General features: G+C 64.7%; 55 protein-coding genes, 2 tRNA genes and 2 pseudogenes (2 of these 59 cut by a window edge). 29 read left to right on the forward strand and 30 right to left on the reverse strand.

Annotated elements, in window-relative coordinates; all coding sequences use genetic code 11:
• Positions 1–8, forward strand: partial view of a hypothetical protein gene (locus tag B133_RS0103390; protein ID WP_018599309.1) — the 3' portion only. It extends 310 nt beyond the left edge of the window; only the last 8 of its 318 coding nucleotides appear in the window; its start codon lies beyond the left edge, outside the window; it ends in the stop codon at positions 6–8.
• Complete coding sequence (era, locus tag B133_RS0103395; protein WP_018599310.1) at positions 5–976, forward strand: GTPase Era; 972 nt, start codon at positions 5–7, stop codon at positions 974–976. Before B133_RS0103390 ends, era begins: the two co-directional genes overlap by 4 nt.
• Positions 977–1,151: 175 nt before the next feature.
• Here the strand turns inward: era and B133_RS0103400 are convergent, their stop codons facing one another.
• A complete protein-coding gene (locus tag B133_RS0103400) occupies positions 1,152–2,633 on the reverse strand; it encodes an amidase (protein ID WP_018599311.1) in 1,482 nt (493 codons plus the stop codon).
• A 64-nt stretch (positions 2,634–2,697) separates the two neighbouring features.
• Between B133_RS0103400 and recO the strand changes: the two genes are divergently transcribed.
• The 3 genes from recO to B133_RS0103415 are packed head-to-tail and all read left to right on the forward strand — an operon-like array spanning position 2,698 to position 4,822.
• Positions 2,698–3,540, forward strand: coding sequence for a DNA repair protein RecO (gene recO / locus B133_RS0103405; RefSeq protein WP_018599312.1), 843 nt, complete (start codon positions 2,698–2,700; stop codon positions 3,538–3,540).
• Complete coding sequence (locus tag B133_RS0103410; protein ID WP_018599313.1) at positions 3,488–4,369, forward strand: decaprenyl diphosphate synthase; 882 nt, start codon at positions 3,488–3,490, stop codon at positions 4,367–4,369. Before recO ends, B133_RS0103410 begins: the two co-directional genes overlap by 53 nt.
• A 6-nt stretch (positions 4,370–4,375) precedes the next feature.
• Complete coding sequence (locus B133_RS0103415) at positions 4,376–4,822, forward strand: hypothetical protein (protein WP_018599314.1); 447 nt, start codon at positions 4,376–4,378, stop codon at positions 4,820–4,822.
• Between the two features lie 28 nt (positions 4,823–4,850).
• Here B133_RS0103415 and B133_RS0103420 read toward each other — a convergent pair whose 3' ends face one another.
• A complete protein-coding gene (locus B133_RS0103420; protein ID WP_018599315.1) occupies positions 4,851–5,249 on the reverse strand; it encodes a Fur family transcriptional regulator in 399 nt (132 codons plus the stop codon).
• Positions 5,246–5,635 (reverse strand): helix-turn-helix transcriptional regulator, encoded by a 390-nt coding sequence (locus B133_RS0103425; protein WP_018599316.1) that lies wholly within the window; start codon positions 5,633–5,635, stop codon positions 5,246–5,248. The genes B133_RS0103420 and B133_RS0103425 overlap by 4 nt, the downstream gene beginning before the upstream one ends.
• Positions 5,636–5,722: 87 nt before the next feature.
• On the opposite strand from B133_RS0103425, the gene B133_RS0103430 reads away from it, so the two are divergent.
• Genes B133_RS0103430 through nbtC form a run of 4 tightly spaced genes read left to right on the forward strand, consistent with a single transcriptional unit; the run spans position 5,723 to position 13,340 of the window.
• Positions 5,723–7,102 carry a glycine--tRNA ligase gene (locus B133_RS0103430; protein WP_018599317.1) on the forward strand — a complete coding sequence of 460 codons (1,380 nt, stop codon included), beginning with the start codon at positions 5,723–5,725 and terminating at the stop codon, positions 7,100–7,102.
• Between the two features lie 52 nt (positions 7,103–7,154).
• Complete coding sequence (locus B133_RS0103435; protein ID WP_018599318.1) at positions 7,155–7,904, forward strand: thioesterase II family protein; 750 nt, start codon at positions 7,155–7,157, stop codon at positions 7,902–7,904.
• Positions 7,901–9,223 carry a polyketide synthase gene (locus tag B133_RS0103440; RefSeq protein ID WP_018599319.1) on the forward strand — a complete coding sequence of 441 codons (1,323 nt, stop codon included), beginning with the start codon at positions 7,901–7,903 and terminating at the stop codon, positions 9,221–9,223. The genes B133_RS0103435 and B133_RS0103440 overlap by 4 nt, the downstream gene beginning before the upstream one ends.
• On the forward strand, positions 9,138–13,340 hold the full coding sequence (gene nbtC / locus B133_RS22305) for a nocobactin polyketide synthase NbtC (protein ID WP_198290975.1): 4,203 nt from the start codon (positions 9,138–9,140) through the stop codon (positions 13,338–13,340). Before B133_RS0103440 ends, nbtC begins: the two co-directional genes overlap by 86 nt.
• Positions 13,341–13,365: 25 nt before the next feature.
• Here nbtC and B133_RS0103450 read toward each other — a convergent pair whose 3' ends face one another.
• A complete protein-coding gene (locus B133_RS0103450) occupies positions 13,366–15,363 on the reverse strand; it encodes a TPM domain-containing protein (protein WP_018599321.1) in 1,998 nt (665 codons plus the stop codon).
• A gap of 59 nt (positions 15,364–15,422) precedes the next feature.
• On the opposite strand from B133_RS0103450, the gene B133_RS0103455 reads away from it, so the two are divergent.
• Genes B133_RS0103455 through B133_RS0103465 form a run of 3 tightly spaced genes read left to right on the forward strand, consistent with a single transcriptional unit; the run spans position 15,423 to position 18,993 of the window.
• Positions 15,423–16,697 (forward strand): deoxyguanosinetriphosphate triphosphohydrolase, encoded by a 1,275-nt coding sequence (locus B133_RS0103455; RefSeq protein ID WP_018599322.1) that lies wholly within the window; start codon positions 15,423–15,425, stop codon positions 16,695–16,697.
• A 51-nt stretch (positions 16,698–16,748) separates the two neighbouring features.
• A complete protein-coding gene (gene dnaG, locus B133_RS0103460; RefSeq protein ID WP_018599323.1) occupies positions 16,749–18,647 on the forward strand; it encodes a DNA primase in 1,899 nt (632 codons plus the stop codon).
• A gap of 16 nt (positions 18,648–18,663) precedes the next feature.
• Positions 18,664–18,993: a hypothetical protein gene (locus tag B133_RS0103465; RefSeq protein ID WP_018599324.1), complete on the forward strand. Its 330-nt coding sequence runs from the start codon at positions 18,664–18,666 to the stop codon at positions 18,991–18,993.
• Here the strand turns inward: B133_RS0103465 and B133_RS0103470 are convergent.
• Positions 18,990–19,259, reverse strand: coding sequence for a hypothetical protein (locus B133_RS0103470; RefSeq protein WP_018599325.1), 270 nt, complete (start codon positions 19,257–19,259; stop codon positions 18,990–18,992). The two genes, B133_RS0103465 and B133_RS0103470, sit on opposite strands and share 4 nt — an antisense overlap.
• A gap of 160 nt (positions 19,260–19,419) precedes the next feature.
• Between B133_RS0103470 and B133_RS0103475 the strand changes: the two genes are divergently transcribed.
• Positions 19,420–19,492 (forward strand) — tRNA-Asn (locus tag B133_RS0103475).
• A gap of 11 nt (positions 19,493–19,503) precedes the next feature.
• Here B133_RS0103475 and B133_RS0103480 read toward each other — a convergent pair.
• On the reverse strand, positions 19,504–19,815 hold the full coding sequence (locus tag B133_RS0103480) for a hypothetical protein (protein ID WP_018599326.1): 312 nt from the start codon (positions 19,813–19,815) through the stop codon (positions 19,504–19,506).
• Between the two features lie 177 nt (positions 19,816–19,992).
• On the opposite strand from B133_RS0103480, the gene B133_RS0103485 reads away from it, so the two are divergent.
• Complete coding sequence (locus B133_RS0103485; RefSeq protein WP_036418920.1) at positions 19,993–20,460, forward strand: LppP/LprE family lipoprotein; 468 nt, start codon at positions 19,993–19,995, stop codon at positions 20,458–20,460.
• On the opposite strand, the gene B133_RS0103490 is transcribed toward B133_RS0103485, so the two are convergent.
• The 3 genes from B133_RS0103490 to B133_RS0103500 form a co-directional block, all read right to left on the reverse strand.
• Positions 20,457–22,379, reverse strand: a complete 1,923-nt coding sequence (locus B133_RS0103490) for an acyl-CoA dehydrogenase (RefSeq protein ID WP_018599328.1) — start codon at positions 22,377–22,379, stop codon at positions 20,457–20,459. The two genes, B133_RS0103485 and B133_RS0103490, sit on opposite strands and share 4 nt — an antisense overlap.
• A gap of 105 nt (positions 22,380–22,484) precedes the next feature.
• The gene (locus B133_RS0103495) at positions 22,485–23,705 is read right to left on the reverse strand and encodes an MFS transporter (protein ID WP_018599329.1); all 1,221 of its coding nucleotides are present in this window, start codon (positions 23,703–23,705) and stop codon (positions 22,485–22,487) included.
• 35 nt (positions 23,706–23,740) lie between these two features.
• On the reverse strand, positions 23,741–24,211 hold the full coding sequence (locus B133_RS0103500) for a MarR family winged helix-turn-helix transcriptional regulator (protein ID WP_018599330.1): 471 nt from the start codon (positions 24,209–24,211) through the stop codon (positions 23,741–23,743).
• A gap of 106 nt (positions 24,212–24,317) precedes the next feature.
• Here B133_RS0103500 and B133_RS0103505 point away from each other — a divergent pair, with 106 nt between their 5' ends.
• Together B133_RS0103505 and B133_RS0103510 are read left to right on the forward strand one after the other, a co-directional pair.
• A complete protein-coding gene (locus B133_RS0103505; protein ID WP_018599331.1) occupies positions 24,318–26,354 on the forward strand; it encodes an ABC transporter ATP-binding protein in 2,037 nt (678 codons plus the stop codon).
• A 29-nt stretch (positions 26,355–26,383) separates the two neighbouring features.
• Positions 26,384–27,193, forward strand: coding sequence for a CbiQ family ECF transporter T component (locus tag B133_RS0103510; protein WP_018599332.1), 810 nt, complete (start codon positions 26,384–26,386; stop codon positions 27,191–27,193).
• Between the two features lie 13 nt (positions 27,194–27,206).
• Here B133_RS0103510 and B133_RS0103515 read toward each other — a convergent pair whose 3' ends face one another.
• From B133_RS0103515 to B133_RS0103540, 6 genes are all read right to left on the reverse strand, one after another.
• A complete protein-coding gene (locus B133_RS0103515) occupies positions 27,207–28,538 on the reverse strand; it encodes a sugar ABC transporter substrate-binding protein (RefSeq protein WP_018599333.1) in 1,332 nt (443 codons plus the stop codon).
• Complete coding sequence (locus B133_RS0103520; RefSeq protein WP_018599334.1) at positions 28,535–29,347, reverse strand: carbohydrate ABC transporter permease; 813 nt, start codon at positions 29,345–29,347, stop codon at positions 28,535–28,537. Before B133_RS0103520 ends, B133_RS0103515 begins: the two co-directional genes overlap by 4 nt.
• Complete coding sequence (locus tag B133_RS0103525) at positions 29,334–30,206, reverse strand: carbohydrate ABC transporter permease (RefSeq protein ID WP_018599335.1); 873 nt, start codon at positions 30,204–30,206, stop codon at positions 29,334–29,336. Before B133_RS0103525 ends, B133_RS0103520 begins: the two co-directional genes overlap by 14 nt.
• A 153-nt stretch (positions 30,207–30,359) precedes the next feature.
• Positions 30,360–31,148, reverse strand: a complete 789-nt coding sequence (locus B133_RS0103530; RefSeq protein WP_036418377.1) for a triacylglycerol lipase — start codon at positions 31,146–31,148, stop codon at positions 30,360–30,362.
• A gap of 318 nt (positions 31,149–31,466) precedes the next feature.
• Complete coding sequence (locus B133_RS0103535) at positions 31,467–31,811, reverse strand: hypothetical protein (RefSeq protein ID WP_018599337.1); 345 nt, start codon at positions 31,809–31,811, stop codon at positions 31,467–31,469.
• 311 nt (positions 31,812–32,122) lie between these two features.
• On the reverse strand, positions 32,123–32,950 hold the full coding sequence (locus B133_RS0103540) for an alpha/beta fold hydrolase (RefSeq protein WP_018599338.1): 828 nt from the start codon (positions 32,948–32,950) through the stop codon (positions 32,123–32,125).
• A gap of 786 nt (positions 32,951–33,736) precedes the next feature.
• Here B133_RS0103540 and B133_RS23495 point away from each other — a divergent pair.
• The 5 genes from B133_RS23495 to fahA are packed head-to-tail and all read left to right on the forward strand — an operon-like array spanning position 33,737 to position 38,132.
• Positions 33,737–33,871, forward strand: a complete 135-nt coding sequence (locus B133_RS23495; protein WP_157625772.1) for a glucarate dehydratase — start codon at positions 33,737–33,739, stop codon at positions 33,869–33,871.
• A 45-nt stretch (positions 33,872–33,916) separates the two neighbouring features.
• On the forward strand, positions 33,917–34,225 hold the full coding sequence (locus B133_RS22310; protein WP_081618169.1) for a PaaI family thioesterase: 309 nt from the start codon (positions 33,917–33,919) through the stop codon (positions 34,223–34,225).
• A gap of 51 nt (positions 34,226–34,276) precedes the next feature.
• Entirely contained in the window at positions 34,277–35,494 is a 1,218-nt protein-coding gene (gene hppD / locus B133_RS0103555) for a 4-hydroxyphenylpyruvate dioxygenase (protein ID WP_026255924.1), read from the forward strand.
• Entirely contained in the window at positions 35,494–36,816 is a 1,323-nt protein-coding gene (gene hmgA, locus B133_RS0103560) for a homogentisate 1,2-dioxygenase (RefSeq protein WP_018599342.1), read from the forward strand. The genes hppD and hmgA overlap by 1 nt, the downstream gene beginning before the upstream one ends.
• A complete protein-coding gene (gene fahA / locus B133_RS0103565) occupies positions 36,813–38,132 on the forward strand; it encodes a fumarylacetoacetase (RefSeq protein ID WP_018599343.1) in 1,320 nt (439 codons plus the stop codon). The genes hmgA and fahA overlap by 4 nt, the downstream gene beginning before the upstream one ends.
• Before the next feature lie 17 nt (positions 38,133–38,149).
• Here fahA and B133_RS0103570 read toward each other — a convergent pair whose 3' ends face one another.
• Complete coding sequence (locus B133_RS0103570) at positions 38,150–39,142, reverse strand: glycoside hydrolase family 6 protein (RefSeq protein ID WP_018599344.1); 993 nt, start codon at positions 39,140–39,142, stop codon at positions 38,150–38,152.
• Positions 39,143–39,215: 73 nt separating this feature from the next.
• On the opposite strand from B133_RS0103570, the gene B133_RS0103575 reads away from it, so the two are divergent.
• Positions 39,216–40,733, forward strand: a complete 1,518-nt coding sequence (locus B133_RS0103575) for a TldD/PmbA family protein (RefSeq protein WP_018599345.1) — start codon at positions 39,216–39,218, stop codon at positions 40,731–40,733.
• The gene (locus tag B133_RS0103580; protein ID WP_018599346.1) at positions 40,730–42,088 is read left to right on the forward strand and encodes a metallopeptidase TldD-related protein; all 1,359 of its coding nucleotides are present in this window, start codon (positions 40,730–40,732) and stop codon (positions 42,086–42,088) included. The genes B133_RS0103575 and B133_RS0103580 overlap by 4 nt, the downstream gene beginning before the upstream one ends.
• A gap of 48 nt (positions 42,089–42,136) precedes the next feature.
• On the opposite strand, the gene B133_RS0103585 is transcribed toward B133_RS0103580, so the two are convergent.
• Complete coding sequence (locus B133_RS0103585) at positions 42,137–43,342, reverse strand: serine hydrolase (protein ID WP_018599347.1); 1,206 nt, start codon at positions 43,340–43,342, stop codon at positions 42,137–42,139.
• 122 nt (positions 43,343–43,464) lie between these two features.
• Here B133_RS0103585 and B133_RS0103590 point away from each other — a divergent pair.
• From B133_RS0103590 to B133_RS24805, 3 genes are all read left to right on the forward strand, one after another.
• Positions 43,465–43,541: transfer RNA gene (locus B133_RS0103590), tRNA-Ile, on the forward strand.
• 145 nt (positions 43,542–43,686) lie between these two features.
• A complete protein-coding gene (locus B133_RS24800; protein ID WP_232423246.1) occupies positions 43,687–43,830 on the forward strand; it encodes a hypothetical protein in 144 nt (47 codons plus the stop codon).
• A complete protein-coding gene (locus tag B133_RS24805; RefSeq protein ID WP_026255926.1) occupies positions 43,831–44,172 on the forward strand; it encodes a hypothetical protein in 342 nt (113 codons plus the stop codon). It abuts the gene before it with no gap.
• Between the two features lie 21 nt (positions 44,173–44,193).
• On the opposite strand, the pseudogene B133_RS24810 reads toward B133_RS24805, so the two are convergent.
• The 13 genes and pseudogenes from B133_RS24810 to B133_RS0103670 all read right to left on the reverse strand — a co-directional run.
• A pseudogene (locus B133_RS24810) lies at positions 44,194–45,249 on the reverse strand (recombinase family protein); the annotation flags it as partial.
• Between the two features lies 1 nt (position 45,250).
• On the reverse strand, positions 45,251–45,730 hold the full coding sequence (locus B133_RS0103615; protein WP_232423247.1) for a helix-turn-helix domain-containing protein: 480 nt from the start codon (positions 45,728–45,730) through the stop codon (positions 45,251–45,253).
• Positions 45,731–45,836: 106 nt separating this feature from the next.
• Positions 45,837–46,454, reverse strand: coding sequence for an antirestriction protein ArdA (locus B133_RS0103620; RefSeq protein ID WP_018599349.1), 618 nt, complete (start codon positions 46,452–46,454; stop codon positions 45,837–45,839).
• Between the two features lie 140 nt (positions 46,455–46,594).
• Positions 46,595–46,921: a hypothetical protein gene (locus B133_RS0103625; protein WP_018599350.1), complete on the reverse strand. Its 327-nt coding sequence runs from the start codon at positions 46,919–46,921 to the stop codon at positions 46,595–46,597.
• Between the two features lie 86 nt (positions 46,922–47,007).
• Complete coding sequence (locus B133_RS0103630; protein WP_018599351.1) at positions 47,008–48,045, reverse strand: site-specific DNA-methyltransferase; 1,038 nt, start codon at positions 48,043–48,045, stop codon at positions 47,008–47,010.
• A complete protein-coding gene (locus B133_RS0103635) occupies positions 48,042–49,037 on the reverse strand; it encodes a replication-relaxation family protein (protein WP_018599352.1) in 996 nt (331 codons plus the stop codon). The genes B133_RS0103630 and B133_RS0103635 overlap by 4 nt, the downstream gene beginning before the upstream one ends.
• Positions 49,034–51,229, reverse strand: a complete 2,196-nt coding sequence (locus B133_RS0103640) for a type IV secretory system conjugative DNA transfer family protein (RefSeq protein WP_018599353.1) — start codon at positions 51,227–51,229, stop codon at positions 49,034–49,036. The genes B133_RS0103635 and B133_RS0103640 overlap by 4 nt, the downstream gene beginning before the upstream one ends.
• On the reverse strand, positions 51,222–51,383 hold the full coding sequence (locus B133_RS0103645) for a hypothetical protein (protein WP_018599354.1): 162 nt from the start codon (positions 51,381–51,383) through the stop codon (positions 51,222–51,224). The genes B133_RS0103640 and B133_RS0103645 overlap by 8 nt, the downstream gene beginning before the upstream one ends.
• 241 nt (positions 51,384–51,624) lie before the next feature.
• On the reverse strand, positions 51,625–51,828 hold the full coding sequence (locus B133_RS0103650) for a hypothetical protein (protein WP_018599355.1): 204 nt from the start codon (positions 51,826–51,828) through the stop codon (positions 51,625–51,627).
• Entirely contained in the window at positions 51,825–52,418 is a 594-nt protein-coding gene (locus tag B133_RS0103655) for an MT-A70 family methyltransferase (protein WP_018599356.1), read from the reverse strand. The genes B133_RS0103650 and B133_RS0103655 overlap by 4 nt, the downstream gene beginning before the upstream one ends.
• Positions 52,415–52,699: a hypothetical protein gene (locus B133_RS22320; protein WP_018599357.1), complete on the reverse strand. Its 285-nt coding sequence runs from the start codon at positions 52,697–52,699 to the stop codon at positions 52,415–52,417. The genes B133_RS0103655 and B133_RS22320 overlap by 4 nt, the downstream gene beginning before the upstream one ends.
• Entirely contained in the window at positions 52,687–52,938 is a 252-nt protein-coding gene (locus tag B133_RS0103665; protein ID WP_051088024.1) for a hypothetical protein, read from the reverse strand. Before B133_RS0103665 ends, B133_RS22320 begins: the two co-directional genes overlap by 13 nt.
• Before the next feature lie 20 nt (positions 52,939–52,958).
• Positions 52,959–53,183 carry a hypothetical protein gene (locus B133_RS0103670; RefSeq protein ID WP_232423248.1) on the reverse strand — a complete coding sequence of 75 codons (225 nt, stop codon included), beginning with the start codon at positions 53,181–53,183 and terminating at the stop codon, positions 52,959–52,961.
• A gap of 179 nt (positions 53,184–53,362) precedes the next feature.
• Between B133_RS0103670 and B133_RS0103675 the strand changes: the two genes are divergently transcribed.
• The 3 genes and pseudogenes from B133_RS0103675 to B133_RS24220 all read left to right on the forward strand — a co-directional run.
• Positions 53,363–54,010: an NBR1-Ig-like domain-containing protein gene (locus B133_RS0103675; protein ID WP_018599360.1), complete on the forward strand. Its 648-nt coding sequence runs from the start codon at positions 53,363–53,365 to the stop codon at positions 54,008–54,010.
• Positions 54,011–54,423: 413 nt separating this feature from the next.
• Positions 54,424–56,020 (forward strand): annotated as a pseudogene (locus B133_RS22325) (IS1182 family transposase).
• A 637-nt stretch (positions 56,021–56,657) separates the two neighbouring features.
• A protein-coding gene (locus B133_RS24220) for a hypothetical protein (RefSeq protein WP_157625774.1) crosses the window boundary here: on the forward strand, positions 56,658–57,322 show its 5' portion. Its footprint extends 280 nt past the window's final position; 665 of the gene's 945 nt are visible here — the first part of the coding sequence; its start codon is at positions 56,658–56,660; its stop codon lies off the right edge, out of view.

Here is a 57,322-nt window from a genome sequence, read left to right on the forward strand (position 1 = left end):
CGGTATGACCGACGATGTCGAATTCCGTTCCGGCTTTGTGTGTTTCGTCGGCCGGCCCAACACCGGCAAGTCGACGCTGACCAACGCGCTGGTCGGCAGCAAGGTCGCGATCACGTCGAATCGGCCGCAGACCACGCGGCACACCATCCGCGGCATCGTGCACCGTGAGGACTTCCAGATCATCCTGGTCGACACACCGGGCTTGCACCGGCCCCGCACCCTGCTGGGCCAGCGGCTCAACGATCTGGTCAAGGACACGTACTCCGAGGTCGATGTGATCGGCTTGTGCATCCCCGCCGACGAGGCGATCGGCCCGGGAGACCGCTGGATATATCAGCAGATCCGTGCGGTCGCACCGAAGACCACCCTGATCGTGATCGTCACCAAGATCGACAAGGTGTCCAAGGATCGCGTCGCCGCACAGTTGATGGCGGTCAGTGAACTGGTCCGCGGACGCGAGGAGCAATCAGGATCCCGCGGACGCGAGGAGCAATCAGAATCGAGCCCCGACACTGAGATCGTCCCGGTGTCGGCCACCGCCAACGAACAACTCGACGTGCTCACCGATGTCCTCGTCTCCAAGCTGCCGCCGGGCCCCGCGTATTACCCCGACGGTGAGCTGACCGACGAGCCCGAGGAAGTCCTCATGGCCGAGCTGATCCGCGAGGCCGCGCTGGAAGGCGTGCGCGACGAACTGCCGCACTCCCTGGCCGTGGTGATCGAGGACGTCGAGGAACGGCCAGGACGCGATGCCGACAATCCCCTCATCGACGTGCACGCGATCCTCTATGTCGAGCGGGACAGTCAGAAGGGCATCGTCATCGGCAAAGGCGGTGCACGGCTGCGCGAGGTCGGCACCGCGGCCCGCACCCAGATCGAAAAGCTGCTCGGCACAAAGGTTTATCTGGATCTGCGGGTCAAGATCGCCAAGAACTGGCAGCGTGACCCCAAACAGCTCGGGCGACTCGGCTTCTGAGTCTCGGGACCGGCTGAACACGCAGTGACGATGTTGCACACCTCGCCGGATCCGGTCACCCGAACAGCACGGTTGACCCGGTGGGGTCTTTGTGTGCGCCGGGGTTTGCATTCTGCCGGGCCACTGTCGACCGCACATCCGGGGTGACGCACAAGAGGGGCGATGGAGTAGGCGACTACTCGATTCTTTGCTGCTGCGGCGAAGTCGCCTCCGGAGTGTGCCACCACGGCGCGGGTTGTCTGGCGACCCAATCGTTGATCGCTTCCAACTCGGCGGCCAGTGAGATCAACAGCGGCTCACTGTTGGCCGGACCCATCAGTTGCACGCCGATTGGCAACCCGTCGGAGGTGAAGCCGGCCGGGACGCTGATTGCCGGCCAGCCCAGCAGGTTCCACGGCCAGGTTATCGGGCAGTATCGGATGGCTGCGCGTTCGGTGGCGGTCCAGCTGAGCCGGTCGAATTCGTGCGTCAGGGGCGGTGGCAGGGCGGTGGTGGGCGCGATGATGACGTCGACGAGGTTGAAGATCCAGCCGACGCGGCGTCGTGCCTCAGCTTCGTGGGCCCTGGCTTTGCGCAGCACATCCTCGGAGAGCAACCGGCCGATGCGCATGTTGATCACAGTGCGTTCGTCGTAGTTGACACCGTGGTGTTGCTCGCCGAGTCTCTCGGCCCAGTCCAGCAGTCCGGCAGTGGAGCGCGATAGGAAATCCCACGACATCCGGCGGCTGTAATGGGGGTCTTTTCTGACGACGCTGTGTCCCAGCTGGCCGAGTTGTTCGGCGACGGTGTGCAGCCCGGCGAGGATCTCCGGGTTCAGCCTGGCCCGAAATCCGGTGAACGGGAAGGCCGTCGACATCGCGACCCGCAGCGGCCCCGGCGCTTGACCTACGTAGTCGGCGGTCTGCACGGGTGGTGGTTGGTGCAGGTCGTCGGTGGCATTGCCCGATGCGGCGTCGAGTACCAGTGCGGCGTCGCTGACGGTACGGGCCAGCACCCCGTTGACGGTGATGCCGTTGAACGCTTCGGGCAGCGGCGAGGTGGAGATCCGTCCGCGCTGCGGTTTGATACCGACCAGGTGGGTCCAGGCCGCGGGGATGCGGACGCTGCCCGCGCCGTCCGAGCCGATGGCCGCGCTGACCAGTCCGGCGGCTACGGCTGCCGCGCTGCCGCCGGAGGAGCCGCCCGCGCTGTGTTTACGTGACCACGGATTGCGGGTGTGGCCGAATGCCGGTCCACCGGTGAACGGCCACTGCCCGAGCTCGCAGGTGTTGGTCTTGCCGACGATGACCGCGCCGGCCTCTCTGAGCCGGCGCACCACCTCGGAGTCGGCCGTGGCCGGTCGGACATCGGCGTCGGTGCCGAAGCGGGTGGGCACCCCGGCAATGTCGACGTCGTCCTTGACGGCGATGGGAATTCCCAGCAGCGGCAGTTGCTCACCGGCCGCGCGTTTGCGGTCGGCGGCGGTGGCGTCGGTCATCGCCTGCTCGGCGAGGACCACCCGGAACGCGTTGAGCGTGGACTGGCTGGCGGCGATGGCATGCAGTGACCGCTGTACCAGTTGCTCAGATGTGACGGCGCCACTGGCGAGCTGGTAGAGCTGATTGACGAGGGTATCCAGGACTGGAGAGGTCGAGTCGGTGGCCGTGGATTTTCCCATCACATTTGAGGATATCGGCGGTGCGTTCGGCAAATCTGTCCGGCCACGATGAGAGACTGTCCCGATGCGGCTGTACCGGGATCGGGCGGTAGTGCTGCGCCAGCACAAGCTCGGCGAGGCCGACCGGATCGTCACCCTGCTCACCCGCGACCACGGTTTGGTCCGCGCGGTGGCCAAGGGTGTGCGGCGTACCCGCAGTAAGTTCGGTGCCCGGCTGGAGCCGTTTGCTCACATCGACGTTCAGCTCCATCCCGGCCGCAATCTCGACATCGTCACGCAGGTTCAGGCCATTGACGCCTTTGCTGCCGACATCGTCAGTGACTACGGCCGCTACACGTGTGCGTGCGCCATGTTGGAGACTGCCGAACGGTTGGCCGGCGAGGAGCGGGCGCCGATGCCCGCACTGCACCGGCTGACGGTGGCGGCGCTGCGAGCGGTCGCCGACGGTGCCCGCGCTCGGGAGCTGGTTCTCGACTCTTACCTGCTGCGGGCGATGGGGGTGGCCGGCTGGGCGCCGGCGCTGACCGAATGTGCCCGCTGTGCCGCGCCGGGTCCGCACCGCGCATTCCACGTCGCCGCCGGCGGCAGTGTGTGCGTGCATTGCCGGCCCAGCGGATCGTCCACGCCGCCGCAGGCGGTACTCGATCTGATGACGGCGCTGCATGACGGCGACTGGGAGTATGCCGAGACGACGACGTCGGGGCACCGCAGCCAGGCCAGCGGGCTCATCGCGGCGCACCTGCAGTGGCATCTGGAACGTCAGTTGCGGACATTGCCTCTGGTGGAGCGGACCTACCGGGTGGATCGGACAGTCGCCGACCGACGGGCCGCGCTGGTCGGGCAGGATATGGCACATGGCATTCAAACGGGGCAAGATCACCTACCCGCAGCTTCCCCCGGCGCCTGAGGACTATCCGACCTTCCCTGACACGTCGACCTGGCCGGTCGTTTTCCCGGAGTTGCCGCCCAATACCAACGGCCGCTTCTCGCGCCCGCCGCAGCACACCTCGAAGGCTTCCGCGCCGCAGATCCCGGCAGACCAGGTGCCCAATCATGTCGCGGTGGTGATGGACGGCAACGGTCGCTGGGCCACCCAGCGGGGGCTGGGCCGGACCGAGGGACACAAGATGGGTGAGGCGGTGTTGATCGACGTCACCTGCGGCGCCATCGAACTCGGTATCAAACACTTGAGTGTGTACGCGTTTTCGACCGAGAACTGGAAGCGCAGCACCGAGGAAGTCCGGTTCTTGATGGGCTTCAACCGGGAGGTGGTGCGCCGCCGCCGGGAGAATCTGGATGCCATGGGTGTGAACATGCGGTGGGTCGGCTCACGGCCCAGGATGTGGCGCAGCGTCATCAAGGAGTTCGATATCGCCGAGCAGATGACTGTCGACAACGATGTCATCACCGTCAATTACTGCGTGAACTACGGCGGGCGTACCGAGATCGTGGAGGCGGCTAGGGCGCTCGCCGAAGACGCAGTAGCGGGCACCGTGAATCCGAGCCGCATCAGCGAGGCGTCGTTCGCCAAACACCTGCACCGGCCCGACATCCCCGATGTCGACCTGTTCATCCGCACTTCGGGGGAGCGGCGAGCCAGCAACTTCCTGCTCTGGCAGGCCGCGTACGCGGAGTTCGTGTTCCAAGACAAGCTGTGGCCCGATTACGACCGTCGCGATCTGTGGGCGGCCTGCGAGGAATACGTCAACCGCAACCGTCGCTTCGGCAGGGCGTGATGCGTCATGCCTAGCCTTCTGCAACAGTTGTCCTCCGCGCTCGGTGAGGTGATGTCCGTCGTCGAAGAGGAGGACGACGCGCTGACCGTCACCGTCGACGGATCGGTCGCCTCGGTGCGCGTCGTCACCATCGCCGAAGGGCTGGAGATGGTATCTCTGACGCAGCCGCTGGCGTGGGATCTGCCGCTCAACAACAAGATTCGCGAACGGGTGACCAATCACGCCAGCCGCACCATGCTGGGCTCGGTGGTCTTGGTGGAGAAGTTGGTCACCACACCCGTCAACGGTACGACGGCGAAAGGGGCGGTGCGCAAGAGCTCGGTGAAGAAGGTCGCCGACGTGATGCTGCGTTACAACTTTCCGGCAGCCGGGCTCACCGACGAAGCTTTGCGCACGCTGATCCTGATGGTGCTGGCGACGGGTGCCGACGTGCGTCGCGACCTCATGTCATGACCCGTTGCCGGCGCGCGTGATCGGTGATTCAGTCGGCTGATCCGACACAGTCGCCGCACACCCCGAAGATCTCGATGGTGTGGCTGATATCGGAGAAGCCGTGCTCGCGGGCGACATCGGCGGCCCAGGTCTCCACGTTGCCACCGGACACCTCGACTGTGGAACCGCAATTGCGGCACACCAGGTGGTGGTGATGGTGTGCCGAGCACCGGCGGTACACCGATTCACCGGTGTCGGTGCGCAGGGTGTCGACGGCGCCCGCGCCGGCCATCGCCTGGAGCGTGCGATACACCGTGGTCAGGCCGATGCCCTCGCCGCGGCTCCGGAGCTCGTCGTGCAATTCCTGGGCGGACCGGAACCCCTCGGTTTCGTTGAGCAGGTCCGCGATCGCTGCCCGCTGCCGGGTGGATCGGACCGTTCCGGTCACCGCCTGTCCTCGCCGGCGTGGGTGACCGCGTCGACGACGATGTGGGACAGGTGGTGGTCGACGAGGCGGTAGAGCACCTCGCGCCCGGCCCGCTCACTGGACACCACGCCGGCTTGTTTCAGGATGCGCAGGTGTTGGCTGACCAGAGGTTGTGGCACGTCGAGGACATCGACCAGCTCGTGGACACAGCGTCCCGACTGCCGCAGCTGCAGCACGATCGCGATCCGCACCGGCGCGGCCAGAGCGCGCAGCAACTCGCCGGCGGTTTCGAGGATCTCGCGCGGCGGCAACTCCGGTGCCGGCGCGCTGTCGTGATCGCGCACCGTGTCGTGATCGGCGTGGTGATCCGGTGACGTAGATTCAGTCAAGTTGGAAACGGTTTTCATTAACTGTCAGAATACATGCACAAAGTCGCATGTCAACAGTTCTGGCGGATTATCGATGCTCGCGCGGTATCGCTACTCTGTTGCACCGTGGCATCCATCATCGACACCGTTGCGAACCTGGCCAAACGCCGTGGTCTGGTCTACCAGTCCGGCGAAATCTACGGCGGCACGAAGTCGGCGTGGGATTACGGGCCACTCGGCGTCGAGCTCAAAGAGAACATCAAGCGGCAGTGGTGGCGGTCGGTGATCACCGGTCGCGATGATGTCGTCGGCCTGGACAGCGCGATCATCCTGCCCCGGCAGGTGTGGGTGGCTTCCGGTCACGTCGAGGTGTTCAACGATCCGCTGGTGGAGTCGCTGATCACGCACAAGCGTTACCGTGCTGACCATCTCATCGAGGCCTACGAGGCCAAGCACGGTTGTCCGCCGCCCAACGGCCTGGCCGACATCCGCGATCCCGAGACCGGTGATCCCGGCCAGTGGACCGAGCCGCGCGACTTCAACATGATGCTCAAGACCTACCTCGGGCCGATCGAGAGCGAGGAAGGTCTGCACTACCTGCGGCCTGAGACCGCGCAGGGTATCTTCGTCAACTTCGCCAACGTGGTGACCACCGCGCGCAAGAAGCCGCCGTTCGGTATCGGCCAGATCGGCAAGAGCTTCCGCAACGAGATCACGCCGGGCAACTTCATCTTCCGCACCCGCGAGTTCGAGCAGATGGAGATGGAGTTCTTCGTCGAGCCCGCGACAGCGCCCGAATGGCACAAGTACTGGATCGACACCCGGCTGCAGTGGTACACCGACCTGGGTATCAAGCGTGAGAACCTGCGCCTGTACGAGCACCCGCTGGAGAAGCTGTCGCACTACAGCGCAGGCACCACCGACATCGAGTACAAGTTCGGCTTTGCCGGTAACCCGTGGGGCGAGCTGGAAGGCATCGCCAACCGCACCAACTTCGACTTGTCCACGCACTCAGAGCATTCCGGTGTCGACCTGTCGTTCTACGATCAGGCCACCGATACCCGCTACGTGCCGTATGTGATCGAGCCGGCGGCCGGCCTGACCCGCTCGCTGATGGCGTTCCTGGTCGATTCGTATACCGAGGACGAGGCGCCTAACGCCAAGGGCGGGGTGGACAAGCGCACGGTGCTCAAGCTCGACCCGCGGCTGGCTCCGGTCAAGGCCGCGGTGCTGCCGCTGTCCCGGCATGCGGATCTCTCGCCCAAGGCCCGCGACCTGTCTGCCGAGCTGCGCAAGAGTTGGAACGTCGAGTTCGACGACGCCGGGGCGATCGGCCGCCGCTACCGCCGCCAGGACGAGATCGGCACGCCGTACTGCGTGACGGTCGACTTCGACACCCTTGAGGACGGTGCGGTCACCATCCGCGAACGTGATGCCATGACGCAGGAGCGTGTCGCGCTGGACAAGGTGTCCGACTATCTGGCGGTGCGGCTGAAGGGCTGCTGAAAGCGGGACGAAGGGCCACACCGAAGAAAAGGTTAGGCTAACCTGACTGTCTGTGCGTCAGAGACAGGGATGGATCAGGAAGTTCCACAACCCGGACCCGGTCGGCCGGCAACCGCTGCTGATCTTTCCGCACGCCGGTGCTGGAGCATCGTGGTACCGGCAGTTCTCACGGGTGCTCAGTGAGCACTTCGACGTCATCGCCTTTCAGTACCCAGGCAGGCAGGACCGCGCGGGCGAGCCGCCGCTGACGTCGCTGCCGGATATCGCAGCCGGCGCCTTCGCAGAATTCGAAGCGTCGCAATATAACTGCGGTACACCGCTTATGACCTTCGGGCACAGTATGGGCGCGCACATCTCGTTCGAGTTCGCCAGAATCGCCGAGAGGGCCGGTGTGAAGATCCGGCAGTTGACGGTGGTCGCCGCGGTCGCGCCGCACCGATTGGCCGGCAAGCCGCCCGCCCCCAAAGACGACGACGGCCTGCTGCAACACCTGCGGTTCCTCGGCGGCACCAACGCCGACGTCGTTGCCGATCCCGAGCTGGTCAAGATGACGTTCCCGGTCGTGCGTGCCGACCATCGGGCCGCGGAGTCCTACCGCTGCGATCCGACTACCAGAGTGACCGCGGGTATTCGCGTCCTCGGTGGAGCGCACGACCCTATCGTCACGATGGCCGACCTCCACGGCTGGCATGACCACAGCGACGACGTCGAGGTCACGATGTTCGACGGCGGACACTTCTTCCTCACCGACCACTACGATGCGATCCGGGACCTGTTGGCGGGGTGTGAGGTTCGCCGATGACCCGGACGGTGCTCGATGACGTCGACCACATCGTCGTCTCCGGAATGTCGGTGGAGGCGCCGGGCGGTGTTCACACCCCGGCCGCCTACTGGGCCGCACTGAGCGAGTCCCGGGAACTGATCGGTCCGCTGCCTCGCGATCGCGGCTGGCCGGTGGACGACATGATGTCGCTGTCACGAATCGACGGATGGGCCGACGTGTGTGACGCCGGTGGCTTTCTCGACGATCCGGGCGCGTTCGATCCGGCGTTCTTCAATATCGGCCAGGTCGAGGCGACGATTACCAGTCCGCAGATCCGGCTCGCGATGAAGACGGCGTGGAAAGCGGTGGAGAACACCGGAATCAACCCCGCAGCTCTCGAGGGGGAGGAGGCCGGCTGTTTCGTCGGGGCGTACCCCACAGAGTATGGACCGTCAGCTTCCCAGGTAGACGAGTACGGCGGATATCGCACAGTCGGTCTCGTCACCGAGAGCATCGCCGGACGCGTGTCGCACTCTCTCGGATTGGCCGGTCCGTCGGCGACCGTCAACACCGCGTGTGCGTCGTCGCTGACGGCGCTGCATCTGGCCGCTGCGTCGGTTCGCAATGGCGAGTGCGATTGGGCGCTCGCCGGCGGGGTGTGCATCATGGGATCACCGGCGATCATCTACGACTTCGCCAAACACAACGCCCTTGCGGTTGACGGACATTGCCGCGCATACGCTGACGACGCCACCGGAACGGTGTGGGGCGAGGGTGCGGGCTTCGTCGTCGTCGAACACGAGTCGCGCGCTCGACGCGAGGGGCACCGGGTGTTCGGCCGAATCCTTGGCAGCCACTACAACCACAACGGCAAAGGGAAGGCGATCCTGACGCCAAGTGCGGACGCCCAGGCCGCACTGATCCGACGTGTCATGGCGACCGCCGGAGTCGAGGCAGCCGATATCGGCATGATCGAAGGGCACGGCACCGCGACGCGTGCCGGGGATCGGGCCGAACTCACCGCTTTGGCAAGCACTTACGGTGCCGCGGGATCGAACGCCTTGGTCGGATCGTCGAAATCCAATCTCGGACACGCCCAGGCCGCCGCAGGGATGCTCGGTGTGATCAAGGTGCTGCTCGCCGGTTGGCACGGCCAGGTGCCGGCGTCGCTGTTCACGGAAAGCCCTACGACCCAAGTGGATTGGGATCGTTCCGGCCTGCGATTGGCCGCCAAGTTGCAACCGTGGGAGCCCACGCGGGGAAGCAGGTACGGTGCCGTGTCGTCGTACGGAGCCGGCGGGGTCAACGCACACACCATCATCGGTATGCCGGCAGGAGAGGAGCGGGACGATTTCTGACTACCGACTTCCCGACGGGAGCGTTCCCGTTCTGCTGTCGGCCGATACGTCCGGTCTGCTCCGCGCCGAGGCCGCCGCGCTGATGTCCTACCTGCACGACCACCCCGCCGTGCCGCCGGAACGGGTGGCCGACATGCTGTTTCGAACGCGCCTGCCGAAGCGCTATCGCGCCCTGGCGATGGTCATCAGCCACGCCGGCCTCGTCGAGGCGCTCGGGTCGGTCGCCGATGGCCGTGGTCATCCGGCGGTGGCGCGTTCCGACGACACTGCGGCGCCGCGGCGCATCGCCTACGTGTTACCCGGCCAGGGCAGCCAACGCCCCGGCATGGGTGCCCTGTTCTACCAACATGTTCCGGCGTATCGTGCCGAAGCCGACCGCTGCGACCGCGTTTTCGGCGAGCTGTTCGGCACCTCACCGATGGGCTATCTGCTCGGCACGACCGAGGTCGGCGCTGGCACCGCCATGGTGCAGTCCGCGCTGTTCGTACAGATGGTGGCGCTCGGCGCGATGTGGCACTCGGTCGGCATCGACGCCGACGTGACGGTCGGGCACAGCCAGGGGGAGATCGCCGCGGCGTACCTGTCGGGGAAGATGACGCTGGAGGACGCGGTGCTGGTACTGGGCACCCGCGCTCGGGCGGCCGAGACCGTCGCCTCGGACGCGTTTGCGATGGCAGTCGTGGCCACCGACCGCGACGAGTGCGAGGAAGTGCTGGCCCGCCAAGACGGGTGGGCTCAAGTCTCGGTGGTGAATTCACCTCGGATGGTGGGCATCTCGGGTGAGCGCGATACGGTGCAGAGTGCGGTGGACGCGTTGGCTGCGCGCGGCCTGTTCACTCGCGTCATCCCGGTGAGCTACCCGGCGCACACCAATGCCGTCAGCCAGATTCGTGACGTGGTCGTCGAGGCCGTCCGCGGCGGCCTGCGCCACAGGGAATTCCTCGACAGCGACACCGAGCTCATCGGTGCGACGTTGGGCGAGCGGGTGACATCCGATCTGGCGGTCGCGGACTACTGGTTCTGGAACCTGCGCAACACCGTTCGGTTCGACCGGGCCATCGCTGCGGCTGTCGCGGACGGTACCGATGTCTTCGTCGAGCTGTCCGAGCACCCGACGTTGCACCTGGCCATCGAGGAGAACCTCGCCGCATTGCCGGCCCGGGCGATGGTGCTCGGCACCTCCGAACGGAACGCCGGGGATCTGAGCGTGTTCACTGCCAACCTCGCCGCGCTGGCGGTCAACGACATCGACTACCGCTGGGACTCACTGCGTTCGGAATCGGATGCGACCGTGACGCTTCCACTGCTGGACTTCCCGAACACGCGGATGAACGAGCTGCCGTTGTGGTTGCCGTACCACGGCGTCGCCGCACCGCGGGCCTCGGTGCCCGCCGAGCCGACGGTCCAGCCGGCTCCGCAGCCTCGGCCCGACCGCGACGTACGGGCACGGGTACTCGTCGAGCAGTGGAAACTGTTGACCCACCGGGCGGTGGTGGCGCCTCGCAGCCTCGGGATCGTCGATCACACGGGTGAATGCGCCGATCTGGCCGCGGCGCTGCGGACGCACGCCGAACTGCAGGAGCTCCACGTCCGGATGGTCACTTCCCCGGCCGATACCGAAGGTGTCGATGCCCTCGTGGTTCTGCAGCCCGCGCTTGAGCGGATGACCCTTGACGCCGTCGCTGCACAGGTCACGGCATTCTTCGCCGGCCGCGCCTGGTGGTTCCCGCCTGCCGCCGGGCTCACGGATTACTGGCTGATCACCGTCGGTGCCGAACCGGTGCTGGCCGATGACGGACCGCCGGAACCAGTTGCCGCGGCGCTCGCTGCGGGATTCCGCTGCCTTTCCAGCGAATATGCCGACACCGCGTTCAGACACCTGGATCTACCGGCGGGCCGAGTGGATGCCGGCGCGATCATCGCCGCACTGCACGCCGCCGGCGAACCCGAACTGGCGTTGCGCGAGGGCGGTCTGTACGCCAAACGGCTCGTCGACACCGGTACGCAGCCGACGACAGTCTCGCTCACCGGACGCCATGTCCTCATCACCGGCGGCACCGGCGCGGTGGGATTGGAGTTCGCCGATCATGCCGCGCAGGCCGGCGCACGTCGAATCACTTTGGCGAGTCGCTCCGGGATGTCGTCGGCGATTGCCGACCGCCTCCGTCGACTGTCGGAAACCACCGACATCCGCGTGGTGGCCTGCGATGTGACGGACCCCGACGCGGTGGCCCGGCTGGCCGGCGACATGCGAGACGCTCCGGTGGATCTGTTGGTACACGCGGTGATGGACGGTGAGGGCACCGGCGACACCGCTATGACCGACCTGTCGGCGGACCAGATCAGCCGTGGATTGCGCGGAAAGGCGATCGGGCTTGCCCGGGTGCTGGAAGCTGTTCCACTATCCGGCGAGGCTCGCATACTGCTGTGCTCATCCATGGCGTCGGTCCTGGGCGGACGCGGAAAGATCGTCTACGCGGCGGCGAACCGCCTGCTCGACGCGTTCGCGCACACCCTGCGCGCCGAGGGCCGCGACTGCGTCTCGGTGCAGTGGGGGCAGTGGGCGGTGTTCGAGGGCGGCGGGCGCGCCGAGATCGCCAACCTCGCTGAGATCGGCTACCGCGCAATGCCTTCGACCGTGGCGATCGAGCTCGGGCTCAGCCGGCTACCGGCCACCGCCGCCGTCGTCGCGTTCGACCTCGACCGGGCTCGATCCCGTTTCGACCTCCTCGGCTACGGCCCCACGCTGTCGGAGCTGGCGCAGCCGGTCGAACCGCGAGTGGTTCCTGTCGTGGATCGAGACGAGCCAGACGTCCGGCAGCGGCTGCTGAGCTTGTTCGCCGAAGTCATCGGGCTTGACGATCTGCAGGCGTTGGACAGCACCGCACCGCTGGTCGCATCGGGGCTCGACTCGCTCAACGCGCTGCAGCTCAGGCGCCGGATCAAGACTGAATTCGGTTGCGAGGTAGCGGCATCCGATCTGCTCGGCGGGGCTGATCTCGATGACGTGATCGGTTGGGTCGAAGCCGACGGTGAACCCGCCGCTGCGGGCGGACTCGACCTGAACGGGATTCGTTCGGCCCGACAAGACTTGGATCTGTTCGGGCTGGCCGCCATGTCGCGGTTACTGGACCCCGTGCTGAGCGACGGCGATGCGCACCATACGGCGGAGATCGTCGAACGGCTCCAGATCGTCGACCGGCATCAGTGGATCCTGCGTCAGTGGCTGGGCGAACTGGTCACCCGTGGTTTCGTCGGCCGCGAAGCCGGTGGGTACCGCCGGTTGCGGCCACCTCCGTCGCCTACCCGGTCCGACCTCGTCGCGGTGTGCGAAGACCTCGGTTATCCGGCTCCGTTCGGGAAATTCCTGGCCGCGGCCAACGAGCATCTGGGTGAGCTTGTCGCCGACCGTCTCAGCCTGCAGGAGCTGCTGTTCCCGGACGGGTCGACGGCCACCGCCGATGCGTTCTACCGCGACAACGTCATCAGCCGCCACCTCAACCAGAAGGCGTGTGAGGCGGTCTCCGACACCGTTCGCCGGCTGATGACCGAGCGGTCGCCGGTGCGGATCCTGGAGTTGGGGGCGGGAGTGGGCGGCATGACGAACGCCATCGTCGGCGGCCTCGCCGGGCTACCGGTCGAATATCACTTCACCGATGTCTCGACGTTCTTCCTCAATGCGGCACAGAAGCGCTTCGCCGATACCCCGTGGATGACGTTCGGGATGGTCGACCTCAACACCGATCTCGGCGAGCAGCCGCCGTGCGACATCGTGGTCGCCGCCAACGTCGTCCACAACGCTCACGACATCGGCCGGACGCTCGACGAGATCCACGCCATCCTGCGGCCGGGCGGTGCGGTCATCCTGATCGAATTGTGCACAGCCCACTGCTCGTTGATGACATCGGTGTACTTCTTGATGTCCCCGCGCCCGGGGCAGCCGCAAGTGGGCCTCACCGACGTGCGGGCCGGCACCGACCGGATCCTTCTGACCCGCGACGAGTGGCACGGTGAGTTCACGCGGGCGGGTTTCACCCCGGCGCTGACGCTGCCCACCGGTGACGACCCGCTGGCATTGCTCGACCAGTACCTCCTCGCGGCAGTGCGCAAGACCTGACGGGCGCCCGGCAACCAGTGCGGCGTCAGAACCGGCCGCTACCGCCGCTGTAACTGCGGCCCGACGAGCGTGACGCGCCGCCATAGGACGTCGGACGACCCATGCTGCGGCCGCCTCCGTAGCCACCGCCGAGCCCCCCGCGCAGCACATTGCCGATGATGATGCCGCCCAGCACCGCACCCATGTCCGATCCGCCGCCACCGCCGTACTGCGAGGCGTAGGAACGCTGTGCGGCGCGTACATCGTCATTGGCCAGCCCCTGCGCCTGTGCGGCCAGCGTCGACGCACCATTGGCGTGCGCGACAGCCTCATTCGGGTTCTCGCCGCGCTTGGCCAATGCGGCCTCCAACTGCCGGTTGGCTTCGGCGAGCCGGGTGCGGGCCTCGGGGCCAATGCTGCCGCGACGGGTATCGATGAAGTCGGACACGGCTTTGATCCGGGACCGCGCCGTTTCGATCGCCTGGTCCAGGGCGCGCGCCAGCCGCTCGGCGGCCTCGCGCTGAGCGTGCACGCTTGCCAGCAGTTGGTCCAGGTCGGCGTCGGCTTTGGTCAGCCGCGTGAATGTGCCGAGCGGATCGGCCGCGCCGTTGGCGGTTGCGTCGTCGGCAGCTTTGGCGGCCGCGTCGCGTGCGGTGGTCAGTTCAGCAGGCTGCGGTGTAGCCGGATCGTTGAGCAGAGCTGTGGCTTGACTGATGCCGTTGTTGATATCGGTGATCGCAGCAGGCAGTCCGGCGATCGCCCGGTTGATGTCGCTCGAGGCGCTGTCCACCGCGTCGAGCAGAGTGCGTGCCTGCCCCAGCGCGGATTCCGCGGCACGTACGGCATCCACCAGCGCGGTCTGGTCGGCGGCGGGACGGGACACCAGACTGCGCGCCGACGCGATGCTGCGGTCGGCGAAGGCCAACCGTTCCTTGGCCGCATCGACGTTGCCCGCGACGGCACTCAATGCATGCGCATCGAACTGCTGGTGCAGTACATCCAACGTCTGCTGCGACGGCGTCATGCGGGCGGTCAGATCGACCACCTGCTGGGTCATGTCGTCCAACCGCGTCGGGGCATTGATCACCAGGTCTCGCAACTGGTCGAAGGCGGTGCTCTGGGCGTCGAGCTCGCGGTCGGCCTTCGCCGCCTCCACCACAACGCGGGTCAGCAGGTCGCGTCGCTGCAGCGGCGTCTCGGGTATCGCGTCGTCGAGGATCTGGCGCACGTTGAACGCCTGTGCCAGCGCGGTTTTCGCATTCGCGACGGCCCGGCTGAACGCTTCGGTCTGCTTGGGGCCGAATTCCTCGACCGCCAGCTGCAATTCGGCGGCACTGGTGCGCACTGCGTTGTCGACGTCGACGACGATCGAACGGGAGAGTTCGTCGAGAGCGTCGAGCGGCACCGTGGCCAACGCATTCGGGTCGGTGGGGTCGACCCGCTTGGCCGCCTCGAATTCGGCCTTGTGGCGCTTGGCCCTTCGTCGCGCCGACCACCACCACAGCAGCCCGGCCAGCGCCAGCACCACGCCGAGAGCGATCACCAACGCCGGCCACGAGATACCGGACGCCGCTTGTGGTTCGGTGTTCAACCGATTGGCCGCCGCGATCGCCGCGCCGGCCCAGTCATCACGACGCAGCGCGGGAGTGATGCTGCTGCGCCGGATGTCGTCGGCCTCCGCGGAGCTGATGGTGGTGATGGTCGAGGGCACCTGGAAGGCGAACGCACGGTCCACGGTGGCCACCGCCAACAGCGCGTCGTCGTCACCGAAATCGCTCATCGCCATCGTGCGCTGGGCCCACCCGAGCGCGTTCTGCCCGGAGAAGTCCTCGACGAAAACCACCCACAGCTTGATGCGGCGTTCGTTGTAGAGCTTGTCGAGCGCGCTGAGCACATCGGCGCGCTGGTGCGGTGAGAGCGCCCCCGCATTGTCGGTGAGCTGGGTGGCCAGCCGCAGCGGTGGCTCGGCACCGGCACTCGGGGCCACGAGCAGCCCGGCCATGAGGATTGCGAGCAGCATGGGCAGCAGACGGGCGATGCGCATGACGGTCAATCTAATGTGCCGGACGATGTTGCTGCTGCGTCCTGGCAGACTGTGCCTCGGTGAATGACGACGGGTACGACCCCTACGACGACTTCGACCGGGAACGCCTAGTGGTCGAAGCGCCGAAGGCGGCCGCCCTGCCCGGAACCGACACCGTGCACCGCACCGATTTCGCCAGGGACCGGGCCAGGGTGCTGCACAGCGCGGCCCTGCGTCGTTTGGCCGATAAGACCCAGGTCGTCGGGCCTCGGCAGAGTGAGACGCCCCGCACTCGGCTCACCCATTCTCTTGAAGTGGCCCAGATCGGCCGTGGCATGGCGATCGGGCTCGGCTGCGACCCCGACCTGGTGGACCTGGCCGGGCTGGCCCATGACATCGGCCATCCGCCCTACGGGCACAACGGCGAACGCGCGCTCAACGAGATCGCGCAATCCTTCGGTGGATTCGAGGGCAACGCGCAGAACTTCCGCATCCTCACCCGGCTGGAACCCAAAGCCCTTGACAGCGAAGGTCGTTCCGCTGGACTGAATCTGACCCGGGCCTCGCTGGACGCGGTGACCAAGTACCCGTGGCAGCGTTATGGCGGGCGCAAGAAGTTCGGGTTCTACGACGACGATGCCCAGGCGGCCGCATGGGTGCGCGCCGGCGCGCCCACCGAACGGGCCTGTCTGGAGGCGCAGGTCATGGACTGGGCCGACGACGTCGCCTATTCGGTGCACGACGTCGAGGACGGCGTGATTTCCGGGCGCATCGACTTGCGGGTACTTGCCGACGCCGACGCGGCCGCCTCGCTGGCCCGCTTGGGTGCCAAGTCGTTTCCGGTCCTCAGCCATGACGACCTGCTGGCTGCTGCCGACCGGCTGTCGCGGATGCCGGTGGTGACCGGGGTGGGGAAGTACGACGGCACCCTGGCGGCGTCGGTTGCGCTCAAACGGCTCACCAGCGAACTCGTCGGCCGGTTCGCCAACGCCGCCATCACCGAGACCCGGGAGGTCGCCGGCACCGGCCCGCTGCGACGCTTCGACACCGACCTGGCGGTGCCCGTCATGGTGCGCGCCGAGGTCGCAGTGTTGAAGATGCTGGCGCTGCAGTTCATCATGTCCGACCACCAGCACCTGCAGATCCAGACCGACCAGCGCACTCTTATCCACGAGGTCGCCCTGGCGTTGTGGGCTCAGGCCCCGGTGAGCCTCGACCCGCTGTTCGCACCGGAGTTCATCGCGGCGAACGATGACGGGGCCAGGCTGCGGGTGGTCATCGATCAGATCGCGTCCTACACCGAGAGTCGGTTGGAACGCGTCCACGAGGCGCGATCACCCCGTCCGCTGGGCTGAGCCCGTTCGATCCCGAAAAAGACGGCCTTCACCGCCGCATAGACTGAGTCGGTGGCCGGCCGCATTCCTGATCGCGACATCGCGGCCATCCGCGAAAAAATCCGCATCGAGGACGTCGTCGGCGACTATGTCCAGTTGCGCCGCGCCGGTGCCGACTCGATGAAGGGCCTGTGCCCATTCCACGACGAGAAGTCGCCGTCGTTCCACGTCAGGCCGAACCACGGCCACTTCCACTGTTTCGGCTGCGGCGAAGGCGGTGACGTCTACGCCTTCATCCAGAAGATCGAGCACATCAGCTTCGTCGAGGCGGTCGAGTTGCTCGCGGACCGCGTCGGCTACACCGTCACCTACACCGGTGCCTCCACCACCAACGTGCAACGCGACCGTGGCAGCCGCAGCCGGCTGCTGGCCGCCAACGCCGCCGCGCAGGAGTTCTACGCCGAGGCGCTGGCATCCGATGAAGCCGCCGAGGCGCGCAAGTACCTGACCGAACGCAACTTCGATGCCGCGGTGGCTGCGCAGTTCGGCTGCGGGTTCGCCCCGTCGGGTTGGGACAAGCTGACAAAGCACTTGCTGCGCAAAGGTTTTGAGTTCAAGGAGCTCGAAGCCGCCGGGCTCAGCCGGGAAGGTAAGCGCGGGCCCATGGACCGCTTCCACCGGCGGCTGCTGTGGCCGATCCGGGTGTCGTCGGGGGAGACCATCGGGTTCGGTGCGCGCCGGTTGTTCGACGACGACCAGAACCAGGCCAAGTACGTCAACACCCCCGAAACCGTGCTGTACAAGAAGTCGCAGGTGTTGTTCGGACTCGACCGCGCCAAACGCGATATCGCCAGAGGGCACCAGGCTGTCGTCGTCGAGGGCTACACCGATGTGATGGCCATGCACATGGCCGGCGTGACCACCGCGGTGGCCTCGTGCGGCACCGCGTTCGGTGACCAGCACCTGTCCATGCTGCGGCGACTCATGATGGACGACAATTGGTATCAAGGTGAATTGATATTCGTCTTCGATGGCGATGCCGCCGGACAAGCGGCTGCGCTGAAGGCCTTCGATGGAGACCAACAGGTCGCAGGCAAGTCCTTCGTCGCCGTGGCGGAGGGCGGATTGGACCCGTGTGATTTGCGCCTGAAAAAGGGCGATGCGGCGCTGCGCGAGCTTGTCGCAAAACGGCAGCCGATGTTCGAGTATGCGGTTCGGTCCATCCTCTTGCGATTCGATCTGGATACCGAAGAAGGGCGAGTCGAAGGACTACGTCAGACCGTTCCTCTCTTGGGGAAGATCAGAGATCCGTCCTTACGCGACGGCTACGCGACAAAGCTTGCCGATTCATGGGTCGGGTGGCCGAACATCCCTCAGGTCGTCAAGCGGGTCCGTGAGGAAGCCGCAAAGGGGGGACGACGCGCCGCCGTCGAACCCCAGGCACGCCCGAAGGCTGCGGCTCCGCCCGTGCAACGGCCGAACCCCGCGGACCCGACGCTGTGGCCGCAACGCGAAGCGCTCAAGGCCGGGTTGCAGTACCCCGGCCTGGCCGGTCCCGTGTTCGACTCTTTGACCGTGGAGAGCTTCACCCATCCCGGCTACGCGGCGGTGCGGGCCGCGATCGAGACGGCCGGGGGGACGGCGTCCGGGCTCTCGGGCGCGCAGTGGATCGAAGTCGTCCGCGAGCAGACCAACTCGCCGGCGGCGGCCAGTCTGGTCAACGAACTCGGCGTGGAAGCCATCAACGTCGAGGACGACGAGCAACTGCCGCGTTACGTCGGCAGCGTGCTGGCGCGGCTGCAGGAGGTGTGGGTCGGGCGGCAGATCGCAGAGGTCAAATCCAAGTTGCAGCGCATGTCGCCGGTCGAGCAGGGCGATGAATACCACGCGCTGTTCGGTGACCTGGTGGCGATGGAGTCATACCGCCGCAGCCTGCTGGAACAAGCCAGTGGTGACGACCTGACTGCGTGATCGCTCACATCACGATATGGTGAACGCACTGTCCACCGTGGGCGAGGCGAGAAAGGCAACCCTGGTGAAATTGATCAGCACCCCGACGCGGCGGTTTGTCGCGGTTGGCGCTTTCGTGGTGGCGGCGGCCGCTTCGGTGGCCGCTCCGGCATTCCTGAGCCAGCAGACCGTGACTGCGGGCCCGGCTTGCTTGGCCTGGTTCGGGAACAAGGAGGACGGTAAGTGCCTGTCCTACTCGAATGGCCAATCCGGCCAAATCGGGACGCCATGGGTTGGTGGGGGAGGTAGCGGCGTGTCCACCGGCCCGCTGATGCCAGGCACCACCATCAGCCGGGGCATCGGCTAGCTCGAGCTCCAGTCGCGCTTTTTCGAAACGTCGGTGTTCTCCACGGAGAGCACCGACGTTTCCGCATCTATAGGGGTCATCGTCACGAACTGCGGGTCCGGGGACACGCGCTTGGCGATGGTCCGGCGGCCGGCATCGAGCACGGCCTTGGTCGCGGGATTGCCGGTCACCGCGCGATAGGTGCTGGCGATCTGCTCGTAGCGGCGTCGCCCCGCCTTGGCGCCCAGTACATAGCCGACTGCGATCACGGCGGCGTAGCGGATCACGGCGTTCCTCCCAGACGGCGAATGTGTACTTCCATCCTGCCTCACCGCCGCGCCGACGCGCCGGTCCGGGAGCGCATTGGCGGCGGCGGTGGTCCGTAGGCTAGAGTCAACGCTCGGCCCGCACGGAGCATGCTCCGCGCGGACATCACGCAGAAAGTAGTCCCCTGTAGCTCAATTGGCAGAGCTCCCGACTGTTAATCGGGCGGTTATTGGTTCGAGTCCAATCGGGGGAGCAACAATCTTCTTACTTCTTGGCCTGCTGCTGTTGCCGCGCAGCCTGGGCGAGCGCTTCCATCAACGGGTTGGCGGCTGAGGCCAGGGCTTGACGTTCCTCGTCGGTGAGTTGGTAGAGAGTCCACACGCCCCATGCGGCCGGCCGGATGTACACCGTCACCTCCCGGCGGGTGTTCTGCAGTACGGCGGGAACGGGCACTGCGCGGTCCAGGGTGGCGGCACTGGCCAATTCTTCGGCGATCTTGTCGACGTCAGCCGACTCCTGCAGTTGGTACAGCACAGCCTTGTTGAACGGTCCTTCCATCGCGAGGAACCAGGCCATCACATCTCCTTCGGTCGGTGTCGGCCGTCACTGTAAGTGATCTGGGCGAATTGTGGGCAGGTAACGAGGGCCCGCGACACGTTCATCGGCCGCGTGACGACACCCGCGCATGCCTCCCAGGAACCGCTCAGGATTGGCTAGGCTCGTGGCGTGCATCCTCGGCTGATCGCCACCGCCATGTTCGTCGGGCTCATCACGGCCGGTTGTGGCTGGAGTCCGTCTTCGGCGCCGCCACCGAAACCGGATACCTGCAAACCGACGGACGGCCCCAGCCCCGACGCTGTTGCCCAGGCGATCGCCGATCTACCCAACCCGGAGGCCGGGGCGCAGTGGACTCGGGTCAGAGACGGCCACACCTCCAACTGCCGGCTGTACTGGGTGCAGGTAGGGCAGCGGAATCCGCAGCTCAACAGCGTCGGGCAGCTGCTGTTTTTCGACAGGCAGACGCCGCTGGGCCCGGCCACCCCGGAGCCGCGTCCGTACATCAACGTCGTGACCAATGCCGATGACACCGTGGTGGTCAACTATCAGTGGCAGCAGGGTCAGGATTCGCCCAAGGCGCCCACCGGTATCGCGACGGTGCGGTTCCGGATCGGTGACGACGGCAAGCTGCTGGCCATCGACCCGCTGCCGCCCAGTCCTTAACCGTTGACCAGTTCAGCCGGATCGAGCATTGCTGCGTAACGCAGTTGCTCGGGGATGCCGAAGCCGTCGACGAGGGTTTCGGCGTGTGGCCGCAGGGTGCGGCAGCGCTCGTTGATGCCCCGGGTGACGGCCTTGGCGCGTTCAGTGGATAGGTAGCGGTGTTCGATGAACCAGGCCTTGTCGTCCTCGATGACCGACAGTGCGTACAGGTCGCAGACGTCTTCCAGCAGTTCGCGCGCAGTGTCGTCCTCGCACGCGGCGATGCCGGCGACGAACGCCTCTAGGATCACTCGGTCGATGTGAGCTGACGCGGCATGTAGCACGTGGTCCTGCACGGCGTTGAACGCGTCGAACGCGCTCATCTCCTTGGCCTTGCCCTGCAACCGGCGGGCCACCGTGGAGAGCAGGTATTCCTCGCGGTCCTCGAACATCTTGACCTGGGTACCGCGGTTGAACAGGCTGCCTTCTTCCTCATTGTCCTGGCGGCTGTCCAGCACGGTCTGGATGATGGTTTCCGCCGAGGTGCGCTTGAGCACCCGCTCGCCGGCGAAGTTGGCGGCGAACCGCACCCATTCCACCGGGCTCATGCCCTTGATGTCGTCGGCGTAGGCGGTCAGGAGCTCCTTGGCCACCAGCTGGGTCAGTACGTGGTTGTCACCCTCGAACGTGGTGAACACATCGGTGTCGGCGCGCAGCGCGATCAGTCGGTTCTCCGCGAGATAGCCTGCGCCACCGCATGCTTCGCGCGCTTCCTGGATGGCCTTGCTGGCGTGCCAGGTGTTCGCGGCCTTCAGTCCTGCCGCGCGCGCCTCTAGTTCGCGCTGCTCCTCGGCGTCAGGATTGTCCGAGGTCTGCAGTTCATGGCACTTGGACACCAATTCGTTCTGCGCGAACTGCAGTGCATAGGACTTGGCGATCAGCGGCAACAGCCGCCGTTGGTGCACCAGGTAGTCCATGATGAGCACCTCTTGATCGCTCTTTGGCGCTTCAAACTGCCTGCGTTCCAACGCATATCGCGTGGCGATGTCAAGGGCGACGCGGGCTGCGGCGGCAGCGCTGCCGCCGACGGTGACGCGACCGCGGATCAGCGTGCCGAGCATGGTGAAGAAGCGACGGCCGGGGTTTTCGATCGGTGAGCTGTAAGTGCCGTCGGGCGCGACGTCGGCGTAGCGGTTGAGCAGATTTTCCCGCGGCACCCGTACGTGGTCGAACACGATACGGCCGTTGTCGACGCCGGGTAGCCCACCCTTGTAGTGGCAGTCCGACGTCGTCACGCCGGGCATGTCGTTACCCATGTCGTCACGGATCGGCACCACGAAGCAGTGCACCCCGTGGCTCACCCCGTCCGGAGTGATCAATTGTGCGAAAACCGCTGCAACCCTTGCGGTCTCGGCGGCACCACCGATGTAGTCCTTGCGCGCTGTCGGGGTCGGGGAGTGGATCACGAACTCTTCGGTCTCGGGATCGTAGGTCGCCGTGGTCTCCAGGGACTGCACGTCGCTGCCGTGACCGGTCTCGGTCATGGCGAAACAGCCCAGCAGGTCGAGGTCGATGAGCCGGCGCACATAGGCCTTGTGGTGCCGCTCGGTGCCGAGGTTCTCGATGGCGCCACCGAACAGGCCCCACTGCACGCCTGCCTTGACCATCAGGGACAGGTCGGACATGGCGAGCATCTCGATGCTGCTGATCGCGGCGCCGACGTCGCCATTGCCGCCGTACTCCTTGCGGAACCCGTCCTCAGCCGCTCCTGCGGCCGCCATGATCTTGAGTTGCTCGGCGACCTTGGCCCGGGCGATGGCGGTGTTGGGCGTGTAGTGCGGCCGGAATTTTTCGTCCGCCAGCTTGGCCCGCATGGCGTTCTTGGTGTCTCGCCAGCGCCCGTCCAGTGTGTTGCGCAGATGCACGGCAGTGGAGGTCATACTCGACGGTAGCGTGCGCGCAACAAAAAGAACGTCGAGATCGACGCTAGGGTCGTTGTTTTCGCGCAATCACGACCCTGGCGTCGATTTCGACGAAGAGACGACCTAGGTGTCGTTGCCGACGGTGACTGCGGTCGCCTCGTCGGTGAGTTCGTCGAGCTCATCCTCGATGGTGTGCTCGTCATCTATGTGGCTCAGATGCGAGCGGGACGCAAAGAGCACGGCCGCACCGGCGAGCACGGCGGCGGCGCCCACCCAGTACGGCAGGTGCATGCTGACCTGCTCGCCGAGCAGCCCGGCCAGCCACGGCGCGACGGCCGCACCGCTGAACCGCAGGAAGCTGTAGGCCGCCGAGGCCACGCCGCGCTCCACCGGCGCGGCTTTCATCACGGTTTCGGTGATCAGAGTGTTGTTGACACCGATGAACAGGCCCGCGACGACGACACCTGTTGCCAGCACGGCCTTGGAATCCGTCCATACCGCCATCGCAGTCAGCACCGCGGTGAAGCCGATCAGGTTGAGGATGAGCACCCGTACGGTGCCGAACCGGTGCTGCAGCCGCGGCGCCACCACCACCGAGGTGAAGGCCAGCGCCACACCCCAGCCGAAGAAGATCAGGCCGATCTCATGCGCCGTCATGTCCAGGGGGAATGGGGTGAACGCCAGCAGGGTGAAGAAGCCGAAGTTGTACAGCAGGGCGGTTATCGATACTCCGAGCAGCCCGCGGTGACGCAGCGCCCGGAACGGGTCGGCCAGCGTGGTCGCGCGCTCGGCTCGTGGGGTGGCCGGGAGCAGGAAGGCGGTGATCACTAGGGCGAACGCCATCAACGCCGACACTCCGAAGAACGGGCCGCGCCAGGAGATCGAGCCCAGCACGCCGCCGACCAGCGGTCCGACCGCGATGCCCAGGCCCAGTGCGGCTTCATAGAGGATGATCGCCTGTGCCACAGAGCCTTTGGCGGAGTTGACGATGGTGGCCAGGGCGGTGGCAATGAACAGGGCGTTACCAAGTCCCCACAGGGCGCGCCAGCCGACGATCTGCATGACCGTGTCGCTCATCCCGGCCAGTCCCGCACCGGCGATGATGACGACCAGGCCAAGCAGCAGCGTGCGTTTCGGTCCGATCCGGCTCGACACCACCCCGGTGATCAGCATCGCCACGCCCATCACCGCCATATAGCTGGTGAACAGCAGTGACACCTGCGACGGTGAGGCGTCGAGGTTGTCCGCGATCGGTTTGAGGATCGGGTCCACCAGTCCGATGCCCATGAAAGCAACGACGGAGGCGAAGGCTACGGCCCATACGGCCTTGGGTTGGCGCCACATCGGGGCGATGACTCCTGTCTGTTGTCGGTTCGGTTCTAGTTGTCGTCGGCCGGGCCACGGTCCTCGAGGAGCCGGCGGATGACGTCCACGGCGGCCGCCAGGGTCTGGCGGTCCTCGGGAGCCAGGCGATCGAGTCGCGGGTTGATCGCGGCGGCTCGATCGAGCCGGGCCTGGGTGAGGGTGCGTCGGCCCTCTTCGGTGATGCGGATCAGGACAGCGCGGGCATCGCCGGGGTCGGCGGTGCGTGAAACCAGCCCGGCGTCTTCGAGTCGGCGCACCTGGGTCGTCATCGTCGGTTGCGAGCAGTGGTCGAGGTAGGCCAGGTCGGAGATCCGGGCTTGGCCCTGATCCTCGATCGTGGACAGCAACCGCGCCTGCGCCCACGGCAGCGGCAGCCGGGTACGTTGGTTGGCGAGGCGATTCAGTCGCGCTACGACAGAGAGCAATTCCGCACCGAGTTCGCTCTTGCGTTGAGTCACGGTGTCCTCCACGATGGGGGTCGGCATTTCACCATAGTTACATAGATTCTCTATGTAGTCCATGGGTCCCGTGGTGTCGCCTGTCACATGACGGCCATCGGACCACACCGATTCCGGCTGGCAGAATCGAGAAATGACCGCTCCCGGATCGGCGATCCAGCCACGGACAGCGGGTCCGTTGACCCCCGGCGAACTCGCCCAGGCTGCCGTGATGGCGGCGTTGTGTGCCGCCACGGCCATCATCGCGGTGGTGGTGCCGTTCGCAGCGGGCCTGTCGATGCTAGGCACCGTGCCGATGGGCCTCCTGGCTTACCGCTACCGGATGCGGGTGCTGCTCGCAGCCACCGTCGCCGGCGCCACCATCGCATTTCTGATCGCCGGACTGGGCGGCTTCATGACCGTGGTCAACTGCGCCTACATCGGTGGGCTGACCGGCATCGTGAAACGACGCGGACGCGGCACTCCGACGGTGCTGGCGGCGGCCGTCGTCGCCGGTGCGTTGTTCGGTATGGTGCTGGTCGGGGCCATGACCGTGCTGTCGCGGTTGCGCGTTCTCGCGTTCGAATCGATGACCGCCAATATCGACGGTCTGGCCGTGGCCATGGCGCGGGTCCCCGTCCTGCGGGACTTCGCCGACCCGCTCAAGCACGGCTTCGCCACGCTGCTGGACTACTGGCCCGTGCTGATCCTCGGCTCGGGGGTATTCAGCATTTGTTTCGTCAGCCTGGTGGGCTGGTGGGCGCTGTCGAGGGTGCTGGCCCGGCTGTCCGGTGTCCCCGATGTCCACAAACTCGTCGCCGACACCGCGGCGGGCGCGGTGGCGCCGGTGCCCGCCCGGCTGGCCGATGTTCGTTTCCGGTACCCGGGTGTCGACCACGACGCGCTCGGCCCGGTGTCGATGGATCTGCGGCCGGGCGAACATGTCGCAATCACCGGCCCCAACGGTTCCGGCAAGACCACTCTGATGCTGGTACTGGCAGGACGCGAACCCACGGCGGGCACAGTCGAACGCGCGGGCGCGGTCGGGCTGGGCCGCATCGGTGGAACCGCGGTGATCATGCAACACCCCGAAAGCCAGGTGCTCGGTACCCGGGTCGCCGACGATGTGGTGTGGGGGCTCCCGCCCGGCACGACGACAGATGTGGACCGGCTGTTGACCGAGGTCGGCCTCGACGGGCTGGCCGACCGGGACACGGGCGGGCTGTCCGGAGGCGAACTGCAGCGGTTGGCAGTCGCGGGTGCGCTCGCGCGGGAACCCGCCCTGCTCATCGCCGACGAGGTCACCAGCATGGTCGATCAGCACGGCCGCGACACCCTGATGACCGTGCTGTCGGGCCTGACCCAGCACCACCGGATGTCGCTGGTGCACATCACCCATTACGACGCCGAAGCGTCGTCGGCGGACCGTACGGTGAACCTGGGCGGCACAACCGACAACACCGACATGGTGCAGACCGCCGCCGTACCCGCCGGCACCATTCCCGGACATGAATCCGGTGCACCCGTGCTGGAACTGACGGCGGTCGGGCACGAGTACGCCAGCGGAACCCCGTGGGCCAAAACGGCCTTGCGAGACATCACGTTCACCGTCAACGAGGGCGACGGGCTTCTGATCCACGGCCTCAACGGTTCCGGCAAGTCCACCCTTGCGTGGATCATGGCCGGACTCACCGTGCCCACCTACGGCGCTTGCCTACTCGACGGTGCACCGGTGTCCGGTCAGGTCGGCGCCGTGGCGATGTCGTTCCAGGCGGCGCGCCTGCAGTTGATGCGCAGCAACGTCGAACGGGAGATCGCCTCGTCCGCTGGCTTCCCGGTCGAGGATCAGGCCCGCGTCGCGGCGACGCTGGCCACTGTCGGCCTGGATCCGGGACTGGCTCGGCGCCGCATCGACCAGCTCTCCGGCGGCCAGATGCGCCGGGTGGTGCTCGCCGGTCTGCTCGGCCGGTCACCGCGTGCGCTCATCCTCGACGAGCCGTTGGCCGGTCTGGACGCGGCCAGCCAGCGCGGATTATTGCGGTTGCTGGAGGATCTGCGGCGTGACACGGGGCTGACCGTCGTCGTCATCTCGCATGACTTCTCGGGCTTGGAGGACCTCTGCCCGCGCGCCTTGCATCTGCGCGAGGGAGTATTGGCGATGGCGCCCAGTGCAGCCGGAGGTGCCCGGTGACTGCGCCTTCCCGGGGACAACGCAGACCCATGGTGCTCCTGCGCCCGATACCCGGAGACAGCGTCATCCACCAACTGTGGGCCGGCACCAAGTTTCTGGCAGTCGCAGGCGTCGGAGTGCTGCTGACCTTCTATCCCGGCTGGGTGCCCATCGGATTCATCGCGGTACTGGTTCTGGTAGTGGCTCGGTTGGCGCACATCCCGCGGGGCGCGGTGCCGTCGGTGCCGTTCTGGCTGTGGATTCTGCTGGCGCTCGGTGCGGCGACCGCGACACTGGCCGGCGGTGCCCCGATCGTCGATGTCGGGTCAATACACATCGGCCTGGGCGGGCTGCTCAACTTCCTGCGCATCACCGCGTTGTCGATCGTCCTGCTGGGCCTCGGTGCCCTGGTGTCATGGACCACCAACGTCGCCGACATCGCTCCCGCTGTCGCGACATTGGGCCGCCCACTGCGGTTCGTGGGTGTCCCGGTGCACGACTGGGCGGTGACGATCGCGTTAGCGCTGCGGGCCTTCCCGATGCTGATCGACGAGTTCCGCACTCTCTACGCGGCGCGACGGCTGCGACCCAAGGAACGGGCCGAGTCCTTCGGGGCTCGCAGGCGGCAACGAGTGGGCGATCTCATCGACCTGTTGGCTGCATCCGTGACCGTGGCGTTGCGTCGCGCCGACGAGATGGGCGACGCTATCACCGCGCGCGGTGGCGCAGGCCAGATCTCGGCGTTGGCGTCCCGGCCCAAGGCTCGTGACTGGGTGGCGTTCGCGGTACTGATCGTGGTGTGCGGCAGTGCGTTGGCGTTGGAGCTGACGGTGCTCGGCACCAGCTCGCCGCGTAGGTGAGCAAATTAGCCAGTCAGCGTGCCGCTGCTCCGTTGGCAGCCCATTGCGCATCGGCCAGACTGGACGCGACGTCCCTGCGGCCCAGAAACATCTCGTCGAAATAGGGTCGCAGTGCCTGATATCCGGCGGGGAACCCAGGGCCTCCTGGCGCCGAGACGCGTGGTCCGCGCAGCACCCGGAAGAAGGGGCTGACGTCGACGCCCCGTGACTTCCAGTAGTCGTGGTAGACCGGTTGAGCCGCGAGCACCGCAGGCACTGCGGCGCCGTGCGCTCCGAGGAATTCGTTGCCCTGCTTGCTGCCCATCCACTCCAGTACCTGCCGTACCGCGCCTGGATGCTTGGTCGCCGAATTTGCCGCAGCGGCAATCCCATTGGTGACGCTCACTCGGCCCTTGGGCCCTTCGGACAGCATCACCACGCCCCAGCGAAACGGTGCCTGGTTGGCAACGGCCGCCAAGTTGAAGGTGCCGGACTGGAACAACGCCATCCTGCCCTGCAGGAACGTGTTGCGGGAGAAGTCACCGTTGCTGTTGGTGACCGAGGCCGGCGGCGCGACGTGGTCGGTGTTGATCAACCCGACCAGGTAGGTGAACGCCTCGACCGCTTGCGGATTGTCGAATGCGAACTGGTCCCCGACAGTGAACACACCCCCGGCCGACCCGATGTAGTTCAGGTAAATACCCTGCATGTCGTTGGCTGCGTTATAGCCCCACTGGTGGATTCGGGTTGGATCGAACCCGTCGGTGTTGGCGGTGCGCCCGTCGTCGTCGACGGTGAGCCGGGTCAACAGTGGGCGGAGCGTGTCGTCGGGCCCGTTCGACCAACGCAGCGTGAGCAATTCGGTGAGGTCGACCCCGTCCGCTTCGAGCAGATCCGCGTTGAAGAACACGGCGATGCCGGCGTCGGTCAACTGCGGTACTCCCCACAGCGCACCGTTTCGGGTGAATTGGCTGACCACCGACGGCTCCCAGGCGCGGGCAGCATTGGGGCCCAACGTCTTCCCGATGTCCAGCAACCGACCGCTGTCGGCGTAACCGGCGAAGTAGGCGTTGGAGAGCCAGAAGATGTCGTCGGCGCCGCCGCCGGCCACGTCGGTGCGCAACGTGTCGAAGTACGACGAGAACGCCACGGTGTTGACGCGCACCTCGATGTCAGGGTGCTCACGGCTGAACTCGGCGAATGATTCCCGGTACGCCGCGGCGGCCTGTTGATCCCACAGGCGCACGGTCACCACGGTGCGCCCCGACGGTTCGGTGTCGTGGCCCAGAAGCATGGCCAGCCCCAGCAGTACCGCCATGGTCAGCGCCAGGCCCGCGGCTGCCAGCGTCGAGAACCGGGGCGTCATTTGATTCCTGTGACGACGATCGAACGGGCGATGTTGCGTGACAGCGCGACGAAAAGCACCAGCAACGGCACGATCGCTACCGTCGTCGCGGCCATCACCAGTGTCCATTGCGCGTTGTACTGCGTCTGCAGGCCCGCGGTGGCGACCGTCAGCACCTGCCACTTGCTTCCGCTGGTGATCACCAACGGCCACAGGAAGTTGTTCCATTGCGTCACCACGGTGATGAGCCCGAGGGTCACCAGGATCGGCCGGCTGACCGGCACCACGACGTGGGTGATCACGTCCAGAGTGTTGGCGCCATCGAGACGGGCCGCACTGATCAGGTCGCCCGGGATGGACCGGAAGTACTCCCGTAGCAGGAAGATCGCGTACGGCGAGCCGAACACGAAAGGCAGCACCAGCGCCCAGAACGTGTTGCGTAGCCCGGCTTCGGCCATCATCAGATACAGCGGTATCACCGTCACCGTGGCCGGCACCATCAATGTGGCGATGTACACCCAGAACAACGTGTCGCGTCCCGGAAACTCCAGCCGGGCAAAGGCATAGGCAGCCAACACGGAGAACACCAACTGTCCGAGCAGGATGATGGCGGTCATCAAAGCCGTCACGACGATGGCCCGGCCGAAACCTGCGTCGGCCAGCCCCAGGTAGTTCTGAAGGGTTGGCGGTTTCGGCAGTGACATGGGTGAGTCAGTGTTGAACTGCTGTGCCGAGGTGAACGACGTGAGCAGCCCCAGTCCGAACGGCAGCAGCGTGATCACCGCGCCGAACACCAGCCCGGCGTAGATCGCGACGTTACGTGGGTTCATAGCTGATCCGGCGGCGAAAGTACAGATGCTGGACCACGGTGAAGCCGACCAGCAGGACGAAGAGCAGGATCGCCATCACCGACGCGCGCCCGATGGCGGCCGCGCCGAACGCCTCGGCGTAGATGCGATGCGCGACGAGATCGGTGCGCCCCTGCGGGCCGCCCGAGGTCAAGGCATAGACGGTGTCGAATACCTGGGCGGCACTGACGATTCCGGTGACCAGCACGAAGAACATCGTGGGCCGCAGCATCGGCAAGGTGATGTGGCGGAACCGTTGCCAGGAGTTCGCGCCGTCGGTACGGGCCGCATTGTGCACGTCCTCGGGGATGTTGAGGATCCCGGCCAGGAAGAACAGCGTGACATATCCGACGTTGGTCCAGATCACCACTGCCGACACCAGCGGCAGTGCCAGGCCCGGATCGGTGAGCCAGTCGATCTGATGGCCCAGCACCGTGCTGACCGCGCCGTCGGTGGGTGCCAGGATCCAGCGCCACAACACCGCAATGGCCAGCGGTGCGCAGATCCACGGCAGTACGTATACGGTGCGGAAGAAGCCACTCCCGGGCAGACCCCGAGCCAGTAGCGCTGCCGCAACCAGTCCCAACCCGGTTTGAGTCGGTACCACCAATAGCACGAACAACAGCGTGACCAGCAGTGACGTCGCGAACGACGAATCGGTGAGCACGTCCGTCCAATTGTCCAGCCCTACATAGCTGATCGGGCCCAACAAATCCCACCGATGCAGGCTGAGCCAGGCCACCACCAGCATCGGCAGCAACAGGAACGTGACGACGCCGAACAGGCTGGGTCCGACGAGCGCGTAGCCCAGTGCGGTGTCCCGGACACGCGATGTGGCCATTGAGCCATTAAAGCGGGTTGCGATTTCGGGTGACAGGCAGGCGGTCGTCCACCGGATGCCCACAGCATTCCGGTTGCTGGTCAGTCTGGAGCGCAGCGGGTTGGTCCGCGCCTTATGGTCGGATTCTGCCGAGTGGCGGCATCGCCACCACAGTCATGCGGCGAGTGAGTATGACGCCGGAAACAGTTGTGCGACCAGGGGTTCCGCACGGAACGGCCGCCAGTCGTCCACCGACACAGCGAGCCGGTCAAGGATGACGTGGACAACGGTGGCGTTCGCACCCAGCCCGAAATGAGAACCGAAGACCTCGACATTTTCGGCGTGCGGTCCGTCATCCACACAGGCCGTCTTCCATTGCACGATTCCGTCTGACTTGGAAAATATGGAGGTGATCGGCTGGAGAGGATTCTCGTGGTGCGTGCGCCACCGGTCTGACGAATATGACGGCGAGTGCTTGGCTTCGAAGAGGTCATGAATTTCGGCACCCGAAGACTGTCGCTGGGGGATCGTGTTGACCGGTGACCCCATGGTGATCACTCGGTCGACGAGATGCGGCCGCAACATGGCGAGTTCACGCGCAAACAAACCGCCCAGGCTCCAACCGACGATCGGTATCGGGCCGCCCTGCCGATTGGCGAGATCCTCCAGTCTCATCACAATGCCCTCGATGGCCGCGCGTGTCGGGCCGATGTTTCGGCCGAGCCGCCAGCCATGGGACCGATAGCCGGCCAGATCAATCGTCTTGCGCATCAATCGTGTGGACAGGTCGTCGGACATCAGGCCAGGAATCACGAGCACGTGTCGGCCTTGCCCTTCGCCGGCGTGCGCCATACCCAATGCGGGGATTGCACCGACGAATGCCATGTGCTCCGCCACGGCCCGATAGGGCTCCGCCAGATAGTGATACAGACTCGGCGTCTCTACTGCTACTCGATCACTCATGGTCGCGTTTCGCCCCTTCGTGTCGGTGCCGGCCGTATGGCGGTGGTGTGAACGGCAGTCGACTCGACAGTAGAGGTGGATCGACATGTGCGGGTGCGGTTTTGCGATGTCTATGTCGTGATCGAACTCAGTCTGCCCGCAGCGTTGTGTTCTGGGCGTGCACGGGCGTGTTCATTACAGAATTGCCAAGTGGGATTCGGTGTTCGGCGTAGCGAGGTCTGCCACCGGCGTGGCTTGTAGCAAGGAGAACCCGCCACCAACGAGTGGTGGCGGGTTCTCGTCGGCCAAAGAATGGCCAGCCGCCGTTGAGCGGGATTCTTACTTGGCAGCAGCAGCAGCCGGCTTGGCCGCAGCAGCAGCAGCTGGCTTGGCGACAGCAGCAGCCGGCTTGGCAGCGGTCTCGGTCTCGGTCAGGCTGGACTTCTCGATCACGGCCAGGGCGAAGTCGCGCTGCGCGGCGAGCAGGCGCTGGGCGATCGCGTAGTTGGCCTCCACAACCTCCTTGGGGCTGGGCAGGCTCGGCACCTCGCCGACGGAGATAGCCGGGAAGGTCGACAGGGCCTTCAGGCTCTCCTCGAGGTCCGGCAGTACGGTCTTCGCGCGCTCCAGCGATGCAATCCACTGGTCGGTGAGATGGTTTGCGATCTCGGTGTAGTCAGACATTTGGTTCTCCTTGTGTGGTATGGGGGTCCGCTGGGCGTGACCATCGATTTGTAGAGCTGCAGAAGCAACGAACTCTGCTCGTCGGTCAACAACCGTCGGCGCAAATCACAGCTTCCACCGCGTCACTCTTGTCGTCGGGTTCAACCGTCGGCAGCCGGCCGTCGCCGATTCAGGTTTGTCACACCGACACTGCGTACTATACAAAGCATTTGCATTATTTGCAACGCGATCGGGTGATCGGCTTGGGAATGGGAGTGAATCCGCTGTTGGGGTCGGCTTGCGGAGGAGGGGTCGCAGGCAACTGGCAATACCTAGAGTCGATTGTTGCCCAATGTGTTTCGAATGATCTCATTGACGACCTCCGGCTGCTCGATCCAGCAGAGGTGCCCCGCGCCGTCGAGTGTGACGACGGAGGCCTGGGGAAGCCGGCGCGCGAGATGAGCCGCGTTTTTGTACGGCAGCACGCGGTCGGCAGTGCCGTGCACGATCACCGCGGGCTGGCTGATCGGTCCTCGTTGCAATCCACGATTCAGATATGAGGCACATGCCTGGTACTGCGACCGCCAGCAGTCGACCGGCGTACTGGCCTGCATCCGTAGCTCCAGCAACTCGTTGAACTGCTCGGGATGTGCGTCAACCCATCCCGGCGCGAATGACAGTGGCATGGTCGCGCGAGCGAATCCCTCCGAGCCCAGAGACGCCGCGGAAGTCCAGGCATTTCGTATGGCCAATGGCACCGGATGTGAACCCACACCACCACTGGTGGTCGCTACCAGTACCAACGATGACACCGCTTCCGGATGACGCAGAGCGAGTGTCATGGCGATGTAACCGCCCATCGACGTCCCCACAATGTGCGCCGGACCCGCCGCGCATTGCCGTAGCACGTGGTAGGCATCGTCGGCCATCTGGGCAATGGAATACGGACCAGCGGGCTTGCCGGAACGTCCCGTACCCCGGTTGTCCATCAGCAGTACCCGAGCGACCTGGGAGAGTGGTTCGACCTGGTAGTGAAATGACCACGAGGCGTATCCGATGCCGGGGATGCACAGAATGTCTTCGCCGCTACCGGATTCGGAGACGAACAGACTTGTTCCGTCGGCTGCTACGGCTTCGCGATTGCGGATGTCGACTCTCACGGACGGTCACCCCTGGTGGGCGACGACTCGGTCATCGCCAGCACGGCTCCGTGCAGAGATTCGGTCGAATAGCGACATGTATTGCGCCCCAACACTATTGACTTAGTAAGAATTTGTCGGTATGTCATCGCGTTGCCTTCTTTCTCGCTGCGGTCTCTGGGCTGGCTGCGATGTAGGTGTCGCCGACGTCTGGACAAGCTGGACGTGCGCGGTGGCCGGTGCTGACGCCCCGTTCCGGCCGGCTGGCGTCGGCCATCCTTTCCTGGAACTTTAATGTCCCGCCGGTACACAGATTCATTGCTCCGATGCGGTTGATCGTCTCTTCGACCGTGGTAGCGGCGAAGTGTGCTGGCGACTCACTGGCTGTCATTTTAGGAAGTCCCTGACGGCTCGATATTAAAGGGTTACGCACTGAACGAGTCGCCGACGCTACTCCGTAGGACAATGAGTCTGCAGAGTCTCGGTAATGCTGTTGTTAGTTCGAGATCTGAGGCGACACGGTGCTGGTCGAGCGCTGCTTGAGCGGACTCCCGCGCGGCTTTGATGTAAGCGGCGCTAATATCCTGGATGAACTACGCATGAGCGGAAGCAAGAGTCGATACCCAGTCCAATTGGCTGGCTCCCGCGACCGTTTCCTGCGTCTCTTCCGCCGCCGCGGCGTCCATTACCGAAACGCACTGGGCCCTTGTGGGTTTCGTCGACTGGACAGGTCCGGGGCTGCCACCCGAGGCTAAGCCGAATACCCACTCGGGGACATCCCGGCCGGGCCTGGGCGTGGAACTCGACATGGAACGTGTCAAAGCCGCCCACGAGCTGTATATGCGCGAAGGCCTCGGCAGCCGCGACGACTCCATCGGCATGCAATACCTGATCCCGGGGTGGACGTTCGACCCGAAATGGCCCACACTCACCAGGTCGTGAGTTACGAATGGCTGCGGTCGCGATGCCGATCCTGAGGCGGGTTCGATCACGGTCGGGTTCGCCGGTGTCGAGGCCTTCACAAATCCGTTCGGGGAGGTGTTGGGCGGCTTTCTGTCTGCGATGCTCTACGACACCGTCGGGCCCGCGTTGCTGGCGACGCTGTCAGCCGGGCAGTTCATCGAGACCCTGGAACTTCACACGACTTTCGTGCGTCCGGCAACGACGGGACAGCTGATCGGCCATGGTCGGGTCGTGGCGGTGAGGGCGATGGTCGCCGAGCTTGACGGTACGCTTCAGGACTCCGCGGGAGAGGTTGCCGCCACCGCAACCATGCGGATGGTCGAACGCGCCTGAGCCCACGCCACTCGTTCCGGCACTACCATGGGGCATGGAACGGATGCCATCATGACCGACCAGACCGATTTGAGTGAGCAGGAAAAACAGGCTGCGCTCGACCTCAACCAGCTCAGACAGCTCGTGGGCTTGGTCGAGTACGACCAGAGCCATGATCCCTTCCCCGTCAACGGCTGGGACGCCATCGTTTTCGTAGTCGGCAATGCCACTCAGGCTGCCAGTTACTACCAGTCCACCTGGGGCATGGAGTTGGTTGCCTACTCGGGACCGGAGAACGGCAACCGGGACCACAAGGCGTTCGTGTTGCGGTCAGGCTCCATCCGTTTTGTCCTCAAGGGCGCGGTCAGTCCCGACAGCCCGCTGGTGGCCCACCACGCCAAGCACGGTGATGGCGTCCTCGATATCGCACTTGAGGTTCCTGACGTCGACAAGTGCGTCAGCCAGGCCCGGCGAGCCGGCGCGACGGTGTGCGAGGAACCGCACGATATGTCCGACGAACATGGCACCGTGCGGGTTGCGGCCATCGCGGCGTACGGGGAAACCCGGCACACCCTCGTCCAGCGCGAGGTGAACGGCGTTCGGTACGACGGTCCCTACCTGCCGGGATACCACGCGGCGACGGGCACTTACGTCGGGCGTGACGGTACGTCCGGGCGGCTTTTCCAGGCGCTGGACCACATCGTCGGCAATGTCGAGTTGGGCAAGATGGACGAGTGGGTCGACTTCTACCACCGGGTCATGGGTTTTGTGAACATGGCCGAGTTCATCGGCGATGACATCGCCACCGACTATTCGGCGCTGATGTCTAAAGTCGTCGCCAACGGCAACCACCGCGTCAAGTTCCCGCTCAACGAACCCGCTGTCGCCAAGCGCAAGTCCCAGATCGACGAGTACCTCGAGTTCTATCGCGGCCCCGGGGCGCAGCACCTCGCGTTGGCGACCGACGACATCGTGCGCAGCGTCGACGAGTTACGCGGCAGGGGTGTGCAATTCCTCGATACTCCCGACGCTTACTACGAGGACCCGGAACTGCGTGCCCGCATCGGCGAAGTCCGGGTACCCGTGGACGAACTGCACAAACGCGGCATCCTCGTCGACCGGGACGAGGACGGGTACCTGTTGCAGATCTTCACCAAGCCGCTGGGGGACCGGCCGACTGTCTTCTTCGAGCTCATCGAGCGGCACGGGTCACTGGGCTTCGGGAAGGGCAACTTCAAGGCCCTGTTCGAGTCGATCGAGCGCGAGCAGGAAAAGCGCGGCAACCTCTGATGACCGACTACTTGTCCGGTTTTGGCAACAGCTTCGAAAGCGAGGCACTGCCGGGCGCACTACCGGTCGGCCGCAACTCGCCGCAGCGCTGCGCCTACGGGCTCTATGCCGAGCAGCTCAGCGGTTCACCGTTCACCGCGCCCCGCGCCCACAACGAGCGGTCCTGGCTGTATCGGATCCGGCCCAGCGTGGCCCACTCAGGCCGGTTCACGGCCGTGACCACCGAGCCTGGCAGCCCCACCGGGGGAGTTGCCCACTGGCGTTCCGCGCCGGATGACGCTCCACCCGTCCCCATCGCCCAAATGCGTTGGAACGCATTACCAATACCCGACGAAGACACGACGTTCATCACCGGCATTCGCACGATCACCACCGGCGGCGATGCCGGCACACGCACCGGTTTCGCCTGCAGTGTCTACACCGTCACCGCCTCGATGGTGGACAGCTGCTTCTACAACGGCGATGCCGAGATGCTCTTCGTTCTGGAACACGGGAATGTCCGGTTCTGGACCGAATTCGGCATCATCGATGCTGAGCCCTGCGAGATCGTCGTCATTCCGCGAGGGGTGAAACTGTGTGTCGAGGTGCTCGGCGGACCTGCCCGGGGCTACCTGTGCGAAAACTACGGCGGAGCGTTCACTCTCCCCGAACGAGGGCCGATCGGCGCGAACTGCCTGGCGAATTCCCGCGATTTCCTCACCCCCGTCGCGGCGTACGAGGATCGCGACGTCCCGTCCACCCTGTATGTCAAATGGGGCGGCACGCTGTGGCAGACCGAGCTGAATCATTCCCCGCTCGATGTTGTTGCCTGGCACGGGAATTACGCACCGTACAAGTACGACATGCGGCGGTTCTCGCCGGTCGGTCCAGTGCTGTTCGATCACGCCGACCCGTCCATCTTCACCGTCCTGACCTCGCAGAGCGAGACACCGGGAACCGCCAATGTCGACTTCGTGTGCTTCCCCGAGCGGTGGATGGTCGCCGAGGACACTTTCCGGCCGCCGTGGTATCACATGAACGTCATGAGTGAGTTCATGGGGCTCATTCGCGGTGTGTACGACGCCAAACCGGATGGCTTCGTGCCGGGCGGCTTCAGCCTGCACAACGGCATGATGCCGCATGGCCCCGATGCGCAGGCCTTCGAAGCCGCCAGCACCGTGGCGCTGAAACCTGTGAAACAGGAGAACACGCTGGCCTTCATGTTCGAAACCCGGTTCCCCCAAAAGGTTACGCGTTACGCGGCGGATGTTCCGGAACGGCAGCTGGACTACGCGCACTGCTGGAGCGGTCTGGTCAAACGATTCGACCCGAGCCGGCCGTGACGCCGCCGAGTTCCACACTCGATTTCACGCACGATCCGAACCGCCGCAGCTGGGTTGTCTCCGCGGGACCCGACAGTGGTTTTCCCCTGCAGAACCTCCCTTTCGGAGTGGTGGCCGGTACGGCCGAGGAACCACACGGTGTCGTCCGCATCGGCGACGCCGTGCTGTCCCTGCGTCAACTGGCGGAATCGGGGTTGCTCACCGAGCCGGCCCACGCTGCCGCCCACGCCGCGGCTGCCAGCACTCTCAATGAACTGTTCGCCCTGGGCACCGCACCGCGGGTCGCGCTGCGCAGAGAGCTTCACTCACTGCTTGTGGAAGGTGCACCACACGCGCAGTCCGTCGCCAAGTTCCTGACCCCCGTGTGGGAGGTCGATATCCTGCTGCCTGCTCACATCGGCGACTACACCGACTTCTACGTCGGAATCCACCATGCGCGCACCATCGGTGCGTTGTTTCGGCCCGACGATCCTCTGCTTCCCAACTACAAGTGGATCCCCGTCGCCTACCACGGACGGGCCTCCAGCGTCCGCGTCAGCGGCACCCCGGTCATCCGTCCGCACGGACAACTCAAGCTCGATCCCCAACAGGAACCCACATTTGCGCCGACGCGCCGTCTGGACCTCGAACTGGAACTGGGGGTGTGGATCGGACCGGGAAATCGTCTGGGCGAGCGGGTGCCTCTCGACGACGCCGAAGACCATGTCGCCGGCTACTGCCTGCTCAACGACTGGTCCGCGCGCGACGTGCAAGCCTGGGAGTACCAACCGCTGGGCCCGTTCCTGGCAAAAAACTTCAGCACGACCGTCTCACCCTGGGTGATCACCCCGGAAGCGTTGGCGCCGTTCCATATTCCGGTGAGCCGGCCCCCCGACGACCCGCAACCGCTGTCCTACCTCGACAACCCTGAACATCGTGCCCACGGCGGACTCGACGTCGACTTCGAGGTGCGCATCCGCACCGCTCGTATGCGCGAGACCGGCGCGGCGGCCCACGTGATCTCGCGTTCCTCCAGCCGGCACATGTACTGGACCGTGGGACAGATGATCACCCACCACACCAGCAACGGATGCGACCTGAGGCCGGGCGACTTGTTGGGCAGCGGCACCCTGTCCGGCTCAGAACCCGGCTCCGCGGGCAGCCTGATGGAACTCAGCCACGGTGGCACCGACCCCGTCATCCTGCCGAACGGTGAGACCCGCACTTTTCTCGAAGACGGTGACGAGATCACTTTGACCGCGCAAGCCCAGCGGCCCGGTGCTGTCACCGTGGGTTTTGGTGAGTGCGTCGCGGTGGTGCAGCCGGCCACTGCGTGAGCGGCCCACCGATGGTTCTAGTGGCCCGCGTTGCGTACCAGGTCGACGGCGTACTGGTTGACGAAGGTGCCGGCAGACGGTTCCCCGGAACCGCACGAGCCGTCGGATTCACCAGGACGCTTCACCCACAGGAAGGCGTCGACGTTTCCGTTTCCGGTCGCCGTGGTGGGCGCGGCACCGAGGGCCCGGCCGCTGGGGTTGCACCAGTACATGTCCCCGCCCGCCGGTCCGGCACCGTTGCGTGAGGTGTCGATGACGTAGGGTTTGCCGCCGACAGCGCCGGAAATCGCGTCGCCGTAGCCGATTTCCTCGTCGGTGGTGAAGAAGTTCGCGGTGTTCAGGCTGAAGCCCCGAGCTTTGGCCACACCCACCTGGTTGAGCCGGTTGGCCATCTCAGGGGCGCTCACCCACCGCGAGTGCCCGGCGTCGACGTACAGGGCGGTGGCCGGGTTGCGGGTCAGCGTATCGACGGCGTAGCTCATCAAGTCGAAGCGTTCCTGGCGCTGGGCGCCGGACAGACAGTCGGCCATCGCCAGAGCATCGGGTTCGAGGATGACCGCAGCGGGTCCGCTGCCGATGGCGGCTGCGACACCGTCGATCCAGCCCTTGTAGGCATCCGCCGAGCCGAACCCACCCGCAGCGTAGCTGCCGCAGTCGCGATGCGGGATGCCGTAGAGGGCGAGGATCGGCATGGTGCCGGCCGCCTGCGCCGTGGCGATGTACTTCGAGTCGACCGCGAGGCTCGACACGTTGTCCATCCAGTACGCCGTCGGTGTGCTGGCGATGGCATCCAGCTCAGGACTGCCCGCACCCTTGGCGGCACGCATCGCCTTGGAGTCTGGGTTGACGTAGAAGGTCTGTCCAGCCAGCGGATTACCGTCACTGACCAGGTGTATCGCCGGCCCGGCGACCTGAGTGGTCTCGGCCGCGATGCCCGCGCATGCAACGGCCGCAACCGCCAGGGCAGGGACGATCCATCGCGCGACTGCACCGGTAGCAGAGGAAATCATCCCTGAAACATATTTGGGCGACGCAACGAGCGCCAATCGCTGTGCGGCGGAGTGGGGCCGATACCGTGAAGAGGTGACAGCTCAGCGACGTGTCGATGCCGACTTCTTGGAGTTGCCCCGGTTCGCGTCGGCCGATGCCGCATTGTCTGCCGCGCTGGCTGCCGGCGCCACATATGCGGATCTGCGGATCCACCGGGTCACCACCGAGATCATCCAGCTCCGTGACGGAGAACTGGAGACGTCGGTGGTCAACCGTGAGGTGGGCCTGGCGGTGCGGGTGATCGTGGACGGTACCTGGGGGTTCGCGTCGCATGCCGAGCTGGATCCGGCGGTAGCTGCCGCGACCGCTCGGCGGGCGGTTGCCGTGGCGACGACGCTCGCGCCCCTGAACGCCGAACGGATCGAGCTGGCGCCCGAACCCGTCTACAGCGACGTGGCGTGGGTGTCCAGCTACGGCATCGATCCGTTCCTGGTGCCTTCGTCGGACAAGATCGTCGTGCTCGACGAATACTCCGGGCGGTTGCTGGCCGCTGACGGCGTCGACCACGTGTCGGCCGGGGTGCACGCGGTCAAGGAACAGACCTTCTATGCCGACACCTTCGGCTCGTCGATCACCCAACAGCGGGTCCGGGTGCAGCCGACCCTGGAGGCCATCGCCGTCGACCCTGCCGCCGGTTCCTTCGAAACCATGCGCACCCTCGCGCCGCCGACAGCGCGCGGATGGGAGGCGGTAGCCGGTGACGACGTATGGGATTGGTCCGGCGAACTGGCCCAGCTGCCGGTGCTGCTGACCGAGAAGACCAAGGCACCGTCGGTGGTTGCCGGTCCAACCGACCTGGTGATCGACCCGTCGAACCTGTGGCTGACCATTCACGAATCGATCGGACACGCCACCGAGTACGACCGGGCGATCGGTTACGAAGCCGCCTACGCCGGAACCTCGTTCGCCACTCCCGACAAGCTCGGCACCATGCGATACGGCTCCGAGGTGATGACCGTGACTGCCGACCGCACTGTGGAATTCGGTTTGGCGACAGTCGGTTTCGATGACGAGGGAGTGCGGGCGCAATCCTGGGACCTAGTCCGCGACGGCATCTTCGTCGGCTATCAACTCGACCGGGTATTCGCACCGCGCCTCGGTCATGCCCGGTCCAACGGTTGTTCGTATGCCGATTCACCCCACCACGTACCGATCCAACGGATGGCCAACGTGTCTCTGCAGCCTGGCGCCGATGGTCTGAGTACGGAAGACCTGATCTCGCGAGTGTCCGACGGCCTCTACATCGTGGGTGACAAGAGCTGGTCGATCGACATGCAGCGGTACAACTTCCAGTTCACCGGTCAGCGGTTCTACCGGATCCGCGACGGCCGGCTGGACGGACAGGTACGCGACGTCGCCTACCAGGCCACCACGACCGACTTCTGGGGTTCGATGGAAGCCGTTGGAGGACCGTCGACTTGGCGACTGGGCGGGGCGTTCAACTGCGGTAAGGCCCAGCCCGGTCAGGTCGCGCCGGTCAGCCACGGTTGCCCCAGCGCGCTATTTCGTGGTGTCAACGTGCTCAACACCCGGACGGAGGCGGGCCGATGATCGGCGCACAGCAAGTCGTCGACATCGCGCTGGCTGCCGCCGGGCCCGACGAAACTGTAGTCCTGGTCACCGACCGCGCGGACGCTGCGTTGCGCTGGGCGGGCAATTCGATGACCACCAATGGCGAGTCGATCAGCCGCACCACCACCGTGATTTCTATTGTGCGCCAAGGGGATAAGGCACACGTCGGATCGGTGCGGTCCACCGAGGTGGATCCGGCCGTGATCCCGGATCTGGTGGCCGCTGCCAAGGCCGCCGCGCTGGCTGCCCCGTCGGCCCGTGACGCGGCACCACCGCTGCCTGCCGATTGTTTGCCTCCCGACTGGGATGAGCCGGTACCGGGTACCGGTGCGCACGTGTTCGCCGGGGTCGCCGCCGATCTGGCGCGCGGGTTCGGCGGATCCGACCGGCTCTACGGATACGCCCGACACGTGGTGGAGACGACTTTCGTGGCGACCTCTGGTGGGTTGCGCCGACGCTATACGCAGCCGACGGGGTCGGTGGAGATCAACGCCAAGCGGGACGGGGCCAGTGCCTGGGCCGGGATCAGCACACCGGATTTCGTTGCTGTGCCCGTTGATTCGCTGCTCGATGATCTCGCGCTGCGGCTCGGCTGGGCCGCGCGGACAGTCGAGCTTCCGGCCGGTCGGTACGAGACCATCATGCCGCCGTCGACGGTCGCCGACATGATGATCTACCTGACGTGGACCATGGACGGTCGTGGTGCGCAGGAGGGCCGCACGGCGCTCTCGGCGCCCGGCGGCACCCGGGTGGGGGAGCGCCTCACAGATCTGGGTCTGACGCTGTATTCGGACCCGTATGCGGAATCGTTGGCGTGCCAGCCTTTTGTGGCGGTGACCAGTTCGTCGGAGCGGACGTCGATCTTCGACAACGGGATGGGCATCAGGCGGGTCGACTGGGTCCGCGACGGGGTGATCAACGCGCTGGCCTATCCGCGAGCCGTCGCCGCCGAATACGGGGCCCCGGTGACCGCGCCCGCCGACAATCTGCTGATGACCGGCGGTTCGGCCGAGCTGGCCGACATGATCGCCGGCACCGAGCGCGGCCTGTTGCTGAGCACGCTGTGGTATATCCGCGAGGTGGATCCGACGGTGCTGCTGCTGACCGGGCTGACCCGCGACGGTGTCTATCTGATCGAGGACGGCGAGGTCACCGCGGCGGTCAACAACTTCCGCTTCAACGAGAGCCCGCTGGATTTGTTGCGGCGGGCCACCGAGGCCGGCGTGAGCGAGGTGACGTTGCCTCGGGAGTGGGGCGACTGGGCCACCAGGGCAGCCATGCCGACCTTGCGGATTCCTGACTTCCACATGTCGTCGGTAAGCCAGGCCCGGTAAACGCGGCGTAGCGGGCTTGCCGGCGGCGGATATCTCGCCCGCCAAGGTTCAGCTGAGATTGAGACCCGTGTAGATCTCGTCCAGCGCGGTCGGCACCAGCGCGTTGGCGGTCGTCCTGCCGTCCGGGGATAGCGTCAAATTCGTCCAAATGACCAGCGCCACATTGTTATCCGGATCGAATCCCATGAACGAGTTGAAGCCGGGCATCTCCCCGCCGTGGTAGTACATCGCCGCGTTGGGTCCGTAGCGCTGGTAGCTGATGCCGTAGCCGTACCGCTGGCCATCCGGCTTGGCCGGATCCTCGGGCCGCAAGCTGTTCAGCCACTGCTGGTGGTAGTCGGCGTCGAAGACCTTGCCCGTCACCAAGGCGCGCATCCAGGTGGCCAGATCGTCGGCGGTGGAAATGGCGCCCCCGGCCGCTTGGGCATATGACGGATTCTGGTGGGTGTAATCGATCGGCTTGAGGGTGCCGGCTTGTGCTGCTGCGACCATGTCGGCCGGGTAGTCCTCGTCGACCATGGCGTACAGCGTCGTTCCGTACATGTAGCCGTGCGCATATGGCTCGGGCAGGGCTGTGTCGTTCACACCGGGCAGTGTGGTGCTCTGCATGCCGAACGGAGCGAACAGGCGGTCATGGAGTTGTTCGGCCAGCGGCCGACCGCCGACTTTCTCGGCGGCCAGGCCCAGCAGCGCGTAGTTGGTATTGCAGTACTCGTAGGTGCTGTCCGGCGGGGCACTCGTCTGGTGCGCGAAGGCGATTCCCAGCACTTGCTGCGGCGTCCATGGTTTCGCCGGGTCGGCGTCGAGCGCTGCCGAGAGCTCGGGAGCGTTGGTGTAGCAGTAAAGTCCGCTGCGCATCGTCAACAGGTCGGCGACTGTGATGTTCTCGCCGTTGGGCACGTCGGGGACGTAGGCCGATATCGGGGTGTGGAGGCTGAGCTTGCCGTCCTGGGCAAGAAGCACGATCAGTGCGGCCGTCATGGTCTTGGTGTTCGATGCGATCCGGAAGTGCGTGTCGGGCTGCGGTGGCGTCTGTGCACCGAGTTCGGTGGTGCCGACCTTCGCGGTGAACGTGCCCTGTGGGGTCTGCACCAACACCAGTGCCCCCGGCACCCCAAGCTTGTTGGCGGCGTTTTCGACGATCGTCTGCAGGTGTGTGGGGTCGATGGTCTTGAGCGCGGTGGTACGCGTCGTCGAGCATCCGGCGACTGCTAGGGCGAGGCATGCCGTCAGTAGGACCCGCAAAGCTGTCATGCATCATGGTCGCTCGTCGTGCCACCGGACGTGCGCGAATCGCGATTCGCGCACGCTTCACCGCGGCCTCCGGTCGTCAGCTGTCGGCGATGTGGGACCATAGGTGCCGCACAACCGTGCCCGGGGCGGTAGCTCAGTCGGTTAGAGCCGTGGACTCATAATCCATTGGTCGCGGGTTCGAGCCCCGCCCGCCCCACCATGACAGCCTTACTCGAAACCTTGACCGAAAAAAGATCGGCAAGGGTGAGCAGGTCTGTCGAGGTATCAGAGAAAGCCTCCGCTTCGCGGGGGCTTTTCTGCTTGTGGAGTCGCAGTGCCCGCCTCCTGTAAGTGGTTGCTGCTTCGTGCAGTTCCGCGATGAGCGGTGTCTTCTGGTCACCGGTGACTTCGAGGTCATCGAGGTAGAGGCGTTCATAGAACGTCTCGTTGAGGTGTCTGCGCACACTGTCACCGACATTGCGGTAGAGCGTTTGTGGGTCTTCGACTAGGTGCAAGGCGTCGCGCAGGACAGAGACCCCAACCGCCAGCTGTTCTCCCGTATTCGTCAATCCGGCTTGGGTACGTTCGCGGTCTCTTTGGACTTCGTGGAGTTTTGCTCGGATCTTCGCCTGGGGAAGAGCCGCATCTGCGGCGAGGTCGATCAATCGCGCTTCCTTGTCATCGAGGTCGCGAAGGCGACGCGTCAGCGCGGCGTGCATATGCCGTACGCCTTCTTGGTCGTCTGCGACCGCTTGCTCCAGTTGTTGGCGGACCGTGGCTGCGAAGTTGCCTGCAAGTCTCAATGTTGCATAGTGCTGAACGACGGCTTCTTCGACACGTTCGGCACGTAGATGTGGCAGGTCGCAGAGGCCGTCTTGGCGGGCGCGGCAAAGGAAGTAGCCGTACCGTTGTCCGGTCTTGCCGGTGGCCTCCGTATAGATGAGGCGAGCTGTTCGCCCGGCATCGTCGCATCGTTGACAGAACAACGCCCCTTTTAGGTAATGGGTCAGGATTCGATCACGTTGTCCGCGCTGGCTGCGAAAGTTCAGGATGTCTTGGACACGGTCGAAAAGCTCGTGACTGACGATTGCCTCGTGGCGGCCCGGGAATATGGAGCCTTTGTAGACGACAAATCCCGTGTAGTACGGATCCCTGAGCATCTGATGCATCTTCGTGTCCGACACGGGTCGGATTTGTGGCCACCTCGGTGATGGCCGCGACGTTAGACCGAGGTCGGCCATTGTCACGGTAAGTCGTTCGATCGAATAGTCGCCCGTGGCATAAAGCTCCCAAGCCTTGAGCACCAGTGGTGCGCGCTCGGGATCGAGGCCGACGGTGTTGACCATGCGGCCTTCAATTTCGACACGGGTATTGAGATACCCGAGGCGGGCTCGTCCGATCGTTCCGCCATTGATCGCCTTGTGCCGCAGCTTGATCCGAATGTCTTCGCCGCTGAGTTTGTTCTGGACGTCGTTGAAGATGTCGGTGACGGCTTCCATCATGTCGGCGTAGACGCCGTCGCCGAAGTCCTCGCGTGCCGACACCAGCTTCACGTTCAGCTTGTCTAAGAGACGTTTGGTGATCGCGGCGTCGATGTAGTTGCGGAAAGCGCGTGAGCGCGCGTAGACGACCACATAACGGACACCTGGGGTCTCGCGCAGAAACGTCAGCATGTCTTGGAATGCCCCACGCTTCTCGATAGTCGATGCTGACACACCCGGCTCGACGAACTCACGGATTACCTCGGCGCCGAGATTGTTTGCTTTTCGGATCGCGACTTCTCGCTGTGTCGCAATGGAGTTGCCGTCCGGGTCGATGTCAACGGCCGTGTCCATCTGCTTCTTGCTCGATACGCGTAGATAGAGCACGGCTTTCACGCCCCCGTCGATGTCGTCGATCGTGGGAGCCGTTGTCTGGCTGGCGGTCATATCAACACTCCTTTGGCGCGCAGGGACATTGTGGACAGTGGTTGGTCTGCCGTGAGCAGCCACGGGAGCTTGGTGTTGGGTGGCTGTGGTGGTTACGCCCGTGGATCGCGGTGTCGACGTAATGTTCGATGTCCTTGACGGTCGAATTGGATAGTCCCGGGAACTTGGCGTTCAGATAGGTGTTTACGTCTGGAAGATCTTCTGCAGTCAGCCAGCCGATCGTGGTGAACAGTTCGAGCGAATTGACCCCGAGAACGTTCGCGATGGCGATTAGCTTCTCGACGCTGGGATTCACGACCATGCCCTGTTCGATCCGCCACATCGTGGAAGGATCCACCTGTGAAAGGCGCGCAATTTCGTTCATGCTCAAACCCAACTCGGTGCGTTTGAGCATGAACAGATTTGTCAGATTTGCGGTTTGTTCCGGTGTCACAAGAATTTTCTCCCCTTGTGTATTCAATTGTACAATAATCCATTGCATATAATCAATAGATTGGTACAATTCCGCAACGAAATATTTCGATATTTGAATCGGTCTTATTGCAATTGTGAAATCGTGACTATCGCGCTTGAAGTTGTAGAGGCGGCTACAGGTTGGTGCGGAAGACCCACATGCCGCCGTGTGGATCGTCGACGGTCGCGATATCGCCGGATAGCTGTATGTCACGGGCGATGGTCGCGTAATCGATACGCGCGTAGCCGCGTAGATGTTCGGGCAGCTTGTCCAGTTCCTCCTCGTAGCCGTGGTCGTCGGCCATCTGTTCGGCATACTCGGTGACGGAGTCGAAGTGGCCGAGGTAGGTCTCATGGAAGGCATCGATGTCGAAGCTGGCCGGTTCGCCTTCGAACACATCCGCCCATGCCGAATAGGCGTAACCGTGTTCGGCGATGCCTTTGGCGATGCGGGATATCTGTTCGATGGAGTCGTATTCGCCGACTTTCCATCGGCCGAATTGGTCGTAGTCGTGGATGGCCCATTCTTCGGCCACGGGCTCACGGGAACTGCCCAGCATGGTGTTGATGTCGGCGTAGATCTCGTCGGGCTCGCGGGCTGCGTCGATCCAAGCGCCGTGCAGGATGCCGTTGTTGTAGTCGGCGAGGCTCGCCACATAGATCGCGGGCGATCGTGTTGGCTCGGTTTCGCGTTGATCGGCGGTTGGTCGTTGGCATTCGGGTTGTGGTGTTTCGTAAGGTTTTTCATTCATTGTCACCTCCTTTCGGTGTTTCGTTGGTGGGGTTGAGGGGCCGGTCAGGAAGCAGAGAGCGCGATGCTCGATCTGCTTCCCGCCGGCCCCGTTGTTGCGCCGTGAGTGGTCACTGACGCCCGTGTCCTATGCGGGCGCGGTTACGTTCTCGATGGGTCTTCACCTCCCTTGGTGCTCCGGCGAGGCCGGGCTGCGGTGGATTCGCCGCCGTCGGCGAACAGGGTGGCGATGGCCTGTTGGCGGGCTGCGGCTTCGCGCTCGATTTCGGCGCGGGCCTCAGCGGCCTTGCTGGCTAGTTCCGGATCGTCTTTGGCGCGTGTGATGTGCGCAGCGATGGCGATCTGGATCTCATCGGTGATGGTGCCGTCGCGTAGCTGGGCAATGAAACTCAGCTGGGCGTGAACATCCGGTTGGAGCCGTATGCCAAGGGTTTTCACGCCTTTGGCGGACTCGTTGGGTGCGGACATAGCGACCTCCTCGGTGCTGTGCGGCCGGTAAGCGCTTGTTGCGCTTACGGGTACGGCCGCATGACACCGACGAGGCAGCCGCTGGTTCATGCGGCCGCCCTTCCCGTTGATTTGGAGGGCGGCTTTGTCCGGGCGGCGGTGATGCGTGCTCGTGCGGCGCGGGCGAACTGGGGATTGAGTTCGATGCCGAGCCAGTCCCGGCCGAGCGTTTCGGCGGCGACGGCGGTGGTGCCGCTGCCTATGAACGGATCCAGCGCCAAGCCGGGTTCGCTTGGCTGCCCGCAATCGCAGGTCGGCGCGAGTGCCGAACGGGTGGCGATCTTCCCGAGTCGTCGGATGATGCGCCGCTTCCACGGCATGTGGCAGCGCATGCAGCGGGCTTCGGGACAGCCGGCGGCGACCATGCGTTCGGCGAGTGCCAACGGGAAGATGGCATGGTGGGCGCTGCGGTAGCCGCCGGGCGTGATCGTCCAGATGTCGCCCGGATTCTTACCGAGCGGATGGCCTACCCGCCCTTGTCGCTTGAGTACGGCCAGGCCGGCGGTCGCCATACCGTTGGGACCGCGCCAGGTTTCGCGCGAGCCTGCTTTCGGCTGCCTCGTTGTGTTTGTGGATTGTGCCGAGCGGTGCGGTACTCGGATGGCGTCGAGGTCGAAGAAGTACTTCGGCTGCTTGGCAAGGACGTAGATGACCTCGTAGGTGGTGTTGAGCCGGTCAGGAACGCTGCTCGGGACCGGGTTCGGTTTGGCCCACACGATTTTGTTGCGGATGATCCAGCCCGAACGCTGCAGCCGCAGCGCCAGGCGTTCCGGAGCCATCAGCAGGCTCTTGCGGGCGGCACCTTGGGACAGGTGCGCTGAGTACGTATCGCCCACGTTCAACCAATACGTGCCTGTGGGGACGAGTACGCGGTGGACCTCGGCGCTGATCGCCACCAGGTGTTCAACCCACTGGCCGACGTGGCGCTCCAGTCCGATCTGGCCATCAGCGCCGTAATCTCGCAGGGAGTAGTACGGCGGACTGGTGACGACGCAGTCGACTGAGGCGTCGGGTTGCTCCGACAGCCGCTTGAGCGCGTCGCCAACGACGATCCGGTTGCGCTGCAGGGTTGTTGGCGCACTCATCGCTCGCCTCCGCTTCGGATGAGCGGTAGCAACTGCTCGGGTGCGACGATGCGGAACAGAGCACTCGGCAGTCGTCGGTCCTTGGCGATGGCGTCAGCCAGTGCCTGACGTCGCCTGTGGGCCTTTGCTGGGTCTGGGTGTGTCATCGACCAGATGACGAGCGGAAAGCTGCCATGGCGGTCCTGCTCGATGCCGGTCTGCCGATAGGCCTCATATTCATGGCACTTGGTGAGCAGCGTCGGGATGTGCTCAGTGCCGAGGTCGATCTCGATGAACCAAGCGCGTACCAGATCATCTGTGGTGGCGGTCTCGGCAAACAGATCGGGCTTGAGGATGTGCCGAGCCGTACCGAGTCCGGTGAATCGACGCCAGGTGCGGGGTTCCGCCGCGCTGGCGACTAATTCGATCTGGCTGCGGCGGTCGGCCTCGATCAGACCGACATGAGCGTCGGCGACGGCCAGCCGGTGGGCCAGGAACCGTGCCGACGGTTCGTAGCGCAGCCGTGCGCCGCGCCGGACCGGGCGTTCGAGGAGCCGGTCACCGGCGACACCGACGTGATAGATCAGGCCTTGAGATCCGGCGCGGCTGCCGCCGACGCGGCGCTCAAGTGTGTCGAGGACGCGCAGGTCGCGCAGCCGGGCCAGGACACGCCGGGTAATGCGGCTGCGGGCAGCGGGTGTGATGGCGTTGAAGTTCAGGGCTTCGAGGTGGTGGACGGTCAGAAACTGATGGTCGTCGACGGACTGCAGGATGGCGCGATCACGATCGGACAGACGACTGTTGATGATGGCGATGGCAGTGGCGGACAGGCGGGTGTCTGGGATGCGTCTGGTGGGCGCTGTGGTGCCCCGTGGGGCACCACTATTCCCTGACGGTATCGGCGGGGAATCCGTGTCTGCCAGGGGTGATGTACCGGGACCGGTCGACGCGGCCGGACCAGCGAGCGGACCACTGGCCCGATCCGCTGTTGAACTGTTAACCGCCCGGTTCATGGTTTACTCCTACGGCGTGGAGCGCCGATGTCAGTCGGGCTATCAGTGGATCCCGCGCCCTCGACGAGTGCGATAAAGGCCGCTTCGATGTCGGCCAGAGGTTGGCCATAGCGCTCGCGGCTCAGACGGCGGATCGCGGCCGGATCGACGGTTGCAGCGGGCGCGGGTTTGGTGACACCGGATGCCCAGGGCTGCACGGCGTTGTCTCGGACCAGGCTGGCGTAGACGTGGTGGGCTCGAAGCCTCGTGAAATCCTCGACCTGGAGCACGGATTGGCCGGCGGTCATCTCTTTGGCATCACCGGCTTGCAGCTGAAAGCAGACACGGGATCGGGCGTTGTTTCTGAAAGCGTCGAGCATCGCAGGCGGCAGCTGCTTCTCGTACTGGTGCGCCAGATGGAAGCCAGCGCCGAGGCTGCGGGCTGTCGCCAGGGCATCGCCCAGATCCGTCGGCAAGCGCAGATAGTCCTGCACCTCGTCGATGTACACCATGACCGGCTCACGGCTGCCCTCAGGCGTTCCGGCCCGTTCGCGGATGGCCTGCCAGAGTTCAGCCACTACCAGTGCGCCGAGCAGTTGGGCATTCTCCGGCCCGATGACACCTTTCTGCAGCGGTACCAGCAGGACCTTTTTCTCGCGCAATACCTGGCGGACATTGAACCGCGGGTGTTGCTGGGCCAGCACATCTCTCAGCGGTTTGCTGAACAGCGGCCGCAACTTATTGGAAAGCGGTGCGATAGTGGCGGCGGTGGCTTCGGGGGACAGGCTGTCGAACCACTGCCAGAACGGTCCGGCGGCAAAGGGGTCGCGGGCCATGATGTTTCGTGTCATCCGGCGGCGAAAGCCCGGATTGGTTAATAGCAGCGGCAGCATCACTAGCGTGGCGTCGTCGCGGCGCGCCAACAGATCCAGGCAGTTTCGCAGGATGTCAGCTGAGCGCGGACCGAGGCTGTCGCCCCAAATGGCTTTGAAGGTTCCGAACAAGCTGTCGGCGACGACCTCGGGGGAGCGCCCGTGGCGGTGCGCCGCGTCGAGCGGGTTGATTCCGATCGGCGCCTCGTCGAATGCGTCGAGCACGACGATGTCTCCTCGCCGCTTCTCCGGGATACGTGCCAGCAGATCGGCGATCAGGTCCTTGGGTTCGATGACCACGATCGGCCGGTCGGCTTCGAGGTCTTGCAGGATCAGGTTGAGGAGCAAGGTCGACTTGCCCACTCCGTTCGGGCCGATGACCCAGGTATGCCGCAAGGCGTCGGTCGGGTCGTAGCCGATGGTGCCGCTTGCCCCGGGCGCGGAAGCTTCAGCGACCACGCGGCTGCCGGATTGCAATGCAGTACTTGGCTGCACGGGGCGCGGGTGCAGTGGCGGCTGCCCCGGGAATTGTTCGTCGTGGTCAGCAATCGGCCAGCCGGATATCCGGGCGACCTCGGTGACAGTGAGCCGCTGCGACGGGGTGAACATCGACCACGAGGCGCGCGGGGTGTTGACCCGGTCAGATTTTTCCGGGCGCAGCGTGACACGAACGTCCGGTGATTCGGTGGTGCCGATCGCTGCGGCCAACCCGAGTAGGAGTGATCGACGTCGTTCGGCGGTCGATGCTTGGACGCCGAGGCGGACGGCAGCGTTGAACGCGTGCTGGCCGAGTTTATGGGCCAGTGCTTGCCGTGCACCGGGGCGGGTGTCGTTCCTGACGCCGTGCAGCAGTTTGGAGACGAGCGGCTGGTTGTCCCGCTTGGGTTCACCGGGTATGAGCTTCGGGTGACGGCGGGGGCCGAGGACTATCTGGATCGTCAGGCGCTCGCCTTTCCCGACCGCGGTGAGGGCGTGCAGGATGGAGCGATGTGATGCCACCGCGTCGACAGGCTCAAGCTGTCGGGCGTTGGTGCTCAACTGGATTCGGCGCGCGGTAGCGACGGACTCGCGATCGTCAGCCTCGAAGTTGGTGACGATGGCGCCATCAACCAACTGCTCGACGGCACGGCGGACGGCCGCTTTGTGCCGGAGCTGACTGCCGACCAGATATTCCACGCCGGTCACGTCGGCGCGCGCTTCCAGGATGAGTTGCGGGGCGTGGGTTTGCGCCGCCCAGTGGCGCAGCAGTCCGCACGCGGCTGCATCAGTGAGCCGCATAAAGAACAGCTGCTGCCATACCAGCGAACCCGCCGACGCGGTGACATCATTGGATTCAGGCATCGGTGGATTCCCCACTGTCGGTGGCGGTTTCCGGTATCTGGTCGTTGCGGCCATTCATGGCGTCACGGGCTTCTTTTTCGGCCTCGGCGTCACGTAGTGCCATGGCGATGACCGCGCGGCTGAGCTTGCGCAGATCGGGGGGATCGCGCCGCACGCTGCGAACGGTGATGTGCCGCTCAGGCTTTGGGGTGCCGCGAGAACCGCGGCGGTAGTTGGTTCTTCCTGTTTTTGACATAGATATCCTCCAATCGGAATTAGTGCTAATGGATTTCGGCCTATTGCTAACGCGCAATAACCTGGCTGCATTCTCTATTGCATCTACGCAATAGTCAATACGTAGTGAAAGTGACAAAACAACTTTGCGTATCTGTCAATAGAGGTCGGAAGGCCTTAAATTACCATCGATTTCGCCATGTAGAAATTACAACAAGCACGCCAATTGCGGCTGCGATGAAGGCCAGGATGCCGATGATCACGATAAGCGTTGGCAGGATCGATTCGACCAATCTGACCGCGCAATAGAGCGCGATCGCAAAGGCCAGAATGCCGAAGCACCGGCCAATCAGACGATCAACCCAGCCGCCGGGATTTGCACTCACGATGCATCTGTTCGGCTGCGCCCGTCGGACGGTACGGGGTAGCCGGGAATGGTGATGTCCGAGTCGATCTCGTTGCCCCAGACATGCCAGCCGGGCTGTCGGCGGCGGGCGAACAACTCCAGGTACGGTCCATTGCTGACGCGCTCGATGATCGCGTACTGCTCTTCGGGCTTGTGCGAGTGGTCCTGCCGCGGAGCGAACACCCATGTCGCCTGAGCCCGGAATTTCACTGGTGCCCGGCCACGGGTGCCGAGGATCAGGTGCTCGGTGGCATTTCGCAGGTAGTTGCCGAGCCCGACCCGCGGCTTGACCCACGTCAACGGTGAGCGTGGTGTGAAGCCCCACGCCTCTATGACGTCGTAGCCGATCCGCAGCGTGGCATTAGTGACCCACAACCACAGGTGTCCGTTCGGAGCGGCCAACTCGGCGACAGGGAGCTCTTTGATCCGCGGCACTGACATGACGGAGTAATGCCGGTGGGCGCCCAAGGTAGTCCCCTGCTCAACATTCCAAGGGGGATCGATCAGGATCGTGCAGTATTTCGGGGTCTGCAGGTGTCCCGCTGAACCATTGATCGGGTCGGTACTCATCGGTCGGCCCTATCAAGCAGGGTGATCTCGTCGCGAATCAGCGTCTGTGCCAAGGCATAGCCGACGTAGATGCTTTCTACTGCTGCGGTTGCCTGCCGGTCGATCCGTGTTAGCTCGGCGATGGCTTTCCGTCGACGCTGTCGTTGTTGCTGATAGTGCCGCCAGAGACCGTTCAAAGTGTTAACGGCCGTCAGCACACCCAGGTAGATCACCATCAACACGAACCATGTGGTCAGCCAACTCATCACGAACAGCGAGACCATGCCGTTCACCGTGGCCACCGCTCGATCCAGTGCAGGAAGGCCCACGCAATCGCCGCGTCGAATTGCAAGACGTGCTCGCTGTTGATCGGAGCATCGTCGAGATACTCGCTTGCGATCTTGTGGAGTTCGGCGCTGAAAGCCAGCGTGCGATCGAGAACGGTGTTCAAGACCGCACTTGCGGTCATCCGCTCTTCCCCCTTTGGGGCGGCGGGGCGGAAAGCGACCGCCAAGTCGGCGGCACTCGGGTGCTCGGCCATGGCAACGGTCCTCTTCGACTTCACTGCCCGAACCGGGCGATCTCGCCACCGACGAACGTGGCGTAGGTATCGACGATGAAATTCAAGCGGTTTGCGGTGGCGGGATCACCGCCCGCCTGGAAAGCCGCCTCGCGGCTCAACATGCCAACTGACTGCAGGCCGATGCCGGCCACGGTGGCAGCTGCTTGGACGCGGGTCGCGGTGACGATGCCGTGCGCCAATTCGGCATTCGTCAGTCGTGACAACTGTTTCCCTTCGGAACGTGTAAACATCTGAGGCACTTGTGGTGTCAGCGTTGCAGACGGACGAAGCGATGGGACAGACATGGTGGGTGCTCCTCTCGAAATAGGTCGAGTTGACCTTGACGAGAGCGACGTTACGAACCGCACTTGAGCTTTGGCGAACTCCAAAGGAAGCTTGAGGTATGCGCTCCGATGCAGCACTCCTGACGGTGGCGCAACAGCTGCGGTACTTGCGCAAGGCAAGCGGCATGACCCAAGCCGAGACGGCGAGGCGGATCGGGGTCAGCCAGAGTCACCTAAGTAACGTCGAAAAGGGACGCGACCGACCAAGCGCGGCGATCGTTGCGTTCTATGAGGATCAGTTCCACGGCGACGGACAAGCCTGGGGCTTGTACGAGGCGCTACTCACAGAGAAGCGTGTACCGCAGCGCCGCCCGATGACCGACCGGCCCAACTACCCGATCCCCGGAGACGCATCGACGTTCGTCGCCGACATCACGGTTCCCGACGGCACGATCATGGCGCCCTATCAGGAGTTCGAGAAGACGTGGCGAGTGCGCAACAGCGGAACCGTGCCGTGGATCGGCCGGTGGCTAGCGAGGCGTGGCACGCCAATTGGCCACGGTGTGCCAGCCTCACTGTCTCGTGTGCGAATACCCGACACCCAGCCGGGGGAGGAGCTCGACATCACCGTGTCAGTGCGCGCACAACCGCTCGCTGGTGCGTCGCAGGCGCACTGGAAGATGGTCGATGAGAACGGTGCTGAGTACTTCCCGGATCGGTACCCGATGGGGTTGGTGTTGTCGATAGTCGTTGAGCCCAACGCGTGATATCGCAAGATCGTACGTACTAAGACGGCCAAAGGGGTGGGCTTCATCTTCCGGCTCATGATGCCCCACGAATCCTGGAGACCAGCCGGAATCCGGCTCGACGGCGCGGGCATCTCCGAGCCGACGTTCTGGCTCTACAAGAACTCCGACGTCACCGGCGGTTACTACTACTAGCTCATTGCCGAAGCGGCACCGCTGGACACGACAGTAGGCAAGAACGGAACCATGGCTCACTGGTGGTGCACTGTCTTGTCCCAGTGTGGCCGACCTGGCAGCACGTCGCCGACCCGCCGATCACCACGCGGACGTACGGGGACCAAGGCGTGGAGCTGAGGCTGGAATGGAGCTAGGAGGGCGCTGAATAATCGGCGTGCCTCCGCGGTGTAGCGGCGTGAGCTGGGAAAATTGGGTTCGTGCAGGGCGCGGAACGGCCGGATCGACCATTGTTGGATGCGCAGGCACTGGTCGGTCATCTGGTGGCGCCGGGCAGTATGTTCGCGTTTTTGGCTGCTCATCGTCAGGATCTGTTTAGCGACAACGAGTTCGAGGATTTGTTCCCCTCGGGGCGTGGGCGACCGTCGATTCCGGCGTCGGTGATGGCCTCGATCCTGGTGCTGCAGGCGTTGCATGATTTGTCTGATCGAGAGACCGCCGAGGCGGTCCGGTGCGATCTGCGGTGGAAAGTCGCGACCGGGATGGCGTTGGACGACACGGGTTTCGATCCGTCCACGCTGGTGTATTGGCGTAAGCGGCTGGCGCGCTCGCAGCGGCCACAGCGGATCAACGAGGCGGTGCGGGCGGTCATCGCCGAGACCGCAGTGGTGGCTGGCCGCGGTAAGCGTGCGGTGGATTCCACGATCCTGGCCGATGCGGTCGCTACCCAGGACACCATCACCCAGCTGATCTCGGCGGTCCGCCGCGTCGGGCGGATCGTGCCGGGCGGGGCGAACGCGATCACCGCGGTATGCACCGGGCATGACTACCGCGGTGCGAGTAAGCCGGTGATCGACTGGGACGAGCCCGGAGCCAAGGATGCGTTGGTCTCAGCGCTGGTCAACGATGCCAACGCAGTGTTGGCGGCACTGGCCGGGATCGATGAGGACGTCGCGGCCCAGGAGTCGGTGGCCGCGGCGTCGGCGATGTTGGCGTTGGTCGCCGGCCAAGATGTCGAACCGGCGGAGGGTTCTGACAGCACCGATGGGCGGTGGCGCATCGCCCGTAAGGTCGCCCCCGACCGGGTGATCTCCCAAGTCGACCCCGAGGCCCGACACACCCGCAAATCCCCCGAAGCACGCCGGGACGGGTATCGGGCGCATGTGGTGGCCGAGCCGGAAACCGGGATCATCACCGATGAGGCGTTGACGATGGCCGCCGGGCCGGTGAATTCCGATGCCGCGGTGGCCGAGGCGTTCCTGACCAATGACAGCACCCCCGGATCCGAACCACGACAGTGGTACGGCGATTCTGCTTACGGCACAGGGGATCTGCGCGCCGCGATCCGCGACGCCGGACATGACGCGGTGATCAAACCCAGACCACTGACCCCGGCCGTGGCGGGGGGATTCACTGTGGACGACTTCACCGTGGACCAGGCCGGCGCCACGGTGCGGTGCCCGGCCGGACACACCCGGCCCATCACCAAGGCACGCAACGTCGTCTTCGGTGTGGTGTGCCGGCACTGTGCGCTGCGTGAGCAATGCACCACCTCAAAGGCCGGCCGCACCCTCACCCTGCACGAGCATGACGATCTGCTGCGCGCTGCCCGCCGCGACTGGGCCACCACACCCGAACTGCGCGAGCACTACCGGATGAACCGGCCCAACGTGGAACGCGTCGTGTCCCAGATCGCTACCCGCGGTGGTCGCCGCCTCACACTGCGCTACCGCGGCACCGTCAAGAACCACGCCTGGCTCACCCGCCGCACCGCCGGGCTTCAACCTGCGCAACCTGCTCGCCCGTGGCCTCACCTACACCGCAGGAACCTGGGCACTGGCACCACAGCCAGCCTGACATTGGGAACCACCGACTGCACTGCTACCAACGCCGATACCCACCCCACCCGCACACCGGCCGACCGCACACCAATTCTCTTCTCGCGCGCCCCGGCAATAACCAGTGCCCCCGGAACCGCCTTATTCAGCACCCTCCTAGGTGAGTCCGGTCATCTACCTCATCTTCATGGGGTCGACGACGCGTGATCCACAGTGGTCCTGTTCTAGATCGCCAAGTGTCCTGCCTAATGCAGAAGCACAACCAGGATCAGGTAAGGGCTCCGCTGGCTTCGACAATGGCGACGTTCCGTTGACAGGATCACTGTTCGGAGGAGAACGTTCTGCACGCGTCATACCACCACCTTGGGCAGGCCACGTGTCTTGCGTCTGTCTATGATGAGGGCCGAAACAGCAGCACAGCCATGGAGCAGGCTGCGGGGAACTGATGCGTGGAAGCTGGTCAGATGAGGGGTCGGAAATGGCTCTTGACACTTTTGCCCTACGTGACTGTAATCTTCTTTTTGTATGTGACATTTATGTCGGGATTTTACGTTATGCGCGCGGAGTCAGCGCCCGCGCCATTTCAGCTTCGGACTGAAACAGATTACTATTTTCCAGTAAGACCGCAATACAGTATGCATGATAGGCCAGATTACGTGACACTGAACTCCATCCTGGACAATCCAGCTTGGAGTCCAACGTCAGGCCCGAACAGGGTGGCTTCCGTCCGAGTTGAACGTGAGTTCTTTCTAGTATCGGAAGGCGGAAAAGGGAACTTTCGATCGGCTGCAATGCTCAAGCCGGATACCGTCTATGACTTCATACTGTATTTCAATAATGACGCTAAGTTAGGTGTCGCTGCAGCGGAGAATACGAAGTTGAAGGTAAAGTTTCCAGGGGTGATCGACGGCTCGCTACTTGTTCCCGCAACCATAAGTGCTGATAATGCTGTTCCTGAGTTCATTGGTGATACAATAATTCTTGGCTCAAGGGAGCGGCTGACTATGGAGGCGGTCGGCGACGCAACTATCAGGTGGCGTAACGGTAAAGAAATGTCAGTACCTCCAGAGCGGCTTTGGCAGGATGGAATTAAAGTCGGCTGTGGTGATCTCTCAGGATATCTTCGATCTGATGAAAGTTGCGCTGGTCAATTAGAGCTACAGCTGAGGACTAAGTCGGACCGAGTTGACGCTCAATCGACCATTGATGTTAATTTTGATGAAGATTGGGCGGATTTCACCACTGCTAGACGAGTTCGTGTCAATGACACTATTCGCCTGCGGCTCAATTACTGGAATAGCGGCGATAATGAAGCGAAAAA

The sequence above is a fragment of the Mycobacterium sp. 155 genome, assembly GCF_000373905.1.
Classification (GTDB): domain Bacteria; phylum Actinomycetota; class Actinomycetes; order Mycobacteriales; family Mycobacteriaceae; genus Mycobacterium.

Coding starts and splice junctions, on each gene's coding strand:
- B133_RS0103640 (WP_018599353.1), bottom strand. CDS start 51,229: ATGCCTGAATCCAATGATGTCACCGCGTCGGCGGGTTCGCTGGTATGG.
- B133_RS0103630 (WP_018599351.1), bottom strand. CDS start 48,045: ATGAGTGCGCCAACAACCCTGCAGCGCAACCGGATCGTCGTTGGCGAC.
- B133_RS0103425 (WP_018599316.1), bottom strand. CDS start 5,635: ATGAAAACCGTTTCCAACTTGACTGAATCTACGTCACCGGATCACCAC.
- B133_RS0103665 (WP_051088024.1), bottom strand. CDS start 52,938: ATGGCCGAGCACCCGAGTGCCGCCGACTTGGCGGTCGCTTTCCGCCCC.
- B133_RS0103410 (WP_018599313.1), top strand. CDS start 3,488: ATGGCATTCAAACGGGGCAAGATCACCTACCCGCAGCTTCCCCCGGCG.
- B133_RS0103615 (WP_232423247.1), bottom strand. CDS start 45,730: ATGCAATGGATTATTGTACAATTGAATACACAAGGGGAGAAAATTCTT.
- B133_RS0103440 (WP_018599319.1), top strand. CDS start 7,901: ATGACCCGGACGGTGCTCGATGACGTCGACCACATCGTCGTCTCCGGA.
- B133_RS0103585 (WP_018599347.1), bottom strand. CDS start 43,342: ATGACAGCTTTGCGGGTCCTACTGACGGCATGCCTCGCCCTAGCAGTC.
- recO (WP_018599312.1), top strand. CDS start 2,698: ATGCGGCTGTACCGGGATCGGGCGGTAGTGCTGCGCCAGCACAAGCTC.
- B133_RS0103495 (WP_018599329.1), bottom strand. CDS start 23,705: ATGTGGCGCCAACCCAAGGCCGTATGGGCCGTAGCCTTCGCCTCCGTC.
- B133_RS0103480 (WP_018599326.1), bottom strand. CDS start 19,815: ATGGCCTGGTTCCTCGCGATGGAAGGACCGTTCAACAAGGCTGTGCTG.
- B133_RS0103465 (WP_018599324.1), top strand. CDS start 18,664: ATGGTGAACGCACTGTCCACCGTGGGCGAGGCGAGAAAGGCAACCCTG.
- B133_RS0103515 (WP_018599333.1), bottom strand. CDS start 28,538: ATGACGCCCCGGTTCTCGACGCTGGCAGCCGCGGGCCTGGCGCTGACC.
- B133_RS0103400 (WP_018599311.1), bottom strand. CDS start 2,633: ATGGGAAAATCCACGGCCACCGACTCGACCTCTCCAGTCCTGGATACC.
- B133_RS0103620 (WP_018599349.1), bottom strand. CDS start 46,454: ATGAATGAAAAACCTTACGAAACACCACAACCCGAATGCCAACGACCA.
- hppD (WP_026255924.1), top strand. CDS start 34,277: ATGACCGACCAGACCGATTTGAGTGAGCAGGAAAAACAGGCTGCGCTC.
- B133_RS0103530 (WP_036418377.1), bottom strand. CDS start 31,148: ATGAGTGATCGAGTAGCAGTAGAGACGCCGAGTCTGTATCACTATCTG.
- B133_RS0103510 (WP_018599332.1), top strand. CDS start 26,384: ATGGTGCTCCTGCGCCCGATACCCGGAGACAGCGTCATCCACCAACTG.
- B133_RS23495 (WP_157625772.1), top strand. CDS start 33,737: ATGGAACGTGTCAAAGCCGCCCACGAGCTGTATATGCGCGAAGGCCTC.
- hmgA (WP_018599342.1), top strand. CDS start 35,494: ATGACCGACTACTTGTCCGGTTTTGGCAACAGCTTCGAAAGCGAGGCA.
- B133_RS0103415 (WP_018599314.1), top strand. CDS start 4,376: ATGCCTAGCCTTCTGCAACAGTTGTCCTCCGCGCTCGGTGAGGTGATG.
- B133_RS0103535 (WP_018599337.1), bottom strand. CDS start 31,811: ATGTCTGACTACACCGAGATCGCAAACCATCTCACCGACCAGTGGATT.
- B133_RS0103570 (WP_018599344.1), bottom strand. CDS start 39,142: ATGATTTCCTCTGCTACCGGTGCAGTCGCGCGATGGATCGTCCCTGCC.
- B133_RS0103580 (WP_018599346.1), top strand. CDS start 40,730: ATGATCGGCGCACAGCAAGTCGTCGACATCGCGCTGGCTGCCGCCGGG.
- B133_RS0103655 (WP_018599356.1), bottom strand. CDS start 52,418: ATGAGTACCGACCCGATCAATGGTTCAGCGGGACACCTGCAGACCCCG.
- B133_RS0103505 (WP_018599331.1), top strand. CDS start 24,318: ATGACCGCTCCCGGATCGGCGATCCAGCCACGGACAGCGGGTCCGTTG.
- B133_RS0103500 (WP_018599330.1), bottom strand. CDS start 24,211: ATGCCGACCCCCATCGTGGAGGACACCGTGACTCAACGCAAGAGCGAA.
- B133_RS0103635 (WP_018599352.1), bottom strand. CDS start 49,037: ATGAACCGGGCGGTTAACAGTTCAACAGCGGATCGGGCCAGTGGTCCG.
- B133_RS0103485 (WP_036418920.1), top strand. CDS start 19,993: ATGTTCGTCGGGCTCATCACGGCCGGTTGTGGCTGGAGTCCGTCTTCG.
- era (WP_018599310.1), top strand. CDS start 5: ATGACCGACGATGTCGAATTCCGTTCCGGCTTTGTGTGTTTCGTCGGC.
- B133_RS0103675 (WP_018599360.1), top strand. CDS start 53,363: ATGCGCTCCGATGCAGCACTCCTGACGGTGGCGCAACAGCTGCGGTAC.
- B133_RS0103450 (WP_018599321.1), bottom strand. CDS start 15,363: ATGCGCATCGCCCGTCTGCTGCCCATGCTGCTCGCAATCCTCATGGCC.
- B133_RS0103625 (WP_018599350.1), bottom strand. CDS start 46,921: ATGTCCGCACCCAACGAGTCCGCCAAAGGCGTGAAAACCCTTGGCATA.
- B133_RS0103520 (WP_018599334.1), bottom strand. CDS start 29,347: ATGAACCCACGTAACGTCGCGATCTACGCCGGGCTGGTGTTCGGCGCG.
- B133_RS0103490 (WP_018599328.1), bottom strand. CDS start 22,379: ATGACCTCCACTGCCGTGCATCTGCGCAACACACTGGACGGGCGCTGG.
- B133_RS0103525 (WP_018599335.1), bottom strand. CDS start 30,206: ATGGCCACATCGCGTGTCCGGGACACCGCACTGGGCTACGCGCTCGTC.